The sequence below is a fragment of the Pseudoalteromonas lipolytica genome (assembly GCF_900116435.1).
Classification (GTDB): Bacteria; Pseudomonadota; Gammaproteobacteria; order Enterobacterales; family Alteromonadaceae; genus Pseudoalteromonas; species Pseudoalteromonas lipolytica.
This window is the reverse complement of record NZ_FPAZ01000003.1, coordinates 136428-194098: the sequence shown is the minus strand read 5'-3', so window position 1 is coordinate 194098 and position 57671 is coordinate 136428. Positions and strand designations below refer to the sequence as shown.

50 protein-coding genes, 6 tRNA genes and 1 pseudogene (1 of these 57 only partly in view) are annotated in these 57671 nt (G+C 42.0%); 47 read left to right on the top strand and 10 right to left on the bottom strand.

Going from position 1 to position 57671, the window contains the following annotated elements; all coding sequences use genetic code 11:
- On the bottom strand, window positions 1–409 hold the start of the coding sequence (locus BM378_RS03855) for a LysR family transcriptional regulator (RefSeq protein WP_074988647.1). The gene continues 434 nt to the left of window position 1, outside the view; the window shows 409 of its 843 coding nt (coding positions 1–409); its start codon is at window positions 407–409; its stop codon lies off the left edge, out of view.
- A gap of 101 nt (window positions 410–510) precedes the next feature.
- On the opposite strand from BM378_RS03855, the gene BM378_RS03850 reads away from it, so the two are divergent.
- From BM378_RS03850 to BM378_RS03815, 8 genes and pseudogenes are all read left to right on the top strand, one after another.
- The gene (locus tag BM378_RS03850) at window positions 511–1161 is read left to right on the top strand and encodes a glutathione S-transferase family protein (protein WP_074988646.1); all 651 of its coding nucleotides are present in this window, start codon (window positions 511–513) and stop codon (window positions 1159–1161) included.
- Window positions 1162–1348: 187 nt separating this feature from the next.
- A complete protein-coding gene (locus BM378_RS03845) occupies window positions 1349–2509 on the top strand; it encodes a GGDEF domain-containing protein (protein WP_074988645.1) in 1161 nt (386 codons plus the stop codon).
- A gap of 973 nt (window positions 2510–3482) precedes the next feature.
- Window positions 3483–5072 (top strand): annotated as a pseudogene (locus BM378_RS03840) (HD-GYP domain-containing protein); the annotation flags it as partial.
- Between the two features lie 100 nt (window positions 5073–5172).
- Complete coding sequence (locus tag BM378_RS03835; RefSeq protein ID WP_036969921.1) at window positions 5173–5727, top strand: elongation factor P hydroxylase; 555 nt, start codon at window positions 5173–5175, stop codon at window positions 5725–5727.
- Window positions 5717–6859, top strand: coding sequence for an ATP-NAD kinase family protein (locus tag BM378_RS03830; protein ID WP_074988643.1), 1143 nt, complete (start codon window positions 5717–5719; stop codon window positions 6857–6859). Before BM378_RS03835 ends, BM378_RS03830 begins: the two co-directional genes overlap by 11 nt.
- A 2-nt stretch (window positions 6860–6861) precedes the next feature.
- A complete protein-coding gene (locus BM378_RS03825; RefSeq protein WP_036969913.1) occupies window positions 6862–7137 on the top strand; it encodes a YfcL family protein in 276 nt (91 codons plus the stop codon).
- 148 nt (window positions 7138–7285) lie between these two features.
- Complete coding sequence (locus tag BM378_RS03820; RefSeq protein ID WP_065978787.1) at window positions 7286–8842, top strand: AbgT family transporter; 1557 nt, start codon at window positions 7286–7288, stop codon at window positions 8840–8842.
- Window positions 8843–8988: 146 nt separating this feature from the next.
- Entirely contained in the window at window positions 8989–9318 is a 330-nt protein-coding gene (locus BM378_RS03815; protein ID WP_143104561.1) for a hypothetical protein, read from the top strand.
- 156 nt (window positions 9319–9474) lie between these two features.
- Here BM378_RS03815 and BM378_RS03810 read toward each other — a convergent pair whose 3' ends face one another.
- The 3 genes from BM378_RS03810 to BM378_RS03800 all read right to left on the bottom strand — a co-directional run bounded on the left by BM378_RS03810 (window position 9475) and on the right by BM378_RS03800 (window position 12312).
- Window positions 9475–11304 (bottom strand): DEAD/DEAH box helicase, encoded by a 1830-nt coding sequence (locus BM378_RS03810; RefSeq protein WP_074988641.1) that lies wholly within the window; start codon window positions 11302–11304, stop codon window positions 9475–9477.
- 147 nt (window positions 11305–11451) lie between these two features.
- Entirely contained in the window at window positions 11452–11715 is a 264-nt protein-coding gene (locus tag BM378_RS03805) for a GrxA family glutaredoxin (RefSeq protein WP_036969909.1), read from the bottom strand.
- 117 nt (window positions 11716–11832) lie between these two features.
- Window positions 11833–12312 carry a TlpA family protein disulfide reductase gene (locus BM378_RS03800; RefSeq protein ID WP_244223142.1) on the bottom strand — a complete coding sequence of 160 codons (480 nt, stop codon included), beginning with the start codon at window positions 12310–12312 and terminating at the stop codon, window positions 11833–11835.
- A 307-nt stretch (window positions 12313–12619) separates the two neighbouring features.
- Between BM378_RS03800 and BM378_RS03795 the strand changes: the two genes are divergently transcribed.
- On the top strand, window positions 12620–13066 hold the full coding sequence (locus BM378_RS03795; RefSeq protein ID WP_036971655.1) for an Hsp20 family protein: 447 nt from the start codon (window positions 12620–12622) through the stop codon (window positions 13064–13066).
- A gap of 72 nt (window positions 13067–13138) precedes the next feature.
- Here the strand turns inward: BM378_RS03795 and BM378_RS03790 are convergent, their stop codons facing one another.
- Window positions 13139–14698: a cryptochrome/photolyase family protein gene (locus BM378_RS03790; RefSeq protein WP_074988639.1), complete on the bottom strand. Its 1560-nt coding sequence runs from the start codon at window positions 14696–14698 to the stop codon at window positions 13139–13141.
- Window positions 14699–14808: 110 nt separating this feature from the next.
- On the opposite strand from BM378_RS03790, the gene BM378_RS03785 reads away from it, so the two are divergent.
- From BM378_RS03785 to purF, 23 genes are all read left to right on the top strand, one after another.
- Window positions 14809–15588: a DUF4124 domain-containing protein gene (locus tag BM378_RS03785; protein WP_074988638.1), complete on the top strand. Its 780-nt coding sequence runs from the start codon at window positions 14809–14811 to the stop codon at window positions 15586–15588.
- Between the two features lie 724 nt (window positions 15589–16312).
- Window positions 16313–16389: transfer RNA gene (locus tag BM378_RS03775), tRNA-Met, on the top strand.
- 293 nt (window positions 16390–16682) lie between these two features.
- A complete protein-coding gene (gene rimP, locus BM378_RS03770; RefSeq protein WP_036969905.1) occupies window positions 16683–17138 on the top strand; it encodes a ribosome maturation factor RimP in 456 nt (151 codons plus the stop codon).
- A gap of 38 nt (window positions 17139–17176) precedes the next feature.
- The gene (gene nusA, locus BM378_RS03765) at window positions 17177–18676 is read left to right on the top strand and encodes a transcription termination factor NusA (RefSeq protein WP_065978792.1); all 1500 of its coding nucleotides are present in this window, start codon (window positions 17177–17179) and stop codon (window positions 18674–18676) included.
- A gap of 25 nt (window positions 18677–18701) precedes the next feature.
- Entirely contained in the window at window positions 18702–21359 is a 2658-nt protein-coding gene (gene infB, locus BM378_RS03760) for a translation initiation factor IF-2 (protein ID WP_065978793.1), read from the top strand.
- Between the two features lie 110 nt (window positions 21360–21469).
- Window positions 21470–21874 carry a 30S ribosome-binding factor RbfA gene (gene rbfA, locus BM378_RS03755; RefSeq protein ID WP_036969898.1) on the top strand — a complete coding sequence of 135 codons (405 nt, stop codon included), beginning with the start codon at window positions 21470–21472 and terminating at the stop codon, window positions 21872–21874.
- Entirely contained in the window at window positions 21874–22818 is a 945-nt protein-coding gene (gene truB / locus BM378_RS03750; RefSeq protein ID WP_074988636.1) for a tRNA pseudouridine(55) synthase TruB, read from the top strand. The genes rbfA and truB overlap by 1 nt, the downstream gene beginning before the upstream one ends.
- Window positions 22819–22926: 108 nt before the next feature.
- Window positions 22927–23196, top strand: a complete 270-nt coding sequence (gene rpsO, locus BM378_RS03745) for a 30S ribosomal protein S15 (protein ID WP_036969894.1) — start codon at window positions 22927–22929, stop codon at window positions 23194–23196.
- A 258-nt stretch (window positions 23197–23454) separates the two neighbouring features.
- Window positions 23455–25587: a polyribonucleotide nucleotidyltransferase gene (gene pnp / locus BM378_RS03740; RefSeq protein WP_036969884.1), complete on the top strand. Its 2133-nt coding sequence runs from the start codon at window positions 23455–23457 to the stop codon at window positions 25585–25587.
- 125 nt (window positions 25588–25712) lie between these two features.
- On the top strand, window positions 25713–26591 hold the full coding sequence (gene nlpI / locus BM378_RS03735) for a lipoprotein NlpI (RefSeq protein ID WP_036969883.1): 879 nt from the start codon (window positions 25713–25715) through the stop codon (window positions 26589–26591).
- 31 nt (window positions 26592–26622) lie between these two features.
- Window positions 26623–27777: a hypothetical protein gene (locus BM378_RS03730; RefSeq protein WP_074988635.1), complete on the top strand. Its 1155-nt coding sequence runs from the start codon at window positions 26623–26625 to the stop codon at window positions 27775–27777.
- Between the two features lie 212 nt (window positions 27778–27989).
- Window positions 27990–30782, top strand: a complete 2793-nt coding sequence (locus BM378_RS03725) for a monovalent cation/H+ antiporter subunit A (protein WP_036969881.1) — start codon at window positions 27990–27992, stop codon at window positions 30780–30782.
- Window positions 30782–31126 (top strand): Na+/H+ antiporter subunit C, encoded by a 345-nt coding sequence (locus tag BM378_RS03720; protein ID WP_036969879.1) that lies wholly within the window; start codon window positions 30782–30784, stop codon window positions 31124–31126. The genes BM378_RS03725 and BM378_RS03720 overlap by 1 nt, the downstream gene beginning before the upstream one ends.
- Window positions 31123–32640, top strand: coding sequence for a monovalent cation/H+ antiporter subunit D (locus tag BM378_RS03715; protein WP_074988634.1), 1518 nt, complete (start codon window positions 31123–31125; stop codon window positions 32638–32640). The genes BM378_RS03720 and BM378_RS03715 overlap by 4 nt, the downstream gene beginning before the upstream one ends.
- Window positions 32641–33177, top strand: coding sequence for a Na+/H+ antiporter subunit E (locus BM378_RS03710; RefSeq protein ID WP_036969871.1), 537 nt, complete (start codon window positions 32641–32643; stop codon window positions 33175–33177). It abuts the gene before it with no gap.
- Entirely contained in the window at window positions 33171–33440 is a 270-nt protein-coding gene (locus BM378_RS03705) for a K+/H+ antiporter subunit F (RefSeq protein WP_036969869.1), read from the top strand. The genes BM378_RS03710 and BM378_RS03705 overlap by 7 nt, the downstream gene beginning before the upstream one ends.
- A gap of 8 nt (window positions 33441–33448) precedes the next feature.
- Window positions 33449–33781 (top strand): Na+/H+ antiporter subunit G, encoded by a 333-nt coding sequence (locus BM378_RS03700; protein WP_036969868.1) that lies wholly within the window; start codon window positions 33449–33451, stop codon window positions 33779–33781.
- Window positions 33782–33885: 104 nt separating this feature from the next.
- Window positions 33886–34680: a tRNA pseudouridine(38-40) synthase TruA gene (gene truA / locus BM378_RS03695; RefSeq protein WP_036969860.1), complete on the top strand. Its 795-nt coding sequence runs from the start codon at window positions 33886–33888 to the stop codon at window positions 34678–34680.
- Window positions 34681–34837: 157 nt separating this feature from the next.
- Window positions 34838–35713, top strand: a complete 876-nt coding sequence (gene accD / locus BM378_RS03690) for an acetyl-CoA carboxylase, carboxyltransferase subunit beta (protein WP_036969857.1) — start codon at window positions 34838–34840, stop codon at window positions 35711–35713.
- 25 nt (window positions 35714–35738) lie between these two features.
- A complete protein-coding gene (gene folC, locus BM378_RS03685) occupies window positions 35739–37004 on the top strand; it encodes a bifunctional tetrahydrofolate synthase/dihydrofolate synthase (RefSeq protein ID WP_074988633.1) in 1266 nt (421 codons plus the stop codon).
- An 11-nt stretch (window positions 37005–37015) separates the two neighbouring features.
- Window positions 37016–37684: an SPOR domain-containing protein gene (locus BM378_RS03680; protein WP_036969853.1), complete on the top strand. Its 669-nt coding sequence runs from the start codon at window positions 37016–37018 to the stop codon at window positions 37682–37684.
- Between the two features lie 373 nt (window positions 37685–38057).
- Window positions 38058–38552, top strand: coding sequence for a CvpA family protein (locus BM378_RS03675; RefSeq protein ID WP_036969851.1), 495 nt, complete (start codon window positions 38058–38060; stop codon window positions 38550–38552).
- Window positions 38553–38570: 18 nt separating this feature from the next.
- Window positions 38571–40097 carry an amidophosphoribosyltransferase gene (gene purF / locus BM378_RS03670; RefSeq protein WP_065978800.1) on the top strand — a complete coding sequence of 509 codons (1527 nt, stop codon included), beginning with the start codon at window positions 38571–38573 and terminating at the stop codon, window positions 40095–40097.
- Window positions 40098–40175: 78 nt separating this feature from the next.
- Here purF and BM378_RS03665 read toward each other — a convergent pair whose 3' ends face one another.
- Window positions 40176–40775 carry a Yip1 family protein gene (locus BM378_RS03665; protein WP_036969848.1) on the bottom strand — a complete coding sequence of 200 codons (600 nt, stop codon included), beginning with the start codon at window positions 40773–40775 and terminating at the stop codon, window positions 40176–40178.
- Window positions 40776–41006: 231 nt separating this feature from the next.
- Between BM378_RS03665 and miaE the strand changes: the two genes are divergently transcribed.
- Window positions 41007–41765 (top strand): tRNA isopentenyl-2-thiomethyl-A-37 hydroxylase MiaE, encoded by a 759-nt coding sequence (gene miaE, locus BM378_RS03660; RefSeq protein ID WP_074988700.1) that lies wholly within the window; start codon window positions 41007–41009, stop codon window positions 41763–41765.
- Here miaE and BM378_RS03655 read toward each other — a convergent pair.
- Genes BM378_RS03655 through BM378_RS03645 form a run of 3 tightly spaced genes read right to left on the bottom strand, consistent with a single transcriptional unit; the run spans window position 41762 to window position 43885 of the window.
- Window positions 41762–42553 carry a substrate-binding periplasmic protein gene (locus BM378_RS03655; protein WP_036969846.1) on the bottom strand — a complete coding sequence of 264 codons (792 nt, stop codon included), beginning with the start codon at window positions 42551–42553 and terminating at the stop codon, window positions 41762–41764. The two genes, miaE and BM378_RS03655, sit on opposite strands and share 4 nt — an antisense overlap.
- Before the next feature lie 49 nt (window positions 42554–42602).
- Window positions 42603–43340: a UDP-2,3-diacylglucosamine diphosphatase gene (locus tag BM378_RS03650; protein ID WP_074988632.1), complete on the bottom strand. Its 738-nt coding sequence runs from the start codon at window positions 43338–43340 to the stop codon at window positions 42603–42605.
- A 53-nt stretch (window positions 43341–43393) separates the two neighbouring features.
- Window positions 43394–43885, bottom strand: a complete 492-nt coding sequence (locus BM378_RS03645) for a peptidylprolyl isomerase (RefSeq protein WP_036969841.1) — start codon at window positions 43883–43885, stop codon at window positions 43394–43396.
- Between the two features lie 176 nt (window positions 43886–44061).
- Here BM378_RS03645 and cysS point away from each other — a divergent pair, with 176 nt between their 5' ends.
- Both cysS and BM378_RS03635 read left to right on the top strand, forming a co-directional pair.
- Window positions 44062–45441, top strand: a complete 1380-nt coding sequence (gene cysS, locus BM378_RS03640) for a cysteine--tRNA ligase (protein ID WP_074988631.1) — start codon at window positions 44062–44064, stop codon at window positions 45439–45441.
- A gap of 140 nt (window positions 45442–45581) precedes the next feature.
- A complete protein-coding gene (locus tag BM378_RS03635; RefSeq protein ID WP_036969839.1) occupies window positions 45582–46451 on the top strand; it encodes a DMT family transporter in 870 nt (289 codons plus the stop codon).
- A 63-nt stretch (window positions 46452–46514) separates the two neighbouring features.
- Here the strand turns inward: BM378_RS03635 and folD are convergent, their stop codons facing one another.
- Window positions 46515–47369: a bifunctional methylenetetrahydrofolate dehydrogenase/methenyltetrahydrofolate cyclohydrolase FolD gene (folD, locus tag BM378_RS03630; protein WP_036969836.1), complete on the bottom strand. Its 855-nt coding sequence runs from the start codon at window positions 47367–47369 to the stop codon at window positions 46515–46517.
- Window positions 47370–47709: 340 nt separating this feature from the next.
- Here folD and BM378_RS03625 point away from each other — a divergent pair.
- The 12 genes from BM378_RS03625 to BM378_RS20380 all read left to right on the top strand — a co-directional run bounded on the left by BM378_RS03625 (window position 47710) and on the right by BM378_RS20380 (window position 57465).
- Window positions 47710–47786 (top strand) — tRNA-Pro (locus BM378_RS03625).
- A gap of 51 nt (window positions 47787–47837) precedes the next feature.
- Window positions 47838–47914, top strand: a tRNA-Arg gene (locus BM378_RS03620).
- Window positions 47915–47937: 23 nt separating this feature from the next.
- Window positions 47938–48013 (top strand) — tRNA-His (locus tag BM378_RS03615).
- A gap of 15 nt (window positions 48014–48028) precedes the next feature.
- A tRNA-Pro gene (locus BM378_RS03610) sits at window positions 48029–48105 on the top strand.
- A 39-nt stretch (window positions 48106–48144) separates the two neighbouring features.
- A tRNA-Pro gene (locus tag BM378_RS03605) sits at window positions 48145–48221 on the top strand.
- 391 nt (window positions 48222–48612) lie between these two features.
- Window positions 48613–49917, top strand: a complete 1305-nt coding sequence (gene tig / locus BM378_RS03595) for a trigger factor (RefSeq protein ID WP_074988630.1) — start codon at window positions 48613–48615, stop codon at window positions 49915–49917.
- A 274-nt stretch (window positions 49918–50191) separates the two neighbouring features.
- Window positions 50192–50809, top strand: a complete 618-nt coding sequence (gene clpP / locus BM378_RS03590; protein ID WP_036969828.1) for an ATP-dependent Clp endopeptidase proteolytic subunit ClpP — start codon at window positions 50192–50194, stop codon at window positions 50807–50809.
- Between the two features lie 135 nt (window positions 50810–50944).
- On the top strand, window positions 50945–52228 hold the full coding sequence (gene clpX / locus BM378_RS03585; RefSeq protein WP_036969827.1) for an ATP-dependent protease ATP-binding subunit ClpX: 1284 nt from the start codon (window positions 50945–50947) through the stop codon (window positions 52226–52228).
- Window positions 52229–52371: 143 nt separating this feature from the next.
- The gene (lon, locus tag BM378_RS03580; protein WP_036969826.1) at window positions 52372–54732 is read left to right on the top strand and encodes an endopeptidase La; all 2361 of its coding nucleotides are present in this window, start codon (window positions 52372–52374) and stop codon (window positions 54730–54732) included.
- A 188-nt stretch (window positions 54733–54920) separates the two neighbouring features.
- Complete coding sequence (locus BM378_RS03575; protein ID WP_256213542.1) at window positions 54921–55217, top strand: HU family DNA-binding protein; 297 nt, start codon at window positions 54921–54923, stop codon at window positions 55215–55217.
- A 159-nt stretch (window positions 55218–55376) separates the two neighbouring features.
- Window positions 55377–57278 carry a peptidylprolyl isomerase gene (gene ppiD, locus BM378_RS03570; RefSeq protein WP_074988629.1) on the top strand — a complete coding sequence of 634 codons (1902 nt, stop codon included), beginning with the start codon at window positions 55377–55379 and terminating at the stop codon, window positions 57276–57278.
- Window positions 57279–57309: 31 nt separating this feature from the next.
- Window positions 57310–57465 carry a hypothetical protein gene (locus BM378_RS20380; RefSeq protein WP_177222569.1) on the top strand — a complete coding sequence of 52 codons (156 nt, stop codon included), beginning with the start codon at window positions 57310–57312 and terminating at the stop codon, window positions 57463–57465.
- Window positions 57466–57671: the final 206 nt, after the last annotated feature.

Here is a 57671-nt window from a genome sequence, read left to right as displayed (position 1 = left end):
CTTGGTCAAGCTTAGCCCTTAATTCACTGCTAGGTGCGCAGCTAATTTGTATATCCAGCGCAGTATTTAACATGCGCAGTGAATTCACGAGTCGCGGTAAAATTGAACGGGCGTAATCATCAGGGCAGCCAATACGAATTCGACGGTTTCCAGTGCCTGCTTGAAGTTGCTTAAAGGCCTCATCGTGAAGATTAATTAACTGCTTTGCATAACTTGCTAATTGATGACCTTGTTGGGTAAGCACTAACTGGCGTCCTTGCTTCTCAAATAAAGAACTCCCTATGTCTTGTTCTAGTTTTTTCATCTGCATACTTACCGCAGATTGGGTTCGGCAAATCTGTGCGGCTGCGCGGGTAAAACTGCCCGTGTCTACAAAAGCACAAAAAGTTCGTAAGGCATCAATATCCATGATGTATCAGTTTCTCTTATGGGTTGTATAAGAACAATTGGCGAGTAATTCGCATTTTGCTGCTCTATAGTGGTATTAATTTAATCGTTAAGGGATGAAAAATGCAATTATTTATTGGTAATAAAAATTATTCGAGTTGGTCATTAAGAGCGTGGTATTTATTAAGTAAATTCAATATATCATTTACTGAGCAGCAACTTGTTTTAGATACCCCAGACTTTTATGACAGATTAAAAACGAAATTTCCTGTACAAAAAGTCCCTGCATTAATCGACGGTGATTTAGCTGTGTGGGATTCACTCGCGATTTGTGAATACATCAACGATGCTTATCTAAATGGCAGAGCATGGCCTGAAAACTTAAATAAAAGAGCTCACGCAAGAAGTGTGGCTGCAGAAATGCATAGTGGCTTTCTCGCACTCAGAAATGAAATGCCCATGAATATTCGAGCTAAAAGACATGTTGAGCTGTCAGAACACGCAAAGAAAGACATTGCCCGCATTGATGAGATATTTTCGATGCGACCACAATCGTCGTCCAATACATGGCTGTATGGTGAGTTTTCAATTGTTGATGCGATGTTTGCGCCCGTGGTACTGCGCTTTAAAACTTACCAAGTTACATTATCAAGCCCTGCACAAGCTTATTGTGACCAGGTACTATCGTGTCCTGTTTTGAATAATTGGATTGCACACGCACTGCAAGAAACAGATATTGTTACACGTGATGAGGCAGGAGAGAATATTATTTAATCACCGCGCACAAAGCGATAATTTTATGCTTTGTGCCTTTTTCGCAACTTTGTGTTGGTGCATGTGTGTAATTTATATACAAAAGAACGAGTTTAATTGTAAGCTCTTCACTCTATAATGGAACGGTTGCTCTTTATTTAAACACCTCATTACTCGCCTTTTTCCGTTCCTGCGTAGGTATATAATTATGAGCACATTCGGTGCAAAGTTATTAAATCAAGATATGTCAATTGCACGCTACTTTTGTCGGTTCAACTCTATGCAAGTTGAGCAAGCATTTACTCAAAGTAAGCTTGAGCAAGATAAAAAAACTGCACAGTTTCTTGCCTGTATCACCGCCATTATGATTATGCTGGTGACCTATTCCGATAAAATGATAATTCAACCCAACTTTTGGCCCGGTATTGCATTATTTAGCCGGACTATTTCTGTTGCAGTTTGTGTGATCACTGCTCTTGGGGTGTGCTATATCCGGACACCACAGCAATTATCGCAGGCGGTGGCTGCGTTTATGACATTCTTATTTTTTAGTATGCAATTTATGGTGTTCACCTTTGAGCGCCATTATGTCCTGCATATGTTTTTTGATGTGATTATTTTGATCACTATGTATTTCTCTACTTTATTGTCATTAAAGAATGCCACCTTAATCGGTGTGTCTTACAGTGCATTTGCAATTACCGTTATTTATTTTAATAAAGATGTAAGTAGCCATACTTTTTATATGGTTGGGTTGGCACATGTATCCGCTAATTTTGCAGGGGTCGTTATGTCGGCTCATGAGCATTTAATCCGTCGGCAGCTTTTTGTTCGTAACACTCAGCTAAGTCAACTTGCAGATGAAATGAAAAGACAGGCATTTAAAGATGCACTCACACAGCTGCCTAACCGGCGTGCGTTTGATAACAATTATGAGGGATATCAAAAATTAATTAAGCAGCAAAATAAAACGAAACATGTGTGTGTCGTTTTAGCTGATATTGATTACTTTAAACGCGTAAACGATACCCATGGACATGAAATGGGGGATACCGTGCTTAAGCACTTTTCGACTTTTTTAACGAACTCTCTGCGCAGTGCTGATGATGTCTATCGATTTGGTGGTGAAGAGTTTGTCATTGTACTGCCGCTTTGTTCATTAAAAGATGCCACTGCGCTTATAAACGGCATGATAGCAAGGTTAAATGCCGAGGAGTTTAAATTAGGTAGTTGCTCTTTATCGATACAAGCAAGTTTTGGTCTGACCATCATGCGTGAGGAGCAGCAAAAATCAGTGATATCACGAGCTGATTTGGCTTTGTATCAAGCTAAGGAAGGCGGAAGAAATCAATTGGTTATTAAAATTTAATCGATACCAAGGTGCGTTTAATTTAGTCAATAAATTGTAATTATCCAAAGATACTTGTATATATTATCTGTACTTCTTTTTTCTTATATTCATTCAATAAAGAGAGCATGCAAGGAGATGCAGAATGCTATCACGCCATAAAAAAGGCTATAAAATATCAATTAGAGCGAGTGTTCTCTTAGTCTTTGCGCTTGCCAGTCTTTTAACGGGAATTGTGGCGATTAGCTTGCATTATTACTTCAGCGAAAAGTTAGTATTGCACACCAAAGCTCAGCAATTTAAGCAAACAAGCCAGCAGATTGCGGATCATATCACACGTATAAATCAGCGTGCAGATAACACCCTCAGCGTGATGGTTCATGACACACGCCTATTTTCACAAAGCCAAGGTAACTATGAGATTTTTCGAAATTTACTCATAGAGGTGCTTAGTCGCCACACAGATTTTTATTCACTTATTTTAGGGCGTGCGAATGGTGATTTTCTCCAAGTTATTAATCTAAAAGGGTATGCAAATTTACCCGCCAGCTTGAATATAAAAGATGAGTATAAATGGCTGGTCATTAAAGTATCGGGGGAAGGTGAAGAGCGTCGTAAGTCGATGTTATTTTTAGACTCACAACTGACAGTCCGTAAAGCAGAAGAACAACAAACCGATTTTGATCCACGAACGCGAATATGGTTTCAAGACGCAGAAAGTGGGGTTGTTACCAAATCTGAACCGTACATGTTTAATGTTTACCACGTACCGGGTTATACCTATTCGATTAAGTCAGATGATACCGGCGATGTGCTTGCGGTGGATATAGCAAGTTCGAGTTTAAGTGCGTATTTAACTGAGCAACAGACTAAAATGCAGTTTTTGGTTTCCGCCGAAATGTATGTCTATCAGGGTAGTGGTGACATTATTGCCAGCAGTAGAACGCAAAGCCATCAGCATACCTTTGACGATTTATCAGCGCTTATTAAGCTTGATGACCAAAAAACAGGCCTTGCAAATAAGCGTCATCAGTTTGGCAAAATGCTGGATGTACATGAAAATGGGATAGAAAAATACATGTTTGTCGTGCCCTTACCATTAAGCGGTGACATGCAAGCTGATAATGACGATTTCTTCACTGTATTGGTAGCAAAAGAAGATGTACTTGCGGTCATTCGCGAGAAAATTCGGATTTCTATTTTAATAACGAGTTTATGTTTATTACTGCTACTGCCAATATCGTGGTTTTTTGCATCATCAATTGTGAATCCAATTTTAAAGCTTGTTGGTGAGAACAAAAAAATTCAGCAGCGCGAGTATAAAAATGTGTCGACTCTGTCAAGTAGCATTCTCGAAATTCATTATTTAGCCAATTCAATGGTTGATATGAGCCGCTCTATAGAGAAACACGAAAACTCACAAAAAGCACTCATGGAATCGTTTGTTGAACTTATAGCCCAAGCGATTGATGATAAATCACCTTATACAGCAGGGCATTGTGAGCGTGTTCCTGAGATTGGTATTTGGCTTGCGAATGCTGCATCTGATTCAACAGATCCCGCCTTTGCAGAGTTTGCATTTAAAAACGAAGATGAAAAACGTGAGTTTAGACTGGCAGCGTGGTTACATGACTGTGGTAAAATTACCACGCCAGAACACATTGTAGACAAAGGCACCAAACTAGAAACCATTTATAATCGTATTCATGAAATCCGTACACGTTTTGAAGTGTTACTGCGCGACGCTAAAATAAACTACTACGAAAAGCTGCTTGAAAACCCAACATACAGGGAGACACTGCAACAGCAGTTAGACGCTGAAACAGACAAATTACATGCTGACTTTGCTTTCATTGCTACTTGCAATGTGGGAAGTGAGTTTATGGATGATGAGCAACTTGCACGCTTAAAAGACGTTGCGTGTATTAAGTGGCATCGGCATTTCGATGCAACGCTTGGTTTATCGCCTCTAGAAGAAATGCGCTTTGCAGATTTAAAGGGACAACCTTTACCTGTTGAAGAAACGCTGTTAAGTGATAAACCCAGTGACCTAATTACGCACCACAAGGCTGTGGAATACGATGCTAATTTAGGTATAAAAATGTCGGTTCCTGAATACAAGTATAATTTAGGTGAGTTATATAACTTACAAATTAGAAGTGGAACACTTACCGCAGAAGACCGATTTAAAATTAATGAACACGTTATCAGCACGATTCGTATGCTTAATAATGTGCCATTCCCCGAAGAGCTAGCCCGTGTGCCGCGCTATGCATCGACCCACCACGAAACCTTAAAAGGCACGGGGTATCCGCGTAAATTATCAGCGGATGACTTATCGATACCTGAACGAGTGTTAGTACTTGCTGATATTTTTGAAGCACTCACTGCAGCAGATAGGCCATATAAAAAGGCCAAACCATTGAGTGTTGCTATTGATATTTTAGCTAAAATGGTCGATGACGATCATATTGATCGTGACGTATTTAAACTGTTTTTAAGTTCAGGTATTTACCTTGAATACGCAAAACGCTATTTGAGCCCTGAACAAATAGATAACGTCGATATCGCAAAATACCTCTAACCGAGAGGGGTTGTTTTTACTTTAGGCTGAAAAGTCCGTACAATTCGCCTCGTTTTTGGTGCGTTGTTGTAACGCTTTAACGAGATGAATGTAAGCCAGTATGCATCAGATTGCCGATTTAATTGCTATTTTTGACAGCACTTTTTATCAAAGCCATAACACGCGCTTAATTAAAGGTGCTGACGAGCCTATTTACCTGCCTGCAGATGAGCAAACGACTTATCATCAAATTGTCTTTGCGCATGGTTTTTACGCTAGTGCACTCCACGAAATTGCCCATTGGCTGGTGGCAGGTGAAAAACGCCGCTTACTGGAAGATTATGGCTATTGGTATTGTCCAGATGGTCGTGATAAACATCAGCAAGCTGAGTTTGAAGCGGTAGAAGTTAAACCCCAAGCAATAGAATGGGCGCTTAGCGCTGCGGCAGGCTTTGACTTTAATGTTTCGGTCGATAATTTAAATGGCGAACAAACGTGTCGTTTTGCTTTTCAGCAGCGTGTTCACCAGCACCTATTAAGTTTACTAGCGTCTGGTTTTAATCAACGAACTTACGCACTACTAAAAGCACTCAGTGATTTTTATAAGACCCCGTGGCCACTGACAAGTGCACAATTTGTATGGCAACATCCAGGAGAGTTATCTGATGCAGTTTAAGTTAGGTTTAATTGTAAACCCTGTTGCAGGGCTTGGTGGCAGTGTAGCTCTTAAAGGCAGTGATGGTGCTGATACAGCAGCGAAAGCCATGGCACTCGGCGCAGAACCCAAAGCAAATTTACGCACCCGTGCAGCACTTGAAGTATTACTTGCGTATCAAGACTCGCTCATTATATACACCGTTAATGGTGAAATGGGGGAGCGAACAGCCACCCAACTAGGCTTTAATACCCAGGTTATTTATCACAGTGGCGACGTTACGACGCCGGATGACACCGAGCAAGCTGCAAAGTGTCTCGTAGAACAAGGCGTAGACCTTATTTTATTTGCAGGCGGTGACGGAACAGCCCGAAATATTTGTCATGCTGTTGGCGACACTACACCCGTGTTGGGCATTCCCGCAGGCTGTAAAATTCATTCAGGTGTGTATGCTATTACCCCAAAAGCTGCGGGCCGAGTGGTTGAAATGCTTGTAAAAGGTGAGTTGGTGAGCTTAGGCGATGCAGACGTGATGGATATCGACGAAGCCGCATTTCGCGAAGGCACTGTAAAAGCAAAGCGGTATGGTGAAATGCAAGTGCCGAGCGAAGTACGTTACGTGCAAGCGGTTAAAAATGGTGGTAAAGAAACCGACGAGTTAGTGCTTGCTGATATTGCTGCTTATGTGGTGTCTGACATGGATGAAGAGACTTTATACGTCATGGGCAGTGGCTCAACAGTTGCTGCCATTATGGAAGAAATGGGCCTAGAGAATACCTTACTCGGTGTTGATTTAGTGGCAGACCAAGCGCTGATTGCTCAGGATTTAACTGCACAGCAATTACTGGAGCTAACACACGGTAAACCGACTAAATTAGTGATCACCCTGATCGGTGGTCAGGGCCATATTTTTGGTCGTGGAAATCAACAGCTCAGTCCAGCACTTATTCGTGCTATCGGCCGCGATAATATTATTGTGGTCGCAACCAAAACAAAATTACAGGCCTTGAATGGCCGCCCATTGATTGCCGATACTGGCGACAGTGAGTTAGACGATGAATTAAGTGGTTATATTAGAGTAACCACAGGTTTTAATGACCATATAATGTATGCAGTAGGTCATCAAGATGGGCTGCACCCAGAGGAGAGATAACCATGAGTTTAGTAAATTATATTGATGCAGCGCAGCAATATTTTGATGATTTAGTTGATAAAGCAACCGATGATGAGTTATTTGCTGGTGGCTATTTACGAGGCCATTTTGATTTGGCGGTAGGGTATGCGCAAGTTGAAGAATTAAACTTATCAACCGACGAGCTTAATAACCAAGTCGAGTCGAGCCTGGTTAAAGCATACCGTAATGGGGAGCTTAACGAAGATGATAAAGCATTAGTTGTTCGTTTATGGGATGAAGTAAAAGCATTAGCCTAATCGGTGTTGATGTTATTTAAATAAGCGGCTTTGGCCGCTTTTTTTATATAGTTTAAGTACCCAAATCAGATAGCTTAGTTAACTTAAAATTTACCTCTTAACGCGGATGCGATAAGGTAAGCAAGAAATTTTTCTAGGGAATTCGAAAATGAATAATAACAATGATGTGCAGGCACCAAGCGGAGCAATCGCACGTTTTTTAAATACCATTGAAAGGGTAGGCAATAAGCTTCCTGATCCGGCCATTATCTTTTTAGTGGCCATGTTACTTATTTGGCTGCTGTCGTGGCTTTTTTCGGGCATGACATTTGACGCCATAGACCCACGAACAGGCGAGGCCATTGTTGTCCATAATTTGTTGGCGGGTGATTCCTTAGCCACCTTTTTATCGTCGATGGTAAAAACCTTTACAGGCTTTGCTCCTTTAGGTGTTGTGCTTGTTGCAATGTTAGGTGTTGGGGTTGCTGAGCATTCAGGCTTTATCAATACGGGCTTAAAACTAATGCTAAAAGTCACTCCTAAGCAGCTATTGACCCCGTCTATTATTTTAGTGGCGATTGTTAGCCACACCGCAACTGATGCTGGCTACGTGTTAGTTATCCCGCTTGCTGGGGTTATTTTTTATGCGATGGGTCGTCATCCTCTTGCGGGTATTGCCGCGGCTTTTGCGGGCGTGAGTGGGGGCTTTAGTGCCAATTTCATCCCATCAGGTATCGATCCATTACTGCAAAGCTTTACCCAAAGTGCAGCACAAATTATTAATCCTGATATGGCGATTAACCCATTAAATAACTGGTTTTTCACCTCAGCTTCAAGCTTATTCATTATTCTATTAGGCTGGTACATTACCGATAAAATTATTGAACCACGCTTACAAAATACCCCACTTGATGGTGACACCGAAGACTTACCCGCTTTTGATGAAGCGCGTAGCGATGAAAAGCGTGCGTTTTATATTGCAAGCACAGTGATGGTAGCAGGCCTTGCTTTACTTTGGTTTGTATCCGCTCCCGCAGACTCAGCTATGCGCAGCCCCGATGGCTCGCTGACTAACTTCCGTTCACCTTTGATGCAGTCTATCGTGCCACTAATTTTCCTACTGTTCTGGATACCTGGTGCAGTTTATGGCTTTGTGGTTGGCACGTTCAAAAGCTCTAAAGACATGATTGATGCCATGAGTAAAGCAATGGGCGGCATGGCGTATTACATAGTAATGGCGTTTTTCTGTGCGTTATTTATCGCGGCCTTTAGTAAATCAAACCTAGGGGCATTACTGGCAATTGAAGGTGCACAGCTGTTAAAAGCCATGCAATTACCCAGTTCTGTAACCGTGATTGGTATTATTTTCTTAACTGCGTTCGTAAACTTGTTTGTGGGTTCAAGCTCGGCAAAATGGGCATTACTTGGGCCTATTTTTGTGCCTATGTTAATGCAATTAGGCATATCGCCAGACTTAACCCAAGCAGCGTACCGTGTGGGTGATTCAAGCTCAAACATTATCACCCCGTTAATGCCTTACTTCCCATTGGTTGTCGTGTACTGCCAGAAGTATGTTAAAGGCACAGGTATCGGCACCTTAATTGCCATGATGCTGCCGTACTCTATCGCGTTCCTAATCGGCTGGAGTATCTTCTTACTAGCATATTGGGGCTTAGGCATCCCACTCGGCCTACAGTCAAGCTACGTGTACCCAGCGGGATCATAACCATAAAAATAACAAAGCCTCAGCCATGCTGAGGCTTTTTTGATGTAACCTATTAGTAGAGGAAATCGTGTGAAATTTAATGTTGAGTGGCAATAGCTTTGGAAAAAACTTACTAAGACTTTTTAATTTTAATACCTGTTATTTTTATGTTTATCATCCGCTACTTCCAAAGTGGGATGAGTCTTGAGAGCACATTTGAACACATTACTGCTTATCAATTACCCTTTTTCTTCTTTTGCATTTTTTTAGGTTCGCTTTTCTTGGCATTTTTAGTATCAACCTTAATTAAATATACAGCGGTTGAAATCGGTGATGGTTATCTCAAGGGAAGGAATTATTGGTTTATTAAAAAACGTATTCCAATCAAGTTTATATCGAAGCTTTACTTATTTCGAGACAACGGTATTGAAGCCGTCGTGGCAGATGCAGGGCAGTATGGCAAAGTTTATATTCTACCCATACCGAAAATTAGATGAATTGATTAAATACCTTGAAGATAATAGTGAATTGATGGCAGGTAGTTAAGCCGTGACTTTAAAAACTGAATGGTGATAGCTGACAGCTTTACTTCAGACACAAAAAAACCTTGTCACTCTCATGACAAGGTTTTTTTAGTCGTTAGCTTTAAACGCTTAGTTAGCTGTGAAGCTTACTGGACGACGCTCTTTACGAGGGCCGCTACGTTTTTCACCACGGTCTTTGTCTTTGAAGCTACGCTTTTTATCACTGCGCTCACCTGCTGGGCGTTCGCCGCGCTCTGGGCGCTCAGAAGCGGCTTCAGCTTTGGTGAGTGTCATTCCCATTGGGCGTTTACAAATAAACACTTTTTGGAAGTGATCAAGCACATCTTTAGGCATGTTTTGCGGTAATTGTACCGTACTGTGACTGTCGTGCAGACGAATGTCACCAATAAACTTGCTTGAGATATCTGCTTCGTTAGCAATCGCACCAACGATATTTTTAACTTGTACACCGTGCTCACGACCTACTTCGATACGGTATGTATCCATAGGACCCATGCTGCGGCTGTTACGTTCACGCGGCTCACGCGGTTTACGTTCGCGAGCAGGGCGATCACCACGGTCAGCACGTTCGTTACGACGGCGATCACCACCGCGTTCTGTACGTTCGCCACGCGGTTGAACTTTAACTTCTTCAACCTTGATTGGTGATTGTTGCTGCGCTAAACACAGTAAGGCACCTGCTAAGTCTTCGAAGCTTAGTTCAAGCTTTTCAGCCATGTTGGCCGCTACTTGGTTAAAGAACGTGATGTCTTTATTTTCAAGTGCAATAGTCAACTTGTCTTGCAATGCTTTGATGCGTTTTTCTTCAACAACTTTCGCTGTTGGTAAATCTACTTGTGCAATTTCAGACTTCGTATGACGAATGATATTTTTAAGTAAATAACGCTCGTTGTGTTTTACGAAAAGAATCGCTTTACCTGAACGACCCGCACGACCTGTACGGCCAATACGGTGAACGTAGGCTTCAGAGTCTTGTGGAATATCGTAGTTAATTACCAAGCTTAAACGGTCAACATCTAGACCACGTGCTGCAACGTCGGTTGCAATTACGATATCAAGTAAACCACTTTTCAAACGCTCTACAGTGCGTTCACGTGCTTGTTGGTTCATGTCACCATTAAGTGGTGCGGCAGAGAAACCTTCGCGCTCAAGTAATTCAGCTAATTGTACTGTGTCATTACGTGTACGTACGAAAACAATCGCACCATCGTATTCTTCAGCTTCTAAGAAGCGCACGATCGCTTTGTTTTTGTGTACGTGTGCATTCCAAAATACTTGTTCAACAGTCGATACTGTTGAGTTACGCGCTGAAATATGAACTTGCTCAGGCTCGTTCATGTATTTGCTGCTGATATTTTGGATTTGCTTAGGCATGGTTGCAGAGAAAAGACATGTTTGCTTTTCACGCGGTGTTTTTTCCATGATGCTTTCTACATCATCAATGAAACCCATGCGTAACATTTCGTCCGCTTCATCAAGAACAAGGGCTTGTAAGCTCTCGAATTTGATTGTGCCACGGTTAATGTGGTCGATTAAGCGGCCTGGCGTTGCAACAATGATTTGCGCGCCACGACGAAGTGCACTTAATTGGATGCTGTAGCTTTGGCCACCATAAAGGGCTAAAACTTCTACACCACGAGTATGCTTAGCATATTGTTCGAATGCCTCAGCTACTTGGATCGCAAGTTCACGCGTAGGCGTTAGAACAAGGATCTGTGGCTGTTTCACAGACGGGTCAATATTATTTAGTAATGGCAGTGCAAATGCTGCTGTTTTACCTGTACCCGTTTGCGCTAGTCCCAGTACGTCCTTTCTTTCTAGCAATAACGGTATACATTGAGCTTGGATTTCAGATGGAGTCTTGTAACCTAGCTCTTCAACTGCTTTTAAAATTGCAGGAGAAAGATTTAAAGATTCAAACGTGACTGGTTCTGACATTAATACGCCTCAACGAATTTAAAGAGGCGCGCATTGTATAGGAAATACAATGCAATTGCTTGTATAAATTACAACTAATTTGTATGTGGTTGATGTTGGTCATAATTTAATCAGTTGTAATTTACCAAAATCAACCATGTTTACAATTTATTGATATAACCCTAAATTTTCTTTAGCGTATGCTTCGAATTCTGTGAAGCCACCAATGTGAGTTTGGTCAATAAAAATTTGTGGAACGGTTGGGCAAGGTTTGCCAGCAGACTTTTCTAAATCTGCTTTGCTGATACCTTCTTTAATAATATCGATGTAGCGAAATTTAAAATCCTCACGCTCGTTCGCTAGTTTTTCTGCTACGTCTTTTGCGCGTACACAGTATGGACAGCCCTCACGGCCAAAAATTACAGTCAACATATCGCTCTCCTCGATGTAAGTGTGTTGGTCTAGTTATCATATTAACGAATTAGATTCATAAAAACAGTGCATAAAATCGATTACTCTATTCTGTTTTGTCTCTGAGTGCCTCTTAAGTCACTTTCGTGTTCGTATGCGCAGCCCAAGTTCTGTGGAATACCCCATAGAATGAGCTGTAATCGCGAGTTGCTCATTAATAACATAATACGTTGGGTAGGCACTGACTTTATAATCTTGTCCTGTATACCGTGTCCCTAATAAAACGGGCATCGTTAAGTCTAGTGAATCTGTAAACTGCGTTATCTCGTCAATATTTTCATAATCAAGGGCAATGGCAATCGCATTCAGTTCGCCTTGTTGATAGGCTTTTTCGAGATTAGGCATACTGTAGCGACAAATACTGCACCAAGGGGCAAAAAAATACAGCACTGTGTTTGTGCCTTTTAAATCGGCAATGGTGACGCGTTGCTGTGGATTGTCGAGTGTCGCTAAATTGAAATAGGGGGCGGGAGTGTGGTCTGTTGGTAATAAATTTCGTTGCTGAAATAGCGTAACGGCATACAAGATGATAGCCATCAACAGCAAGTTTTTAGTCAAAGCGACTATTTTTTTTAAAACTGAGGGTATTTTTTTCATTTTTATTTTGTACGTGCTTAGCCCTTTAAAATCAACTTATTCAGACCAGAATAAGCCTCAATAAATTTCAAAAAGAGAAAAAAATTGCAATTTTTTTTGTAAAAAATCTTGAAAAGATTTTGCTTGCCCATAAATCGTTTAGTGAGGACGCCTGATGGGTCCCAAACAAACCAAAGTAATTGAAATTTATATAATTAATTTAACTTTGTTAGCACTTGTTCAAAAGAAGAGTACTAACAAAATATCGCTTAAATATGAGGATATTATTATGCGTACAGTAGACTTATCACCACTTTATCGTTCATTCATTGGCTTCGATCATTTAGCATCATTAATGGATGCGGCAGCACGCACAGACAAGCAGCCAAGTTTTCCTCCATACAACATCGAAGCATTAGATAAAGACAAATACCGTATCACTATGGCCGTTGCCGGTTTTAGTGAAAGTGAACTGACCATTGAGTCAGAAAACAATACATTAAAAGTCAGCGGCACAAAAGCTGACAAAGAAGACAATGCAGAGCGTAAGTTTATCCATCAAGGAATTGCTGAGCGCAACTTTGAACGTAAGTTCCAACTAGGTGACCACGTTAAAGTACTCGGTGCAGACCTTGAAAATGGACTTTTAAGCATTGATTTACAGCGTGAAATTCCTGAAGCACTCAAACCACGTAAAATTGAAATTGGCAGTGGTAAATTGCTTGAGAATAAGTAATTAAGCTGTAATCAGCATTGTTTCCCCTTGTTATTTGTTAGAAGTAGGCCGCCTCATTTGAGGCGGCCTTTTTTATAATTTCTCTAAATTATCGACGCACCACTTTGCGCGTTTGAGAGTGGCTTGTTGCTGCGATTCATCTTGTTTATACCAGGTGTTATAAATCATGCCTATACGCGGATTTTTGCTAAGCAATTGTTCGTGCTCTAGCATGAAGTTCCAATATAAACTATTGAAAGGGCACGCATCATCGGTGGCTTTTTCTTTCACGTTGTAATGGCAATCCTTACAATAGTCACTCATTTTATTAATGTAATTACCGCTTGCGGCATACGGTTTAGTGGCAATTAAGCCGCCGTCTGCAAATTGACTCATGCCGCGAGTGTTGGGCATTTCAACCCATTCGATAGCATCAATATAAATACCTAAATACCAAGCATCGACTTCATTTGGGTTTATGGCTGTAAGCAAACAAAAGTTACCCGTTATCATCAAACGTTGAATATGATGAGCATAGGCGGTGTCTAAACTTTGCTTAATTGCATGGTGCATACATTTCATTTTAGTGTTTGCGTGCCAAAAATAGTCGGGCAGGGCACGCTTTGCGTCAAGGGCATTTTTGTTGGCGTAGTCAGGCATATTTTGCCAGTAAATACCACGCACATATTCGCGCCAGCCCAGAATTTGTCTAATGAACCCTTCAACTTGGGCAATATCAATTTTTTGCTGCTGTTTTTCAAAAGCCTCAATCACGCGCTTAATAACCTGCATTGGGTGCAGCATTTTAGTGTTGAGAGCAAACGACAAGCGGCTGTGATATAACGACCATTGGTGCTCAGATTGACAGGTCATCGCATCTTGAAATTGCCCAAAGTGAACTAACAAATGATCGCAAAAAAAATCAAGAAGCTGCTTTGCTTCATAACGTGTTGTTGGCCAAAGTATCGAATGATTGCACTCTCCAAATGTCGTTATGTTATGTTTTTTTATGCGTGAAAGAATGTCCTTAACATCGTGCCCAAAGCACAGTGGTTCAGGAATTGCGTTGAGATCATGTTGTTTTAACTTGTTTCTATTTTGTTGATCAAAGTTCCACTTGCCTCCGACCGGTTCATTGTTTTCGTCCATTAATATATTGAATCGTTTACGCATTGCGCGATAAAAGAATTCCATTTTTACATGCTTGTCTTTTTTAAAGTGTTGGCATATATCATTAAAGGGAAGTAAAAAATGCTCTGTGTCGTATGCGGTAATCGCACACTCACTGTTTTCTGAGAATGCCTGTAATTGCTGTTTGAGTCGGTATTCATCGGGATACTGGTATTCAATGCGTTTACATTGGTAGTGTTTCGCTAAACGGGTAAGAAGGGCGGGTAATGATTCGTCATCTTCTGTGTCATCTAAGGTAAGATGTAGCACATTAAACCCCGCGCTTTTTAGCGCCTTTGCAAAGTGTTCCATTGCTAAGAAAAAGGCGGCAATTTTTTGTGTATGATGTTTTACGTAATCGGTTTCTTGTTTTAGCTCAGCGATGACATAAAGAGTGGTGTGCTGATCTTCATCTTTATACCAGCTGTGGCTAGCATTGAGTTGATCGCCAAAAATAAATCGCAAAGTAGAGTAATGCACAATAGTAAACCCATGATAATTGATTTAAATTACTACGTAATACCGCTGAATTTAGATCGTGTTGGCCCACAACATGCTTACAGAAACACAGGATAAACAACAGGGACGATATTATGAAACCACGCTTCTTTACTTTATTTACACTGGTTTGTTTAGGGGTCACTTTGAGCAAGGCGGCCAACGCGGCAATTTATCAATGCGAAAAAAATGGCATTGTTGAGTTTAGCCAACAACCTTGCGGCAAAGATGCAAAGTTGATCACCGTTAAAGAGCAAAACCCCACATTATTAGGCTCGCCAAAACCTGTTTCTGAATCAAGCGATGTAACAGCAGAGATTGATAACTATATTCGATTAAAGCAAATAGACGCCAAAATTGCAGAACACAATAATAAAATAGACTCTTACTCAGAACGGATGAACAATGAAATTGCGGCATTAAGCAGTCAAGCCGATGCGCAACTGCACAATTTGGTCGGAGCAAAAAAAGAAGCCGCCATAGCTAAACAGATGTCTGCCGTTTCAGAACGTTATAATTTATTGATCAACAATGAGCAGCGTAATATAGACAGGTTAAGCACAGAAAAAAGCCAGTTAGTTTTGCAAAGTAACGATACAGAACAGAATGAAATTGACCATTTTATTCGTAGTGAACAGATTAAACGTGAAATCGCAGAGCACAAAGACAAAATTGACCGTTATCATGTTGAGCTAAATCAACAAATTAAGCGCCTTGAGCAACAAGCCTCTACCAGACCGACTAATCTAGTCGATGCGAGTAGCGACCAGGCTTTATCAGACAAAATGTCTGCGGTGACCAGTAAATTTAATACACTCATTGCTGTTGAGCAGCGCCAAATCGATAGACTGAATAATGAACTTACTCAATATTAATTAGTGTCAGCCCTCAACTATGAACTAAGCCGATTAGCGCAACGTGTATTGATTGAGATTACATTACTGTAAGCAAACAAATAGCTTTTAACAATGTTGGAAAATATACGAATTGCCTGTGACCACGCTTGTTTTAGGTGGCTGTTTAAGCCTCTTTGCTGGGACTCCAGCGTGTCGAAAAATGCGTCACACAAATGGTCTATATCGTGACTTGATACATTCAAAAAGCTTAGGTTGTTTGCTATATATTGAATGAAAGGCATCACCAAAGGTAAGTCATCAAGGTGTGACACAACCTTATTAAGCGCACAAAATAGTATATAGCTTCGTTTGCTTACACTCTCTTCGCTTGGCATCGTCATTGTTAGATTACGCTGGCTCAAATTGTGGTAAAAGGTGTGCGTAAATTGATGGAAATCAGGTTTTAGCAATTCAACATTCTGTTGTAAAAGCCTTTTTTGAAAAATAGATAGACTCATAGGAAAATCGCTTAATAGCCAACACTATAGTTTGTTCTTCTTATAGTGTTAACTATAGACCTATTTTTTCGGAAATAGGAAATTTTATGACAAGGTTGTCATTATTTTTTTCGTAAAAAATTGTCCAACTAATTCATGCCCGAAGGTTGCTAATTGAGCGCTACATGCTTATAATAGCCGCCATTGACTTGATGTGCTTGCCACTCAAGCAAACGATATTAAGTAATTTACTTGATATCCATTGGCGCGGGATGGAGCAGCCTGGTAGCTCGTCGGGCTCATAACCCGAAGGTCGTCGGTTCAAATCCGGCTCCCGCAACCAAATTCATGTTAAAACATCGTAAGTTGTCTTTAACATGCACAGTAATTTTTTACTGTATGAAGTCGCGCATTCTGGGTAATGCGCGTTTTGCGTTTAGGCTATTTAGTTTAATTTAGTCAGGTAATTGACCGCAACCAAGCTTGGCCCTAGGCCACACAGTTTTATGCTTTAGGTGTGACGCCCCGCTTGGTTCGGGGCGTTGTTGTATCTGATCTAGCATGATTTTATGAATCATTATTAAACTCAGTATTTCAGGGCTATATGCCCTTTTTTTGTTTGTATGGAGGATTTTCGTGACAAAACTTGAGCAAGATTTAGTAGCCATGCTCTCACCAGCCGTTGAAATGTTAGGCTTTGAGTTACATGGTCTTGAGTTTGTGCAAGCTGGTCGCCACTCTACATTACGTGTTTACATCGATCATGATGCAGGGATCACGGTAGACAATTGTGCCGACGTAAGTCGTCAAGTTAGCGCAATCTTAGATGTCGAAGACCCAATTACAAACGAATACGATTTGGAAGTGTCGTCTCCTGGTGTTGATCGTCCATTATTCAAACAAGATCACTACGAGAAGGCACAAGGAGAAGAAGTACGCGTGCGTACTAAGCTTCCACAAGATGGTCGCCGTAATTTTAAAGGCGATTTAGTATCAGTTAGCAGTGATATGATCACACTTTCAGCAGATGGGACTGAGCATATGATTATGCTAAGTAACATTGAACGTGCGAACATCATCGCAAAGTTTTAATTCGAGTGCGAAGGAATAGGGCAAGCGAGGCATAACCCATGGCAAAAGAAATATTATTGGTTGCTGAAGCCGTCTCCAATGAGAAAGCGGTTCCAAAAGAAAAGATTTTTGAAGCGTTAGAGTTCGCATTAGCGACTGCAACAAAGAAAAAACACGATGGTGAAATTGACGTTCGCGTATCAATTGACCGTAAAACAGGTAATTACGATACATTCCGTCGCTGGAAAATCGCTCCTGTGCAAGAAGATGGTTCACTTGAGCACCCGTATAGCGAAATCACGCTTGAAGCGGCACAAGTTGAAGACCCTGAATTGCAAATGGGTGATTACGTAGAAGAACAAATTGAGTCAATTAAGTTTGACCGTATTACAACACAAATGGCTAAGCAAGTTATCGTACAAAAAGTACGTGAAGCTGAGCGTGCACTTGTTGTTGAAGAATACAAAGACCAACAAGGTGAGTTAGTAACGGGTGTTGTTAAAAAAGCAACGCGTGATGCTATCGTACTTGACCTTGGTAACAATGCAGAAGCGGTTATTTACCGTGACGACATGCTACCGCGTGAAAACTTCCGTCCGGGCGACCGTATTCGTGGTCTTCTTTACGAAGTTAAACCTGAAGCGCGTGGCGCACAGTTATTCGTAACGCGTTCTAAGCCTGAAATGCTCATGGAGCTATTCCGCATTGAGGTGCCAGAAATTGGCGAAGAAATGATTGAATTACGTGCAGCAGCGCGTGATCCAGGTTCACGTGCGAAAATCGCTGTTAAGTCAAATGACAAACGTATTGACCCAGTAGGTGCCTGTGTAGGTATGCGTGGTGCGCGTGTTCAAGCGGTGTCTACTGAACTTGGTGGCGAGCGTGTTGATATCGTACTTTACGATGATAACCCAGCGCAATTCGTTATTAACGCGATGGCACCTGCTGAGGTAGCATCTATCGTGATGGACGAAGACACGCACTCAATGGATATCGCTGTTGAAGCTGATAACCTAGCGCAAGCAATTGGTCGAAATGGTCAAAACGTTCGTCTTGCTAGCCAGTTAACTGGCTGGGAATTAAACGTAATGACGGTTGATGAAATGCGTGCGAAAAATGAAGCTGAGTCAGACAAGTTAATCAACTTATTTACTGAGTACCTAGATATCGATGATGAGTTTGCAACATTACTAATCAACGAAGGTTTCTCAACCCTTGAAGAAGTTGCTTACGTACCAGCATCAGAGTTTTTAGAAATTGATGGCTTAGACGAAGAAACAGTTGATGTTTTACGTTCACGTGCGAAAGACGCACTGACAACCAAAGCACTTAAAACTGAAGAAAGCCTAGAAGGTGCAGAACCTGCAGAGGACTTATTAGCCCTTGAAGGTTTAGAGCGTCACCTTGCATTCGTTATGGCAAGTAAAGGTGTTATAACATTAGAAGATTTAGCCGAGCAAGGTATCGACGAGTTAGTTGATATCACTGAGCTTTCAGAAGAAGAAGCTGGCAAACTAATTATGGCTGCGCGTAACATTTGTTGGTTCGCAGACGAGTAATTTATTAACGGAGGTATTACACACTATGGCAGAAGTAAATGTTGAAAAACTAGCCGGAGATATTGGTACAACTGTTGATAAGTTACTACAGCAGCTTGAGCAAGCCGGTATTTCTAAAAAAGCAGGTGATATGGTGAGCGAGGCTGAAAAGTCAACGTTACTTGACCACCTTAGCAAGCAGCATGGCGGCACGGGCTCGGAAGGCCCTGCTCGCATGACTTTGCAACGTAAAAGCAAGAGCACACTGAGTGTGACTGGCTCTACAGGTAAAGCAAAGTCTGTACAAGTAGAAGTACGTAAAACACGTACTTATGTTAAGAAAAGCGCCATTGAGCAACAGCAAGAAGAAGAGCGTTTAGCTGCAGAAGAAGCTGCACGTAAAGCAGCAGAGCTTAAAGCCCAGCAAGAAGCTGAGGAGCTAAAAGCGAAACAAGAGGCAGAACGTAAAGCGAAAGAAGAAGCTGAGCGTAAAGCCAAAGAAGAGGCTAAACGCAAAGCTGAAGCTGAGCGTAAAGCGAAACAGAAGCAGATGACCCCAGAACAAAGTGCTAAGTCTGAAAAAGATCGCGCCGAAGCTGAGCGTCTGCAAAAAGAAGCAGAAGAGGCCGCATTGAGAAAAGCTGAAGAAGAAGCGAAACGTCAAGCAGAAGAGGCAAGAAAGCTAGCTGAAGAAAATGAAGCTCGCTGGAAGAAAGAAGAAGAAGAGCGTAAGCAGCGTGAAGAAAGTGCTGATCACCACCTTACGACTTCAACTTATGCACGTGAAGCAGAAGATGAGTCTGATGCTCGTGAAGAGCAAACTGCTCGCCGTGCTAAGAAAAAGAAAAAAGGTCCAGCAAAAGAAAAATTTGTTGCACCTAAAGGTAAAAAAGGCAAGCTTAAAGCGCCTACATCGTTACAGCATGGTTTCCAAAAACCAACCGCAGACGTTAAAAATGAAGTTCGTATCAGTGAAACTATCACTGTTGCTGAACTTGCATCGCGTATGGCTGTTAAAGGTGCCGAAGTTGTTAAAACAATGATGAAAATGGGTGACATGGTTACCATCAACCAAGTGATCGACCAAGAAACAGCACAGCTTGTTGCTGAAGAAATGGGACATAAGGTTATCATTGTTAAAGAAAATGAATTAGAAGAGAAAGTGCTAAACGACCGTAACGAAGAAGGCAAAGCGCTTCCTCGTGCGCCGGTTGTGACAGTAATGGGTCACGTTGACCATGGTAAAACGTCAACACTTGACTACATTCGTTCAGCGAAAGTAGCATCAGGTGAAGCGGGTGGTATCACTCAGCACATTGGTGCTTATCATGTTGAAACAAATGGCAACATGATCACGTTCTTAGACACACCAGGTCACGCCGCATTTACCTCAATGCGTGCTCGTGGTGCAAAAGCCACTGATATCGTAATCCTTGTTGTTGCAGCAGATGATGGCGTAATGCCACAAACTAAAGAAGCGGTTCAGCATGCGCGTGCAGCTGGCGTGCCTCTAATCATCGCTGTAAACAAAATGGACAAAGAAGGCGCAGATCCAGATCGCGTTAAAAACGAATTAGCACAGCTAGACGTTATTCCTGAAGAGTGGGGTGGTGACACGCAATTCGTCCATATCTCTGCAAAAACAGGTTTAGGCATTGATGACTTACTTGAAGCGGTATTAATGCAAGCTGAGATCTTAGAACTAACTGCACCATCAGAAGGGATGGCTGCGGGTGTTGTAATCGAATCACGCTTAGATAAAGGCCGTGGTCCAGTTGCATCTATCTTAGTTCAGTCTGGTACGCTTAACCAAGGCGATATCGTACTATGTGGCCTTGAATACGGCCGTGTACGTGCAATGAAAGATGAGAACGGTAAAGACATTAAGTCTGCTGGCCCATCTATTCCTGTAGAGATTCTAGGTCTTTCTGGTATCCCTGCTGCAGGTGATGAAGCAACGGTGGTTAAAGACGAGCGTAAAGCCCGTGAAGTTGCTTTATATCGTCAAGGTAAGTTCCGTGAAGTGAAACTAGCGCGTCAACAAAAAGCGAAGCTTGAAAACATGTTTACTAACATGACTGAAGGCGATGTTTCTGAAGTTAACGTGGTACTTAAAGCGGACGTACAAGGTTCAATTGAAGCAATTGCTGATTCATTAACTAAACTATCTACTGATGAAGTTAAAGTGAAGATTGTTGGTTCAGGCGTAGGTGGTATCACCGAAACTGACGCAACACTTGCAGCAGCCTCTAATGCAATCGTTGTAGGCTTTAACGTTCGTGCCGATGCATCAGCACGTAAAGTGATTGAATCAGAAAACCTAGACCTACGTTACTACAGCGTAATCTACAGCCTGATCGAAGAAGTTAAACAAGCCATGTCTGGTATGCTTGCACCAGAATTTAAGCAAGAGATCATTGGTCTTGCTGAAGTTCGTGACGTGTTTAAGTCACCTAAGATTGGTGCTATCGCAGGTTGTATGGTGACCGAAGGTATCGTTAAGCGTAGCGCACCTATCCGTGTACTTCGTGATAACGTGGTTATCTATGAAGGTGAGCTTGAATCATTACGTCGCTTTAAAGATGACGTAGCTGAAGTTCGTAACGGTATGGAATGTGGTATCGGCGTTAAGAACTATAACGATGTTAAAGTTGGCGACCAAATCGAGGTGTTCGAGACGGTTGAAGTACAACGTTCACTTTAATTTCGTCTAAGTCACTATTATAAATGGGGGCTAAGCCCCCATTTGTGTATTCGTAATTAAATTAACTTATTTATATACATCAATAAGTTATAATTTTAGAGTGAAGTATAATGAGAGAATTTTCTCGCACTGATCGTGTTGCACAGCAAATTCAAAAAGAGATTGCTGTTATTCTTCAACGCGAAATTAAAGACCCGCGCTTAGGTATGGTAACGGTGTCTGCAGTTGAGGTATCTCGCGATCTTTCTTACGCAAAAGTATTTATTACAGTATTCAATACTGATGATGAAGATAAAGCCAAGCAGAGCGCTAAAATCCTAAATGAAGCAACGGGTTATATTCGTTCTTTATTAGGTAAACGCATTCGTGCGCGCATTATGCCAGAGTTACGTTTTGTCATTGATAACTCACTGATGGAAGGTATGCGTATTTCAAATTTAGTGGACTCGGTTATTCGTGAAGATAATGCAAAGCATGTCAACGAAGATGATAGCGAAGAAGGCACTAAAGACTAATGGCTAGACGCAGTAAAGGCCGTGCAATTGACGGCATTTTATTACTTAACAAGCCGCAAGGTATCTCGTCTAATAAAGCATTGCAGCAAGCAAAGGGCATTTACTTTGCACAGAAGGCTGGGCACACCGGCGCGCTCGATCCGCTTGCAACAGGCATGCTGCCGATTTGTTTTGGTGAAGCAACTAAGTTTACCCAGTTTTTGTTAGACACGGACAAAACGTATGTCGTACGCGCTAAACTTGGGGAACGTACAACCACCTCAGATTCGGATGGCGAAGTTGTTGAAACGCGTCCAGTAGCGGTAACTCGTGCTCAACTCGAGCAAGAGATCGCAAGTTTTTTAGGTGAGTCGGACCAATACCCATCAATGTACTCAGCATTAAAATATCAAGGCCAGCCTTTATATAAATATGCACGCGAGGGCATTGAGGTACCGCGTAAATGCCGAAAAATTAATGTGTTTAGTTTAACGCTTGATGAGTTTGATGAAGCAAATAACGAAGTGCAAATGACCGCCCATGTATCGAAAGGGACGTATATTCGCACTATTGTGGATGACCTTGGTGAAAAGTTAGGGTGTGGCGCACACGTTATTATGTTGCACCGAAGTGCTGTTGGTCATTATCCGAGTGATAAAATGGTGACGCTTGAGCAACTTGAAGAAAAATTGCAACAAGCTAAAGCCGATGACGTTGCACCGTCTACTTATTTAGATGCGCTTTTGTTACCCATGGATACCGCGTTGGTTGACTTACCTGTGATTGAAATTAGTAAAGAACAAGGTATGGCATTTAGCCATGGTCAAACCGTGGTGATTGGTAAGCCCGTGCCTGATGGTGTGGTGAAAGTTATGGCTGATGGTATATTCATTGGCACAGGCGAGCGTCATAAAGACGGTCAACTAAAATCAAAGCGTGGTTTATCGAATCAACTGCCTGAGTAAAGATTACCTTGTAGTTATTGCTAAAGCTGGTAGAATACGCCCGCTCAATCGTTTTGGCTGAATTAGTGATCGGCTAAGACACAATTTAAATTAATTTTTGGAGTTACTATGTCACTAAGCAATCAAGAAAAAGTTGAAATCATTGCTAAATTTGCACGCGCTGAAGGCGACACTGGTTCACCTGAAGTACAAGTTGCACTTCTAACGTTCGATATCAACAAGCTTCAAGGTCACTTTGCTGATCACAAGCACGATTTCCACTCACGTCGTGGTCTTCTTCGCAAAGTAAGCCAACGCCGTAAACTGCTTGATTACCTTAAAGGTAAAGACATTGCACGTTACACTGCGTTAATCCAAGAGCTTGGCCTACGTCGCTAAGAACTAGATTACGAGAAAAGGGGCTATATAGCCCCTTTTTTTGTGCGCGTATGAAAGGTATACTAGCGCACAACTTAGTAGCACAGGTTGCTAAGTGTTTGAAAAATCATCATTGCCAATTGTAGTACTTAATTGATTTTACTTAAGGTTAATTAAGTACTGTAATTGGTACTTTGATGGACTATTTTTACCAATTCAGAGATGCAGTCTACGGGCTAATTTTTCTGAGTTGCTTCTACATTTAAAGGACATTTTTAAGTGCAAGCAATTATTAAAGAATTTCAACTAGGTCAACACACTGTGACACTAGAAACAGGTGCTATCGCTCGTCAAGCTGACGGCGCTGTACTTGCAAGCATTGGCGACACTTCAGTACTTGTTACTGTTGTTGGTAAGCGTGATGCACAACCAGGTCAAGACTTTTTCCCACTAACAGTTAACTACCAAGAGCGTATGTACGCTGCGGGTCGTATCCCTGGTGGTTTCCTTAAGCGTGAAGGTCGTCCTAACGATGGCGAAACACTTATTGCACGTTTAATTGACCGTCCAATTCGTCCACTTTTCCCGAATGGCTTCGTAAATGAAGTACAAGTTATCGCGACAGTTGTTTCTGTAAACCCTGAAATCCAACCTGATATGGTTGCAATGATTGGTACATCAGCAGCGCTTGCAATTTCTGGTATTCCATTTAATGGTCCTATCGGTGCATCACGTGTTGGTTTCATCAACGGCGAATACGTTCTAAACCCAACGTTAAAAGAGCTTGAAGAAAGCCAACTTGATTTAGTGGTTGCGGGCACAGACAACGCGGTATTAATGGTTGAGTCTGAAGCGAACGTGCTGTCTGAAGATGTTATGTTAGGCGCTGTTGTATATGGTCATGAGCAATCTCAGGCTATCATCAACGCAATCAATGAGTTCAAAGCAGAAGCGGGCAAGCCTACATGGGATTGGACTGCACCAGAAAAGAACGTTGCACTTGAAGAGAAAGTAGCTGAACTTGCTGCTGATAAAGTGGGTGAAGCATACCGCATCACTGACAAAGTAGCGCGTAAAGAAGCGTTAGGCGCAGCTAAAGACGCTGTTATTGAAGCGCTTTCTGCTGAGCTTGCTGAAGACGAAACACTTGATACTCAAGAAGTAAGTAAAGTATTTGGTTCTTTAGAGAAGAAAATTGTTCGTGGCCGTATCACTGCCGGTGAAAAACGTATCGATGGTCGTGAACCAGATATGATCCGTGCACTAGACGTAATGACGGGTGTATTACCGCGTACTCACGGTTCTGCTATCTTCACACGTGGTGAAACACAAGCACTTGTTACTGCAACGCTTGGTACAGAACGTGATTCACAGTTAATTGATGATTTAACGGGCACGCACAAAAACCACTTCATGCTTAACTACAATTTCCCTCCGTTCTGCGTAGGTGAAACAGGTTTTGTTGGTTCACCTAAGCGTCGTGAAATCGGCCACGGTAACCTAGCTAAGCGTGGTATCCAAGCTGTAATGCCAACACTAACTGAGTTCCCTTACTCAATCCGTGTTGTATCTGAAATCACCGAGTCTAACGGTTCATCTTCAATGGCGTCTGTATGTGGTACTTCTCTTGCGTTAATGAACGCGGGTGTGCCTATTAAAGCCTCTGTTGCAGGTATTGCGATGGGTCTTGTTAAAGAAGAAGAAAACTTTGTTGTTCTTTCTGACATCTTAGGTGATGAAGATCACTTAGGTGACATGGACTTTAAAGTTGCGGGTACTTCAGACGGTATCACTGCACTTCAAATGGATATCAAAATCGAAGGTATCACACAAGAAATCATGCAAATCGCGCTTAAACAAGCAAAAGCTGCACGTTTACACATCTTAGGTGTAATGGACGAAGCGATTTCTGCTCCTTCTGAAGAGTTATCTCAGTTCGCTCCACGTATCTACACGATGCAAATTCCGGCGAAGAAAATTGCTGAAGTAATTGGTAAAGGTGGCGCAACGATTCGTCAACTTACTGAAGAAACAGGCACAACGATTGAAATCGAAGACGATGGTACAATCAAAATTGCAGCAACTGACGGCATTAGCGCAAATAATGCAATCAAGCGCATTGAGCAATTAACAGCAGAACTTGAAGTAGGCACAATCTACACAGGTAAAGTTGTTCGTATCGTTGATTTTGGTGCATTTGTTAATATCCTTCCGGGTAAAGATGGCCTAGTGCATATTTCTCAAATCAGCACTGAGCGCGTAAACAACGTTACTGATCACTTAAGCGAAGGCCAAGAAGTACAAGTAAAAGTACTTGAGGTTGACCGCCAAGGTCGCGTACGTTTAAGTATCAAAGAAGCGATGGCACCGGCTGCTGAAGAAACAGCAGAAGCGCCTAAAGACGCTGAATAAGGTTTGATTTTCCAGTAATTTACTGGATACAAGAAAAAGGGGCTGTTTAGCCCCTTTTTTTATGCTTTAATGAAACTCAATCGCTTCAACTTTGTCTACAGAGAATTCAGGTATTAAGGACTTTAATGATTTTTAAACACTTAGCATTGACAGCTGTGGCTATTTTTTCTTTAAGTGCATGTCAAACAACTTCTCAGCCTGAGTCAGTCCCTATTGTTAATGTGCCGTTTACCGCACCATTAGCGTCTGATTTTCGAAATGAAATTACCATAGCCCGTTATTCAGAGCTGCTTAATCGCACCGATTTAAGTGCAGAACAACAAGCAAAACTTTATTATGATCGCGGTGTGTTATTTGACAGTTTGGGCATGTCGACATTAGCGCGTATAGACTTTAATCGGGCCATTAAACTAAAGCCTGATTTAGCAGAAGTGTATAACTTTTTAGGTATTCATCACACGCTTATGCAACAGTATGAGCAGGCGTATGAGCTTTTTGACTCGGCGCTGGAACTCAATGAACAGCATGAATATGCTTATTTAAACCGCGGAATTGCGTTGTATTATGGAAATCGTCCATTATTAGCGCAAGACGACTTACAGCAGTTTTTAGACCGCTCACCCAGTGACCCTTATCGTGTTTTATGGCTTTACCTAGCACAAGCGGACGCTGACAAGCAGCAAGCGCTGATTGATTTAAAAGCCAATTCACAAGGGGTTGACGAATCCCAATGGGGTTATCAATTACTTGCATTGTATTTAGGCGAAATCAGTGAGTTTGAATTCTTATCAGGTATTATTGAAGGGGTTACTTCTGAGCAAGAGTATGCGCATCGTTTATGCGAGGCGTATTTCTATTTAGCTAAATTACATCAAGCAGCAGGTAATGATTACATTGCGGCTGATTATTTTAGGCTTGCCCTTGCAACAAATGTGCATGAGTTTGTTGAATATAAATATGCGCGTCTAGAGCTTGAGTTAATGGCTGGTGAAGACGCGAGCTAATGTTTACCTGATAGGCGGGTTATTACTGAGCTTGAGCACTCTCTCAAGCTCAGTATCTGACTTCACGCCTTCGTATCTTTATTATTTTAATAAAACCCCAACACGTGCTGTGGCCATTTACTATTTGGCTCCCACTGTTGTAAGTTCAAACCTTACCCTTGTTGACAATGTTCAATTACGGCAACTCGCTGAACTAGGTGAGTTAGATGCTCACTACCAACTTGCATTACGCTTTCTACAACAAGGTAACCCTGCGGCAGCTAAGCTGTGGTGGCAATCCGAGTTTGATAATTATGCTGTGAACCAACAACAAGCCTTAGCAGACAACTTGATTGCTCAGCAGCAGTGGCAGTCAATTGAGTGGTTGTGGCAAACGAATCGTTTGCCACAAGGCGATGCGAGGCAAGCTTGGTTGTTACGCCAGCGCTCGGGTGCAGAGTATATACACGCAGATTTTGCAAAACGTCACGATTTTTCATTGTCATTACACACAGTGAGTGTCATGCCACAGTGTAAATTTAATGTGTTGATGTTGACTGATCATCATGCAGGAATTAATGCACTGAAATCATTTAAACGTTTTTACCAAGCTAAACCAGAGCCAGAGAAGAATAGTTTTTGCTTTAGTGAAATTGTCTACGTTGGCGATCAGTTTTCTTGCCGTAATCATGATATGGCACTTCAGTGTAATTGGGAAAACGCTGTTGCATACAATTGGCCTGCAGGCTTTGACTTTATCGTAATGATGTCAGAGTCAGGCGCGGCAAATGTGGTTGGGGGGATTATGCATATTAATTCTCAACAGAGCTATAAAGTGTTTTTGCATGAGCTAATGCACTTTAATGGTTTTGAGGATGAATACCCACTTCCAGAGAAAAAACAGCAGTGGTTGTGTAAACAGCAGGGTCAAGTGGCGCCTAATTTATTCATTGCCAATGATGTATTGCCACCAAGTGGTTGGCAGAAGAGCCGCGCATGCAAGAATTCAATGGCGTATAAACCCAGTCCTAATTGGTCAATTATGCAATACCAAACAATGGCGTTATCACAGCAATACAGACAACTTTGGCAAAAACAAATTAACCAGCCCTTAACAAAGCCGATAAGGTTTATTGATTACTTCACGTTTTTAGGTGTAAAGCCAACGATAACAACAGCTTCAAGCTTGGATAAATTTTCTGACTAATCGTAGAATTATTGCTATTTTAACATACAAAGCGGTTAAAAAGTGTGCGAATAGGCTGCTCTCCTATAGACAAAATAGCACCTAATCAGTATAACTATACGCACTGTAAGCTTTTTTTGAAGCCAACTTTTAACCATCCAAATGAACAGTACGCACCTAACTATAACTAGCAGCGGTATTGATATTCTTATGACACAAAAAGGCTCCTTATTATGACTTTGCTCTGGATACCCCTGTTATCCTTAATCGGCAGTGTTATTTCATCCTGCACTTCAAAACTAACGCGAAATCAAAGTACGGCTTTGACCATGTTAGCGCCTTTGATTGCCCTTGGAATTGTATTCTCGTTTACGCCTGCGGTTTTTTCTGGCGAAATAATCCGTTATAGCGCGGACTGGATCCCGCTACTCAACATGCAAGTTTCATTTAGGCTTGACGGCCTAACCTTGCTGTTTCTGTATATGATATTAGGCATTGGTGTCTTGGTCATATTCTATGCTCGCTATTACCTGAGCAAAGATGACTCTTTACCGAAGTTGTACTGCTATCTAATGCTATTCATGACAGCCATGGTTGGCATTGTCATGTCAAATAACGTGATTCAATTATGGCTATTTTGGGAGCTAACCAGCATTAGCTCGTTTTTACTAATTAGCTATTGGTGGGATAAGTCAGAAGCACGTAAAGGTGCGCGCATGGCATTGGCAATTACTGGTGCAGGTGGTTTAGCGTTATTAGCGGGTTTATTACTCATCGGCGATATTGTTGGTAGTTATAATTTAGATGTTATTTTAGCCAGTAAGACACTGATTCAATCGCATGATTTATATGAAGTGGCATTGGTACTTGTGCTGTTGGGGGCGTTTACTAAATCGGCGCAATTCCCATTCCATTTTTGGTTACCGCATGCCATGGCAGCGCCAACACCTGTGAGTGCGTATTTACACTCGGCAACCATGGTTAAAGCAGGGATCTTTTTACTCGCCCGTTTTTATCCTGCCTTATCAGGAACCGATACGTGGTTTATTTTGGTTGCTATGACAGGGTTATCAACGTTGCTTGTTGGTGCTTACGTTGCGCTCTTTAAGCATGATCTAAAAGGGCTGCTTGCCTACTCAACAATTAGTCATTTGGGCCTTATTACCTTATTGCTTGGTTTAGATACAGAGCTTGCGACTGTGGCCGCTATTTTTCATATTATTAACCATGCGACATTTAAAGCGTCTTTATTTATGGCCACCGGTATTATTGACCATGAAACGGGCACGCGCGATATGCGTAAACTCAATGGTATGTGGCGTTTTATGCCATATACCGCCACATTAGCAATGGTCGCAGCAGCGGCAATGGCGGGTGTGCCACTACTGAACGGCTTTTTATCGAAAGAGATGTTTTTTGCAGAAACACTGCATCAACAAGTGCTTGGTTCAATGTCATGGTTAATCCCTGTTTTAGCGACCGTTGCAGGTGCGCTCTCAGTCGCTTATTCGGCGCGATTTATTCATGATGTCTTTTTTAATGGTGACCCAATTGATTTGCCAAAAACGCCTCATGAACCGCCGCGCTATATGCGAGTACCAATCGAAATATTAGTCGTAGTGTGCATATTAGTCGGTATGTTCCCGCATTTTGCGGTCAGCGATATTTTGGCTTCAGCGTCATTTGCCGTTTTAGGTGATGCGGCGCCAGCCTATAAGTTGTCTGTTTGGCATGGTTTAAACCTTCCGCTGTTAATGAGCTTTATTGCGACCTGTTGCGGTATCATCATTTATGTGCAGCGCAAACACCTGTTCCATTTCCAAGCATCGCTCCCCACGCTGAATGCTAAAAAAGGATTCGACCTTGGCTTGTACAGTGTTATTAAGTGGTCGCAACAGAAAGTTAATCGTATCGAAAATGGCTCGCTGCAACGCTATGCTTTTGTGATGATTGCGGTGGTTCTTTTATGTGCAGGTTGGCCACTGTTTGAAATGCGCCAACTAGCAGGGGCAAGTGAACTAACGCCGATTGATTTTCATAATGCGATAGGGGCCGGCTTATTAATTATTGGTGCGCTGGCAACTGTTATTTGGCATCGCTCTCGTATGATTTCACTGATCATGATTTCAATCGTGGGCTTAATGGTATCGGTCGCATTTACTCGATTCTCGGCACCTGACTTAGCATTAACTCAATTAACGGTTGAAGTAGTGACTGTTATTCTACTGATGCTTGCGCTGTTTTTCTTACCACAGCGCACACCAAAAGAATCAAGCTCATTACGCATGTTACGTGACCTAGGTATATCTTCTGCATTTGGTGTTGTTATAGCGAGTATCTGTTATGCACTCCTAACTAGACCGCTTGAGTCTATTTCAGACTTTTTTGTGGCAAATGCAAAAACAGGCGGTGGGGGAACCAACGTTGTAAATGTGATCCTTGTTGATTTTAGGGGATTCGATACATTAGGTGAAATCACCGTGTTAGGTATCGCTGCACTGGGTATTTATAAACTATTAATTAACTTGCCATTATTTATGCCAGCAAGTGACAGTGAAGGGCGACCTTGGGCACGTGAACGATACCCCATTTTACTTGCCAGTATTTCACAAAGCTTATTACCGCTTGCGTTATTGGTGTCTGCGTACATTTTCTTGCGTGGTCATAACTTACCAGGAGGCGGTTTTATAGCGGGATTAGTGACTGCGATTGCCTTTATTTTGCAATATATGGCTAACGGTTCTAACTGGATTGCGGCACGTTTTGATGTGAATTACCGTAAGATTATCGCTTCCGGTATTGCCATTGCCTTATTCACGGGGTTAGGAAGTTGGGTGTTTGGGCGTCCATTCTTAACAACATGGTTTGATTATTTTGATATACCGCTAGTCGGCAAGACAGAACTTGCCAGTGCTATCATGTTTGATTTAGGTGTGTATTTAACTGTTGTAGGTGCAACGCTGATGATTTTAGCAAGTTTAGGAAAACTCACTGCTGATACACCCAAGCAAGAGGTAAATATTTAATGGAAGTATTGTACGCATCATGCGTGGGCGTGCTTGTCGCGTGTGGAATTTACTTAATTTTAAGAGCACGAACCTTTCCGGTGGTGCTTGGTTTAACCATGTTATCGTACGCGGTAAACCTATTTTTATTCTCATCAGGCCGTTTAACCATCAATAAAGCGGCTGTGCTTGGCAGTGGCAGTGAATATGCCGATCCGTTACCGCAAGCGTTAGTATTAACGGCCATTGTTATTGGCTTTGCAATGACAGCCTTTGTGGTGATTTTATCTATTCGTGGTCGCGCAGATTTAGGTAACGACCATGTAGACGGACACCTGGTTAAATCGTCGAAGGAGCAAAAATGATCCAGCATTTAGCTTCATTGCCTATTTTAATCCCTATGCTAACAGGCGTTATACTTTTAATGCCGCCCTGTGGGAAAAACCTCTATATTCGCCGTGTTATGTCGGTGATTATGGCTGTGATCACCGTGCTCATTAGCGCTGGTTTATTAGTGTATGTGAATGATACTACGCCACTTGTGTATGCTATTGGCGATTGGTCAGCACCATTTGGTATTGTATTAGTGGCCGACAGATTAGCGACATTGTTAGTGCTTTTAACCAGTTTACTGGGGGCTGTTGTTGTACTTTATAGCTGTGCCGGAGATGACAAAAAAGGCAGTTTTTTCCACCCATTAGTGCACTTTTTGATCTTAGGTGTGAATGGCGCGTTCTTAACGGGAGATGTCTTTAACCTGTTCGTCTTTTTTGAAGTATTGCTCATCGCCTCATACTCATTATTAATGCATGCCGGCGACAAACACAACACCCGAGCTGCGTTGCAATATGTGATTTTAAATTTAATTGGTTCAAGCGTGTTCCTGATAGCATTAGGCGTGCTCTACGGTGTACTAGGCACATTGAATATTGCTGATTTAGCCCAAAAAGTGCCTTTGCTTACAGGGGATGATGTTTATTTAGCAAAAATAGGTGGTTTGTTGCTTATTGTCGTGTTTGCGTTAAAAGGTGCGTTATTACCGCTGCACCTATGGCTGCCGAACACCTACGCAAGCGCATTACCGGTTGTGGCTGCACTCTTTGCTATTATGACTAAAGTGGGTGTATACGCCATGCTGCGTGTATACACCGTTATTTTTGGTGATAATGCAGGCGAGCTTGCGCACATGGCTCAACCGTGGTTATGGGGTTTAGCACTTGCTACCATTGTAATGGGGGCCATTGGTGTCCTTGCCAGCCAAGACTTTAGAAAACTGGTGGCTAATTTAGTCATCGTATCAGTCGGTACGTTAGTGGCACTTGTTGCGCTTCAAAATGTAGCGGCAACTGCGGCATTACTGTATTACTTAGTGCATTCGACTATCGTGTGCGCCGCGTTGTTTTTACTTGCTGACTTGGTCGCGCTTCAGCGTGGTAAAGTTGCAGACCGTTTAGTTGCAGGACGCGCTGTCGCTCAACCATTTTTGTTGGGGATTAGTTTTGTGATAGCCGCGCTTACTGTTGTGGGTATGCCACCGCTGTCGGGCTTTGTGGGTAAAATTTGGATTTTAAAGAGTACCCTAGATAGCGAAAAAGCCATGTTATTTTGGCCTATTTACCTTTTAGCGAGTTTGGCTGTTTTGGTGGCTATTTCTCGTGCAGGTACAAGCTTGTTTTGGGATCATAAACACAAAGACAGCGATGCAATAAAAGGCGTCAATGCACACCCACTGAAAGTGATTGCATTAATGACGCTATTAATTTGCTCGCCGTTGATGGTTATTTTTGCTGGGCCAGTGTCTGAATTTATGTTGGCGACCTCAGAGCAACTGTTCGACATAAACAGTGGTATCAATGATGTTTTACATGGAGGCCAGTAAATGCGGTTAGAAGCTCGTTTTCGTTGGCTACCTACGCCATTTCGCAGCGTATTATTATTTATTGTGTGGCTGCTGTTAAATAATAGCGTGTCACCTGGGCACCTATTGTTGGCTGCTTTCTTTGCTATCACGATCCCGTGGATTACTTTTCCATTTCGTGACCCGCAACCGTTAATTGTAAGACCGGGGCTGGCATTTAGACATTTATTGTTAGTTTTATACGATATTGTCACAGCCAATTTGCAAGTTGCACTTTTAATTTTGGGACCAACTAAAAAGTTGCGTCCGGGGTTTGTTAAAGTGCCTCTCGATTTAAGTCATGAAATGCCAATCACAATTTTGGCAAGCACCGTGTCGCTAACCCCAGGTACGGTAAGTGCTGAGGTGTATCCTATTCCTGAATCACTTGCGGAAGGGGAAGAAGTACAGCAACGCTATTTGTTAATTCATGTCTTGGACTTAGCAGATGAACAGGTGTTAATTAATACGATTAAGCAGCGCTACGAAGCACCGCTTAAGGAGATTTTTCGATGCTAGATACGGTTTTTTTAATTGTTTACGCCATGATCGCAATATCGTTATTGCTTAACTTGTGGCGTTTGATTGCGGGGCCATCAGTGCCTGATCGCATTTTGGCTCTTGATACTATGTTTATCAACACCATCGCATTGATCATTCTGTATGGGATGAGCATGGATACAGGGCTTTATTTTGAAGCGGCTTTACTTATCGCCATGTTGGGCTTTGTGAGCACCGTAGCTGTATGTAAGTACCTGCTACGCGGCGATATTATTGAATAAGGTAACAGATGATGAGTGAGTGGATTGTATCAATCTTATTATTAATTGGTGGTTGCTTTATTTTAATAGGCTCAATAGGGTTAGTTAAAATGCCTGATTTCTTCATGCGTTTACATGGGCCAACGAAAGCAACAACATTAGGTATGGCATCGTTACTCATTGCTGCCATGGTTTATTTTACTTACACCCACGATGGCGTGAGCGTAAAAGAAATTTTAATTTCTATCTTTTTATTAATTACTGCACCTATCAGTGGCTACATGCTCATTAAGTCGGCAATACATCACAAGCTACGGGCTAAAGAAGGCACGAAGGGCTTAGATAATATTGAAGACGATTAATATCTGAGCACACAGCATTGTGTGATCTGCGATGGTGGCTTTTATTGCGCTCGTAGATCGCATAAAATGCCCCGTCATTAAGCACACTAGGTAAATATGTCATTATGCGAGTAGCACTTGGAGTAGAGTACAACGGCGCACGTTATAGTGGTTGGCAGCGCCAGTCACATGTTAATAGCGTACAACAAGAAGTAGAAACTGCGTTGTCGCGCATTTGTAATCACCCCGTTGAAATAGTCTGTGCTGGCCGAACTGATGCTGGAGTGCATGGCACTGGGCAAGTCGTGCACTTTGATACACACGCAGAGCGTGAAATGGTCGCGTTTACGATGGGCATGAATACCTTACTGCCTAAAGATATTTCGATACGTTTTGCAAAGCCTGTTGATGAAGATTTTCATGCTCGCTTTAGTGCGACGGCGCGTCGATATCGTTATGTGATTTACAATTACACTTATCGTGGCGCAATTATGAGCGAAGGGGTGACACACTTTCATCACCCATTAGATGAAACTAAAATGCAAGCAGCCTGTCAGTATTTAATAGGTGAGCATGACTTTACTTCGTTTCGCGCATTGCATTGCCAAGCGAATACGGCAAATAGAACGATTCATCACTTGTCTGTAAAACGTCAGGGTGACTATGTCGTTATTGACATTAAAGCCAATGCATTTTTGCACCATATGGTGAGAAATATCACGGGCTGTTTAATGGATATTGGCTTACATAAGCATGAGCCAGTGTGGTTAAAAGAATTACTTGATTTAAAAGAGCGTGCAAAGGCAAGTGCCACTGCAAAAGCGGCGGGACTGTATTTAGTGGACGTGGATTACCCTGAGCATTTTGGTATTCCTAAAACCCCATTAGGACCTTTGTTCTTACCTGATTCAGATAGTTAACTGCGAAAGGCTCACTACTAAGACCAGTTTTTTATATCGTCTGCGGGTAATTCATGTTTTAATTGAAAAAATCTGTCTGCTTATTTCTTGTGTAAATTACTAAGTGGTATTTCACTTTAGCAGACTGCGACACAGAACAGTATTAAGAGAGTTGCAAATGAGTTGGTTAGAAAAAATCTTACCTAAAACGACTAAATCGTCAGGTCGTAAAGAAATCCCTGAAGGGGTTTGGGCTAAGTGTACAGACTGTGATTCAATTTTATATAAAGCAGAATTAGAAAAAGCACTCAATGTATGCCCTAAATGCGATCACCACATGCGTTTAAGTGGTCGTAAGCGTCTTGAAAACTTTTTAGATGACGCTGACCGCCAAGAAATTGGTGCACAGCATGAGCCAAAGGACGTTTTAAAGTTTAAAGACTCTAAAAAGTATTCAGATCGTATCACGCAGGCGCAAAAAGTAAGCGGTGAAAAAGACGCACTTGTTGCAATGAAAGGCCGTTTAAAAGGTATTCCAGTCGCTGCTGTTGCATTTGAGTTCTCATTTATGGGTGGTTCAATGGCGTCGGTTGTAGGTGCACGCTTTGTTGATGCTGTTGACCAATGTTTAGAGCACAACATGCCGCTTATCTGTTTCTCTGCATCGGGCGGTGCGCGTATGCAAGAAGCATTAATGTCATTAATGCAAATGGCTAAAACAAGTGCAGCTTTAGCTAAAATGAGCGAAAAAGGCTTGCCATTTATTTCAGTATTAACAGACCCAACGATGGGCGGTGTATCTGCATCACTTGCCATGTTAGGTGACGTTAATGTCGCTGAGCCAAAAGCATTAATTGGTTTTGCAGGCCCACGCGTTATTGAGCAAACAGTACGTGAAACGCTTCCAGAAGGTTTCCAACGCAGTGAATTCTTGTTAGAGCACGGTGCAATTGACATGATCGTTGACCGTCGTGAAATGCGTGACACCCTTGCTCGCATCCTCGCAAAATTTATGAACTTGCCTTCTACCGAACAAGAGCATAGAGTAGCGTAAATTTCAGCTTAACTGATTACACGCTATGACAGAAATCCTTCCTAGCCAATCATCGAGCCTTGATGATTGGCTTTGTTATTTAGAAAGTATCCACCCTGCAAATATTGAGATGGGCTTAGAGCGCGTTGCACGCGTTGCTAATCAAGTCGATTTACTCAATAGCCCTAGCAAAATTATCCTTATCGCAGGTACGAATGGTAAAGGCACGACTGCGCGTTGTCTTGAAAGCCTTCTTCTGGCGCAAGGCTTTAGTGTTGGTACGTATGCTTCTCCTCATTTAATTCGATATAACGAGCGAGTGCGTATTAACGGACAAGAGCTGGACGATCAATTTCATGTTGATGCGTTTGATATGCTCGAAAAAGGCCGAGGTGACACGTCACTGACTTATTTTGAATATGGCACCTTAGGCGCGTTAGCTATCTTTAAACGCCATGCTGTTGATTACGTGCTGTTAGAAGTCGGGTTAGGTGGACGATACGATGCAACAAATATTGTTACACCGCATGCCTGTGTGATTACTACCATCGACCTTGATCATAAAGAATACCTAGGTGATACACGTGAGCTTGTCGGTTACGATAAAGCCGGTATTTTTCGTAACAATACTCCCGCAGTTGTTGGCGATTTAAATATTCCTCATACGGTTACCGATTACGGTAATGAAATTAACGCGGATATGGTGTTATCTGGCCGTGATTTTACTTTTGCCGAGGACGCTGACGGGTTTAATTGGCAGTATCAGGGAAATAACTGGCGCTTTGCAAAGCCTGCCATCCCTTGTCAAAACGCTGCAACTGCACTGACGTTATTAAGCAAGCTTGCACTTTTACCACGTGAGCAGCAGGTGCGTGAGTGCTTGGCAAATTTAACGGTAGAAGGGCGCTTTCAACAATTAAGCGACACACCACGTGTTTTTACCGATGTTGCACATAATCCTGAGTCAGCACGTTATTTAGCGCGCAAATTAAGCGTGTATAAAGATCAAGGGTTTAAAATTCATGCATTAGTCGCTATGCTTGCAGATAAAGATAAAGTGGCTGCGATGTCGGCCGTGGTAGATGTGGTTGATGAGTGGTCATTAGCGAGCTTAGATTGTTTTCGTGGAGACACAGTTGAAAATCTAGCGAAGGCACTGGCTGAGACACCATCGACAGCACCCAGCACGCATTACCCCAATGTAGAAGCTGCGCTGGATAAAATAGTGCAAACAGTCGATGCGAACACCTTAGTGATTGTGTTTGGTTCGTTTATCACTGTGGCTGCAGCCATTAACTACTTTAAAAAATAGAGAGGAATTCGGTGAACGCAGGGTTTATTAATCGCTTAGTAGGGACCACCATTGTGGTTGTAGCGGCTATTGTCTTTATTCCAAATATTTTGGATGGAGAGAAGGTTCATTACACAGACGGCTTTAAAGCGATCCCTGAACGCCCAGAGTTCACGACGATTGACTTACAAGAGGCGATTGATAATAAGGTCGCCTCAACAGAGCAGCCCTTAGCAGCGCAGGTAGAAGATATTCAGGCTGATGACGCAAAGCTTGCTTCAGACCACGTTAAACAAATCGATGAACCCGCCAAAATGGTCGAAGCATCGACAGACGACACCGTGACTATTGCTAAAATAGAGCCTAAAGCGGAAGTTAAAACGCAAGTTAAAGCGCAGCCTAAGCCTGCTGAAAAAACAGCAGAACCGGCACGCAAAGCCGAAGAAAACTTGACGCAAATGGCTTATGTGATTCAACTCGGTAGCTTTTCGCACGCTCCAAACGTTAAATCACTGCAAGAAAAGCTAAAAGCAAACGGCTTTAAAACCTTCACTCGTCCAATAAAGACCCCTAATGGCACTTTAACAAAAGTCTTTGTGGGTCCGTCACTGAATAAGAAAGAGCTTGAGAGTAAACTGCCCGAGTTAAAACAGCTAACCAAGTTAAATGGCAAAGTTACTCAGTTTGAAGTAACAAAGTGATCTAATCTAAGTTGCACGCTTTCATACCAATGCGCTTATTTAGTCCATTAAAGTGATTTAGTCTAATTGCGGATTGGTATAACCCCTTAACCCCCTAACGAATCCTGTAACAGCGACAAGGGGGCTTTCACCGAACGGGTGGCGATACAGCTCAAGTATCATTTAAGTTGCCACAACACCGTACAGCCCCCCTTGTAACGTGCCAAAGGGCATGGCTAAAACATGTTTTTACTGCCTTGTTGATTTAGCCAAGATATCACTATTGTCTGCAATCAATGCCTTGTCTAAATACGTTTTATATCATGCTGAAATCTTGCATCTACAGGTGGTTTGGGTATAGAATGCGCCCCAAATTAACGACTAGTTGGTTATTATGATCTGGGTTGATTACGCCATACTTGGCATCATTGCACTGTCTACCATCATTGGCTTAATACGTGGCTTTGTAAAAGAAGCAATGTCATTAGCTGTATGGGCTGGCGCATTTATCATCTCTAGCTTGTTTTACCAATATTTAGCATCCTTCCTAACAAGTATTTCAGAACCCCTTTTAAGAAATGCTGCCGCAATAGCCATATTATTTTTTGCGACACTCCTGTTAGGTGGATTACTAAACTATATTTTAGGTGAGCTTGTACAACGTACTGGTTTATCTGGCACCGACCGTGTTTTTGGCATAGTGTTTGGTGCGCTTCGAGGCGTGTTGGTCGTGAGCGCGTTACTCTTCTTTCTTGATGCTTTTACCGGTGCACCTAATACGCATTGGTGGGGCAACTCTATTTTGATTCCAGAATTTGGCTTTGTTGTTGAGTGGTTCTTTTCGTACCTCGAAAACAACTCAAGTTTTTTAAATTCTGTAAACCGTTAATCGGCGAGGATAAATTTAATGTGTGGTATCGTTGGCATAGTCGGAACTTCTCCTGTTAATCAGGCGATATATGATGGCTTAACTGTTTTGCAACACCGCGGTCAAGATGCAGCTGGCATCATTACCATTGAAAACAACACGTTTAGCTTACGTAAAGCCAATGGCCTAGTTAAAGATGTATTTCATACCCGTCATATGAAGCGTCTACAAGGAACGATTGGTATTGGCCATGTTCGCTACCCGACAGCTGGTTCATCTAGCTCGTCTGAAGCGCAACCTTTCTATGTTAACTCGCCATTTGGTATTGCACTTGCGCACAATGGTAACTTAACAAATGCAGAAGCATTAAAGCAGCAATTATTTTCAGAAGCTCGCCGTCATGTTAATACAACATCAGACTCTGAAATCTTACTTAATATCATGGCGCATGAGTTAAGTAAGCCAAATAAATTAAAGCTTGAAGCACAAGACATTTTTGATGCTGTCACTGAAGTAATCAATAAAGTAAATGGTGGCTATGCAACAATAGCAATGATCATCGGCCACGGTATTGTTGCTTTTCGTGACCCGAATGGTATTCGTCCGTTAGTATTTGGTAAGCGTGAAACGGCAAACGGCACAGAATATATGTTTGCATCAGAAAGCGTTGCATTAAAAACAGACGGTTTTGAGTTTGTACGTGATGTTGCGCCAGGCGAAGCGATTTATGTGACTGAAGACGGTCAGCTTTTCTCTCAACCTTGTGCTGAAAAAACGAGTTACTCGCCTTGTATTTTTGAGTTTGTTTACTTTGCACGCCCAGATTCAAACATTGACCGTATGTCAGTGTATGCAACGCGTGTCAACATGGGTACCAAACTCGGTGAAAAAATTGCACGTGAATGGGCCGATAAAGACATTGACGTTGTGATCCCTATTCCTGAAACATCATGTGATGTCGCACTGGAAATTGCTTCTGTACTTAACTTGCCATACCGTCAAGGTTTCGTTAAAAACCGTTATATTGGTCGTACATTTATCATGCCTGGCCAAGAAATGCGTAAAAAGTCAGTTCGCCAGAAATTAAATGCGATTGACCGTGAGTTCAAAGGTAAGAATGTACTGCTTGTAGATGACTCAATTGTACGTGGCACTACCTCAGCGCAAATCGTTGAGATGGCACGTGAGTCAGGTGCTAAAAATGTATACTTTGCTTCAGCAGCGCCTGAAATACGCTTCCCGAACGTGTACGGTATTGACATGCCTTCGGCTGCTGAGCTGATTGCGCATGGCCGTGAAGTAGAAGACATTAATGCAAGTATTGGTGCAGATGGCCTAATCTATCAGTCACTTGATGACTTAATCTCGGCAGTAAGCCAAGAGAACCCTGAAATCACACGTTTTGAAACATCGGTATTTGATGGTCAGTATATTACGGGTGATATTGATCAGGATTATTTAAACCGCATTGACCGCTTACGTAATGATTCAGCGAAATCAACGCGTGAAAATGCAATGTCGTCAGGTTTAGAGTTACACAATCAAGAAGAGAATGGTGCTGATTAATTAGCAACTCGCTTGAATAATAAAAAAGGAGCTTGCGAGCTCCTTTTTTGTTTGTGGAAAGAAAGGATTTAATTCTCGTTAGGTAAACATAGGATGGACAATGCCGTTAGTCCACAAAATAGCAGTTGCAGCTAAAATAATAACCAATAAAATCAGTCCGCATGTGACCACTGAACTGGCATAAATAAAACCTCGCTCCTCAGGGATATGCATTAAAATGGGCACCCCTGTGTAGAGTAAATATACCGAGTAAGCAAGCGCGACCAAGCCTACACACACGACAAACCACAGCTCGGGTAGAAATGCAGCAAGCGATGACATAAACACCGGTGTTGCCGTATACGCAGCAAGTTCCAAAGTTTGTGTAAAGGTCGGTTTTGCACCAAACGTAACGGCCATCCAATGCGCAAGGTAGGCCAGCGCAAATACGCCTACTATTAGTGCAAAATACATCGCAACAGCGATAAGCAATGCACTATCATGGGTCAAAAAGACTGCCTCACCTGAGCCAATGCTCCAACCCAAATGAACTGAAGAGTAATACCCCATAATAGAGGGGATACACGCGATAAGTAAGATATGTGATAAGCTGTAACGCAAGCTTTCATGCCGGTTATCAATGGTTTGCCACTCTTCGAGTGGATGAGCATATAAGCCCCATAGATGGTTTAGAATCATAATTGTTGCCCCTGTAAAAAAGGAATATGAGCTGTTTTATTTTTGTACAGCTTTGATTAAGTTATGGTTCACTTATTAAATCTTGTCAAGAAGCTGAAATAATCGAATACTCAGTTAAGATGTAACTCTTTAGTGCATATAAGAAATTACTTTTGCCCTGATTTGGGTCATGGAGTGAAATGATATTTATGTGGTAAAATGCACGCTTGTTTGACGATGAGAATAGAATCAGTGCCTTACTCTGCATTATTAGCCCCGATACAGTCATTTTTGCAATGCGAAACACCCGATGAGTGGATTGTTGCGGCAACCAAAAAAGAAAATTTAGATATCGTATTAATCGATCACTTAATTTGTGAATTAAAAGCGGCACAGAGTGCGATGTTTTTAATTCGTAAGTATGCGGTTGATAAAGAAAGTGCGGATGCGTTACTTGAGTGGTTAAAGCCCTTTGAAACACTTATTTATAAGCGCGACGGCGATTGGCGTGAGCTTGCAGATAAAAACAAGCTGACTAAGTCGATGATCCCAAAGTCGGATTCACCTTATGGGCAAGATCTCATTGATAAAATGGTCATGCTTATTAAAGAAGAGCTGCATCATTTTTATCAAGTGCTTGAGATTATGGATGAATATGGCATTGAGTATAAAAGTATTACCCCATGTCGTTATGCCAAAGGGATGCTGCGCCACGTAAAAACTTACGAGCCAGATGCCTTAGTTGATAAGTTAATTATTGGTGCCTACATTGAAGCACGCTCGTGTGAACGTTTTGCCAAATTAGCGCCGCATGTTGATAAACGCTTAGGTGATTTTTATATTTCATTGCTGCGCTCAGAAGCGCGTCATTACCAAGACTATTTAACACTTGCGCAAGAGATCTGTGAGTTCGATATCAGCGAGCGTGTCGAATTTTTTGCGCACATTGAAGCTGAGTTAATTTCAACGCCTGATGACGATTTTAAATTTCACAGTGGGGTGCCTGCTTAAGGCATCTCAGTGCGAATAAATGGTGAGTAGAAGGCTTGTTTTTCTTTGTCACTTAGATGATAACGATTAAGGATTATTTCTGCTTGGCCATTGTTAATTATTTCGACCAAGCCTTTTTCTAATTCGTTTTGAAATTCAATTGATTGAGGATGGCTTTTAGCTGAAATGATATAAAGTTGATGAGTCGCAATATTGGGTTTTAACGCGGTAATAACCACATCGCTGTTTTGTAATTTACTATTATGTGCGAGCCAGTATTCAGCCACTTCTTGCGTACCTGCTACGAGGTCAACCCGTTCTTGCTGAAGCAAGTAAAGGCTTTCAACTAAATCACGTGTGGTTGTAATACCTAATGTTGTGTTGTTCGTAAATTCTTCACTACTTACATAATCTTCTCCTTTACTTATCGTGTAAGGCAGGAGAGATTCGAGAGAGCCATCGTATCGAATTACGGCATCTTGGCGCTTAAACAAAACAACATTGGCAAAGCCAAGAGGTTTTGAATAATAAAATACTTTGGCTCGCTCTTCTGAGTAAAAAGCACCTAGAACAGCAATGTGCTTATGTCGTTTGGCTAATTTAAGTGCCCGAGCCCACTGTGTATATTCAATGACGGCTTTTTTATTTTGACTTTTTAAAGCGGCAATAACCACCTCATGAACCCAACCCGGTTTTTCACTATTATCGATTAGAAAAGGTGGGAAAGGCTCTGTGACTAACCGCCAAGTTTGGCTATTGAGTGTAAAGCAAACTAGTAAGCAGCACAGGCATGTTAATCGTGTAATCATAAAACGGCACGCTTTAAACGGAGACTCTGTTCAAGCATAGCTAAAATTCTTACGATTTAAAGGGGGTGTGGACGAGTTCTTGATTGTTGGGGGTTACTCTTAAATATGAGCCTTGTTCATACCAGTCACCTAACACAGTACGAATTAACGTTTTACCATTAACAGTGTAATGATGAACATTTGGGCGGTGTGTATGACCGTGGATCATATTGGCAACGTGGTGCTTTTTGAACATGGCAAGAACAGCTTCTTCGGTTACATCAAGAATTTCGAGTGCTTTACCTGCTTGGCTTTGTTTTGACTTTTCGCGGGCGTTACGGGCAATTTTCTTTCTGTACCATAGTGGCATCGCTAACATGAGCTTAGGCCACCACCAACCACGACTTTTTTTACGAAACTTTTGATATTCAATATCTTGAGTACACATTTCATCGCCATGCAGTAGCACCGTCGGCGTGCCATATAAATCAATAACAACCTGTTCAGGCAGCAACGTCATATTGGCGCTGTTGGCATAGCCGTCACGCATAATAAAGTCTCGATTGCCGTGTATGAAAAAAAGCTCAGTACCACTTTCAGCTGCTTGTCTTAAGTGTGCAGCAACACGTTCTGAAAGTGTCGTTTGATAGTCATCACCAACCCAAACTTCAAAAAAATCACCCAGAATATATAGCGCATCTACGTCATCATTAATAATCTTCTCATCAAGAAAATCAAAGAATGCCGCAGTGATATCAGGGCGGTTTTCTGTTAAATGGAGGTCGGCAATAAAATAGCTCTGTTTCATAGTCACTCGCAAAAAAGCGGGCTTAAGCCCGCTTATAAAGACTCACCGCTAGCTTAGCTAACAGTTACTTTTTCGATAATTACATCTTCAAGTGGTACGTCTTGGTGGAAGCCTGCGCTGCCAGTCGCAACACCTTTGATTTTGTTTACGATGTCCATACCTTCAACTACTTCTGCAAACACACAATAACCCCAACCTTGTGAGGTTTCGCTGCTGAAGTTTAAGAAATCATTGTCGTTCACGTTAATAAAGAACTGTGCAGTCGCTGAGTGTGGATCAGGCGTACGTGCCATGGCTAATGTACCAACTTTGTTTGCTAGGCCATTGTTTGCTTCATTTTGAATAGGGTTATTAACTTCTTTTTGAACCATACCTGGCTCAAAACCACCGCCTTGAACCATGAAACCATCAATTACACGGTGGAAAATAGTGCCGTTGTAAAAGCCTGCGTTTGCATACTCTAAAAAGTTTTTAACAGTGTTTGGTGCATCGCTTTCGTGCATTTTGATGGTGATATCACCAAAGTTTGTGTGTAGAACAACCATGAGGTTTCCTATATCTGGTTTAATAATGCCGTTATTTTATAGCACTTAGCTAAGATTAACAAAGTGCTTGTTGAGAAGATTAACAAAGTGCTTGTTCAATTGATAAAGCGCTAGAGCAGTGGCTTTGCAAGTGTTACCATAGAGAATCTCGAAACACCGTTAAGGACATTTTATAAATGGTACAAATTTACAACACACTTACACGACAAAAAGAACAGTTTAAACCCCTTGTTGATGGCAAAATCGACATGTATGTGTGTGGTATCACTATTTATGATTACTGTCACATTGGACATGCGCGTACTTTTGTTGGCTTCGACGTTATTGTCCGTTACCTGCGCCACATTGGTTACGACTTAAAATATGTCCGCAATATTACGGACGTTGATGACAAAATAATCAAGCGTGCTCATGAAAACGGTGAGTCTATAAATGACTTAACAGTCCGTATGACTAAAGCGATGCACGAAGACTTTGATAGTTTAAACATGCTTCGTCCTGATGTTGAGCCAACGGTAACCAACCACATGGATGAAATCATCGCCATGGTTGAGCGTTTAATAGCGAAAGGTCATGCTTACGTAGCAGCTGACGGCGATGTATTGTTTGATGTATCAACATTTGAGCAATACGGCGCACTTTCACAGCAAGACTTAACTATGTTGCAAGCGGGTTCGCGTGTTGAAGTTGCGCAAGATAAGCAAGATCCGCTTGATTTCGTACTTTGGAAAAGAGCCAAGCCAGGTGAGCCTTCGTGGTCATCGCCATGGGGTGAGGGTCGTCCTGGTTGGCATATTGAGTGTTCGGCAATGAGCTCTAAACATTTAGGTGAGCATTTTGATATTCATGGGGGAGGATCAGATTTACAGTTCCCTCACCACGAAAACGAAATTGCTCAATCATGCTGTGCAAACAACGGTAAGTACGTAAATACCTGGATCCATACAGGCATGGTGCAGGTAAATAAAGAGAAGATGTCTAAGTCATTGAACAACTTCTTTACCGTACGTGACGTACTAACAGAGTACGATGCTGAGTCGGTTCGTTATTTCTTAATTTCGGGTCATTACCGCAGCCAACTTAATTACTCGCAAGAGAACCTTGAGCAAGCACGTTCTTCATTAGAGCGCATTTACACGGCATTACGCGGTGTAACACCTGTTGAGTGTGAATTAGCCGACAATGAATACGTTACAAAATTCAGAAAAGCAATGGACGATGACTTCAATACACCTGAAGCTTTACCTGTGTTATTTGAATTAGCAAAAGAGCTTAACCGTGTGAAAGACAGCGATGCAGAGCAAGCTGGAAAATTAGCTTTTGTGCTTCGTAGTATTGCCGAAGTATTAGGTGTTGCGCAGCAAGACCCAGAAGCCTTCCTACAAGGCGGTCAAGACGATGACGAAGTAGCACAGATTGAGGCCTTAATCATACAACGTAATGAAGCCCGCGCTAACAAAGATTGGGCCGCTGCTGATGAAGCACGTGATGCGCTAAATGCGTTAGGTGTGGTGCTTGAAGACTCTGCTGGAAAAACAACGTGGCGTAAAGCGTAAACACTAAGCTAAAATTGAAACCGACAAAAGGTTGCCATATTGGCAGCCTTTTTTGTTTTTAGTTTTTTATTTTTAAGTATTGACCTCAATAAAGGTTGAGGTTTTATTTTATCGCTATTGTGCATTTACAAGGACTTACATTGAATATTTTTCTTGCCATGATCCCCGCTTTTTTATGGGGTACAACTTATGCGGTGACAAAATATGCGACCCCTGATTGGCCGCCGTTATTATTAGGTGCGTTACGCGCATTACCCGCAGGGTTACTTTTATTATTAATAAAACCAAGCTTTCCTCGCGCGCGTCAATGGCCCAGCTTACTCGTTTTAGGCGCTATAAACATCGCCCTGTTTTTTGCGTTTATCTTTATTATGGCGATTAATCTTCCTGCAGCAATTGCAGGTGTTGGCATGGTGTCGGTCCCCGTGGTCGCACTTTTATATGCATGGATAGCAAAAGGACAGCGACCTGCAAAGCCTCAAGCTATTAGTGCAGCCGTATTAGTCGTGCTTGCATGGTTATTGTTCGACCCCGCTTATGTCGCTTTAAATGCACTGGGTGTCGGTGCTTTATTGGGGGCATTACTGACGATTGTGATTGGCAGTACCCTTGTACAAACCTTATCAGTCAGTATTCATTGGTGGGTGGTGCTTACATGGCAGTTAATTATTGGCGGTACTATTTTATTACTCGCTGCGGTCATAGACGGCAGCTTCATTAATCCAACAAATTACCACAGCGTTTTTGAGCCTATTTCAACGCTACAATACAGTGCATTATTTTGGCTTATTGTGCCCAATACAGCGATTGCCTATATTTTATATGTATGGTTACTTGGGCGTATGAGTGTGGCTGAATTTTCGTTTGGCACGATTGCGAATCCAATTGCAGGGATCATCTGTGCAATTATTTTATTAAATGAGCAATACCAACCATGGCAGTATCTGATTATGTTTACGATGATTATTTTTTCGGTGTTGCCGCAAATGCTAAAACTTAAACGCGTGTAAACGTATTCGTTTCACAATAAAAAAGGGTTGCCATGTGGCAACCCTTTTTACAATCAATCATTATTAGCTGTGATATTTTTCACATGCTTCAAGGGTGTTCTCAATGAGGCTTGCAACAGTCATCGGGCCGACACCACCTGGCACAGGCGTGATGAAGTGCGCTTTTTGTTCGGCAATATCATATTGAACATCACCCACAAGTTTGCCAGATTCAAGGCGGTTAATACCTACATCAATGACGATAGCGCCTTCTTTAACCCAGTCACCAGGAATAAATTCTGGTTTACCTACAGCCACCACCAATAAGTCTGCACGACGCACATGAGTTTCTAAATCTTGCGTGAATTTATGACACACCGTTGTTGTACAACCGGCAAGCAGTAACTCAAGTGACATAGGACGACCAACAATGTTCGATGCACCAACCACAACCGCATGCATGCCTTTATAACGCACACCCGTAGAGTCGAGTAGGGTAATAATCCCTTTAGGTGTACAGGGGCGAAGTGCTGGCATACGCTGTGCTAAACGGCCAATGTTATAAGGATGGAAACCATCAACATCTTTATGAGGGGTAATACGTTCAAGAATCTTCTCTGCATCAAGACCTTGCGGCAAAGGAAGTTGAACTAAAATGCCGTCTACTTCTTTGTCTTCATTAAGTTGATCAATTAATGCGAGTAAGTCTTGCTCTGTCGTGTCGCCAGGTAAATCGTAAGATTTAGAAACAAAGCCGACTTCTTCACAGGCTTTGCGTTTTGAACCTACATATACTTGGCTTGCTGGATCTTGACCAACTAACACGACTGCGAGTCCTGGAGCACGTAAACCGTTTGCAACACGCGCTGCAACTCGTTCTGCCACATTACTGCGTACTTGTTTAGCTATTGCCTTACCATCGATGATGTTTGCCGTCATGGGTGACCTTTCATTGGGGTTAGTTAACTTGATACTGATACATCAAAATATGATCATCCGAATAAGGGGCATGGATATAACAAACACGTTTGTTTGATCATATTTTATTATGCTGCGTATTTTCGCAGAAAAGCTGCATAGCGCCAAGATGCAATATGATATAAAGCGTCTATTTATAAAAAAGAGTTCAAATTTTAGCTTATATTTGCAATATTTAACCATTATGAACTAAAAGTGACCGATTGAATTATTTTCTTAAAAAAATGTTTGACCTGACTCGGCCAAATCACTATTATGCACCCCGTTGTTAACGAGGTCACTCGCAAACAATAGTAAGCATCGGCGATTAGCGCAGTTTGGTAGCGCACTTGGTTTGGGTCCAAGGGGTCGCAGGTTCAAATCCTGCATCGCCGACCACTTCTTCTTCAAGAAGCGGTTGCTTACAGGCAAACTTTTGAAGTTTTCGATGCGCCCGTAGCTCAGCTGGATAGAGCAACGCCCTTCTAAGGCGTTGGTCGAAGGTTCGAATCCTTCCGGGTGCGCCATTTGAAAATATGTAAATGCCGTGGTGATTGTAGCTCAGTTGGTAGAGCCCCGGATTGTGATTCCGGTTGTCGTGGGTTCGAGCCCCATCAGTCACCCCAATTTACACACAGTATCGGCGATTAGCGCAGTTTGGTAGCGCACTTGGTTTGGGTCCAAGGGGTCGCAGGTTCAAATCCTGCATCGCCGACCACTTTCACTGTGGTTGTATTTTTAAAACTTCTCTTTATATCGGCGATTAGCGCAGTTTGGTAGCGCACTTGGTTTGGGTCCAAGGGGTCGCAGGTTCAAATCCTGCATCGCCGACCACTTTCTACTAGTATATTCATCTTGGTAATCTGAGCGTTTCATGCGCTAAATTAATACCGTTTAGTCATTCCCTTTTTAAACATTCTGATTTAATTAATCACCTTACTTTGCTGATAATTTTACGTTCGTTTTTTGTTCGTTTAAACGCTGATTGCCGCTATATAGACCAAATAATTGCCCCCTAGACTCGACTATCAAAAATATTAGGTTATAATGCCGCGTCTATTGTTTAACATAGTGCCCATAGGGGCAGAGCAGCAATGGTATCTCATGGTTACAATGCGTCGTTTTAAGTTGAATTTTTCAGCGTTAAAACTTGCTATCACTCATGGAGATCACCTTGTTTGTAAGGAAGGCGAACAGTCGCCAAAATTGAAGATTGAGGTAAATCATGCAAGTTTCTGTTGAGACGACTCAAGGCCTTGAGCGCCGTCTGACCATCACCGTTCCTGCAGAGAACGTTGAGACTGAAGTAAAAAAACGCTTACAACAACTGTCTAAAACCCAGCGTATCGATGGTTTCCGTCCTGGTAAAGTTCCAGCGTCTATCATCAACAAACGTTACGGTGCTGCAGTACGTCAAGAAGTTGCGGGCGAATTAATGCAACGCAACTACATCGAAGCAATCGTTTCTGAAAAAATCAACCCAGCGGGTGCACCAACTTTCGCACCAAAAGCGTTAGAAGCAGGTAAAGATTTAGAATTCGATGCAACGTTTGAAGTGTACCCTGAAGTTGAAATTCAAGGTCTAGATAAAATTAACGTTGAAAAACCAGCTGTTTCTGTTACTGACGAAGACCTAGCTAACATGCTAGAAACGTTACGTAAGCAACACGCATCGTGGACTGAAGTTGACGCTGCTGCAGGTGAAAAAGATCGTGTAACTATCGACTTCGTTGGTTCTATCGATGGTGAAGAGTTTGAAGGCGGTAAAGCTGAAGACTTCCCTCTAGAACTTGGTCAAGGTCGTATGATCCCAGGTTTCGAAGACAACATCGTTGGCAAAAAAGCGGGCGAAGAAGTTGTTGCTGAAGTAACATTCCCTGAAGAATATCACGCTGAAAACCTAAAAGGTAAAGCGGCTTCTTTCACTATTACTGTGAAGAAAGTTGAAACTCAAGAGCTTCCTGAGCTTAACGAAGAGTTCGCAACTAAATTCGGTGTTGCTGAAGGCGGCGTTGATGCACTGAAAGAAGAAGTTAAGAAAAACATGTCACGTGAGCTTGACCAAGCGGTTAAAGCTAACGTGAAAGACCAAGCTATCAAAGGTCTTTTAGCGAACAACGAAATCGACGTGCCAAAAGCACTAGTAGATCAAGAAATTGATGCTCTACGTCAACAAGCGGCACAACGTTTTGGCGGCAACGCTCAAAACATGCCTGAGCTTCCAGCTGAGTTATTCCATGAGCAAGCTGTAACTCGCGTTAAAACTGGCCTATTACTAGGTGAAGTGATTAAAGCGAACGAGCTTAAAGTTGATGACGCAAAAGTTGAAGAGTTAATTGCAACAGTAGCTTCTGCATACGAAGATCCAACTGAAGTAGTAGAATACTACAAAGCAAATGATCAACTAATGCAGCAAATGCGCAACGTAGCGATGGAAGAGCAAGCAGTTGAAGCTATCCTAGCTAAAGCAAACGTGACTGACGTTGAAAAAGCATTCGACGACATCATGAATCCACAGCAAGGTGCTTAATAAGTCATTGACTTAAGCTCTCGCTAGCGATTAAATGGCTCGTGTTACACTGTATTTATACAGCGTACTCGGGCCATTTTAGTTTGTGGTGGCCAGTTTCACCAAAACCAACAATACTTATGTTAATGCGCAACATTAAACATAAAGGATTGAAAATACATCTTTGTGTTCGCATATACTTAAATAGATTGAAAATACGCGTAAATTAACATTAGTATAAATGTGCTTTCCTTATAGTAAGGATGAGTCGCAGCGGATAAGGAATTAAATAAGAATGAACAGCGGTATGATAGACCCTCTAAACGCATTAGTCCCTATGGTTGTTGAGCAAACAGCAAAGGGTGAGCGCTCATATGATATTTACTCACGTCTTTTAAAAGAGCGCATTATTTTCTTAACAGGCCAAGTTGAAGATAACATGGCAAACTTGATTCTTGCGCAAATGCTGTTTTTAGAGTCAGAAAATCCAGAAAAAGATATTTATCTTTATATCAACTCGCCAGGTGGCTCGGTCACTGCAGGCATGGCGATTTACGATACAATGAATTTCATTAAGCCAGATGTCAGTACTATTTGTGTTGGTCAAGCGGCGAGCATGGGAGCCTTCTTGCTATCAGGTGGCGCTAAAGGCAAACGTTTTTGTTTACCTAACTCGCGTGTGATGATTCACCAACCACTTGGTGGTTTCCAAGGTCAGGCGTCTGATTTCGAAATTCATGCTCGTGAAATTTTATCAATTAAAGATAAGCTAAATCGCTTGATGGCTGAGCATACGGGTCAGCCGTTAGACGTGGTATCACGCGATACCGACCGTGACAACTTTATGAGTGCAAGCGAAGCGGTTGAATACGGTCTCGTTGATTCAGTATTTTCTAGTCGCGAAACAAAGTAATCTGAATAGCTAATGATATCGTATTATTAGCTATCACCCTTTACTATGCGAAAACTTATATTCTTTGATATAGTTAACCATAGTGAATTAGCAGCAGTTGCGTGCTGCTGCCAACGTAAAAAATGAGGTAGCTGAATGTCTGACACTCCTACAGACGGCGACAAAAGTAATAAATTGTTATACTGCTCTTTTTGTGGCAAAAGCCAGCATGAAGTTCGCAAATTAATTGCAGGCCCTTCAGTATACATTTGTGATGAATGTGTTGAGCTGTGTAACGATATAATCAGGGAAGAGATCAAAGACATTGCGCCGAAACATAGCGCGTCTGATAAACTGCCTGTGCCGAAAGAAATTCGTAATCACTTAGATGATTATGTGATTGGCCAAGACCACGCGAAAAAAGTACTGTCGGTTGCGGTATACAATCACTATAAACGTCTTCGTAATCAAACCATCAACGCTGATATTGAACTTGGTAAAAGTAATATCTTGTTAATTGGTCCAACAGGTAGTGGTAAAACATTACTTGCAGAAACGATGGCTCGTTTACTTGATGTGCCATTCACTATGGCTGATGCCACAACACTAACCGAAGCCGGTTATGTGGGTGAAGACGTCGAAAATATTATTCAAAAATTACTGCAAAAATGTGATTACGACGTCGAAAAAGCGCAACGTGGTATTGTTTATATTGATGAAATTGACAAGATTTCTCGTAAATCAGACAACCCATCAATCACCCGCGATGTATCAGGCGAAGGTGTGCAACAAGCACTTTTAAAACTGATTGAAGGCACGGTTGCCTCTGTACCACCGCAAGGCGGTCGTAAGCATCCGCAGCAAGAGTTTTTACAAGTTGATACGTCGAAAATCTTATTTATCTGTGGGGGTGCATTCGCAGGCCTAGATAAAGTGATTGAGCAGCGTAGTCACAAAAATACGGGTATTGGCTTTGGTGCTGAAGTTAAACAATCATCTGGCAGCCGCAGCTTAAGTGAGACATTTAAAGATGTTGAGCCTGAAGATCTGGTGAAGTACGGTTTAATTCCTGAGTTCATTGGTCGTCTACCGGTTGTTGCAACGTTAACAGAGCTGGATGAAGCCGCACTGATTCAAATTCTAAGCGAACCTAAAAATGCTTTAACTAAACAGTTCTCTGCATTGTTCGCAATGGAAGATGTTGAGCTTGAGTTCCGTGAAGATGCTTTATCAGCGATTGCGCACAAAGCAATGGAGCGTAAAACAGGTGCACGTGGCTTACGTTCAATCGTAGAAGGTGTATTACTTGATACCATGTATGAACTTCCTTCGATGGATGATGTAAGCAAAGTGGTAATTGACGAAACGGTTATTAAAGGTGAGTCAGACCCAATTTTGATTTACCAAAGTGGTAATCAAGACAAAGCGGCATCTGAATAAATTTGAAATAGTTCAAAATTTAAGCAGTTAAACATAAAAAAGGAGCCAATGGCTCCTTTTTTTATAAATATGTTGAACTTTCCCTTACATATCCCCATATACTTGAGTAATCTTTAAAATAAATGAAGTGCGAAGAGAATATAATGACGCTTGAGAGAACAGATCGAGTTGAAATCCCCGTGTTGGCACTGCGCGATGTAGTGGTATACCCGCACATGGTGATCCCGCTATTTGTTGGTCGTGAAAAATCAATAAAATGCTTAGAAGCGGCGATGGACAAAGACAAACAAATTTTCCTAGTGGCGCAAAAAGACGCCTCTGTTGATGATCCGCAACAAGATGATATCTACCGTGTTGGTACCATAGCCACAGTACTTCAGTTATTAAAGCTACCTGATGGCACCGTTAAAGTGCTTGTAGAAGGCACGCAGCGTGCGAGCGTCGAAACGTTTTTAGATAACGATGATTTCTTCGTTGCTGAGGCGCAGTTCATTGAATCAAGCCACATTGATGAGCAAGAGCAAGATATCTTTATTCGTAGCGCTATTAGCCAATTTGAAGGCTATGTGAAACTCAATAAGAAAATCCCACCTGAAGTACTAACTTCTGTGTCGGGAATCGATGAGGCTGCACGTTTAGCAGATACGATGGCAGCGCATATGCCACTTAAAGTGCCAGAAAAACAAAAAGTACTTGAGATTTCTAATGTAACAGAACGTCTTGAGTACTTAATGGCCTTGATGGAAGGTGAGATAGACTTACTGCAAGTTGAGAAGAAAATTCGTACTCGCGTTAAAAAGCAGATGGAAAAATCGCAGCGTGAGTACTACCTCAACGAGCAAATGAAAGCGATTCAAAAAGAGCTTGGCGAGCTGGATGATGTACCAGATGAATTCGAAGCAATTAAAAAGCGTATCGAAGAATCGGGCATGCCAAAAGAAGCGCAAGAGAAAGCAAGTGCTGAACTTGCGAAGCTGAAAATGATGTCGCCTATGTCGGCAGAAGCCACCGTGGTTCGTTCATATATTGATACGCTTATCAATGTGCCATGGAAAAAACGCTCTAAAGTGAAAAAAGACTTAGCGGGTGCGCAAAAAATTCTTGATACCGACCATTACGGTTTAGACAAAGTCAAAGAACGTATTATTGAGTATCTTGCAGTACAACAGCGTACTAATAAATTAAAAGGCCCAATTTTGTGCCTCGTCGGTCCACCGGGTGTGGGTAAAACATCACTAGGACAGTCTATTGCGCGCTCTACGGGTCGTAAATATGTTCGTATGGCTTTAGGTGGCGTACGCGATGAAGCTGAAATACGTGGTCATCGTCGTACTTACATTGGTTCAATGCCAGGTAAGTTGATTCAGAACATGACCAAAGTTGGGGTTAAAAACCCACTGTTCTTATTAGACGAAATCGACAAGATGTCTTCTGATATGCGTGGTGACCCAGCTTCAGCATTGCTTGAGGTATTAGACCCAGAACAAAACAGCCATTTTGCTGATCACTATTTAGAAGTCGATTACGATTTATCTGATGTAATGTTTGTTGCTACATCAAATAGCTTTAATATTCCGGGTCCATTATTAGACCGTATGGAAGTAATTCGTTTATCGGGCTACACCGAAGATGAGAAGCTAAATATTGCCAAGCAGCATTTAATTCCAAAGCAAGTTAAGCGTAATGGTCTTAAAGATAGCGAAGTTGAGATTGAAGATAGCGCCATCATTGGCATTATTCGCTACTACACCCGCGAAGCTGGTGTGCGTAATCTTGAACGTGAAGTGTCTAAGCTGTGTCGTAAAGCAGTGAAAAATATTTTGCTTAATAAAGACATTAAGAAAGTCACCATTGACGAAGACAACCTAGAAGAATTCTTAGGTGTGCAGCGCTTTGATTACGGTAAAGCAGAAGATGGCGATCGTATAGGCCAAGTAACGGGTTTAGCGTGGACTGAAGTAGGCGGAGACTTATTAACGATTGAGTCAGCCGCAGTGCCTGGTAAAGGCAAACTAACGTACACGGGATCGCTGGGCGATGTGATGCAAGAGTCAATTCAAGCAGCAATGACTGTGGTGCGTAATCGCGCGGATAAATTGCGTATCAATAGTGACTTTTACGAAAAACGTGACATACATGTCCACGTGCCTGAAGGTGCAACACCCAAAGATGGCCCAAGTGCGGGTATTGCCATGGTGACAGGTTTAGTATCGAGCTTAACGGGTAACCCGGTACGTTCTGATGTTGCCATGACGGGTGAAATCACTTTACGTGGTGAAGTACTTCCAATAGGTGGCTTAAAAGAGAAACTTTTAGCAGCCCACCGTGGCGGTATTAAAACCGTTATTATTCCAAAAATTAACGAACGTGACTTAAAAGAGATCCCTGATAACGTTTTAGAGGGTCTTGAAATTCACCCAGTTACATGGATTGATGACGTTTTAAAGATAGCTTTGAAGCACCCAGTAGAGAGTTTTTCAGTCGAAACTGAAAAAAACCAGTAAAAAACAGCAAAAAAGTGCTTTTAGGGGCTTTTCAAATACAAAGGGTATGATAAGTTAAGCACTAGTTTTCAAGCCTAGGCCTTATGTGGCCTAGGGTTGAGAAAAATATAATAACCTGAGCATAAACTTAACTTGCTCATAAATTTTCAAAACAGTGATGTTAATTAAAAAAACAATCGCTCTTGATAATAACAATGAAAGAGGATGATATTGTGAATAAATCTCAATTAATCGATCAAATCGCAGCTGATGCTGACATTTCTAAAGCGGCTGCTGGTCGTGCACTAGATTCATTCATCGAGGCTGTTTCAGGCGCTCTTAAAGATGGCGATTCAGTGGCGCTAGTTGGCTTTGGTACTTTCTCAGTACGTGAGCGTGCAGCGCGTTCAGGTCGTAACCCACAAACTGGTGAAGCTATCCAGATTGCAGCAGCAAACATTCCTTCTTTCAAAGCAGGTAAAGCGCTGAAAGACGCAGTAAACTAATCAGCAAAAGATTAGTAAGGTGAGAGATACCTAATCACACTTAAATTGAATTAGGTAACTTAGCACCAGTTACTTCAAGTGAAAAAGCGTATCTGGTAAGATACGCTTTTTTTACATGAGCAGGGTTAATTTGTACCTGATCAGAATAGAGATAGATAAATGCTTGAGAAAATCAGAGAAGGTTCGCAGGGACCTGCAGCCAAAATTATTTTAGGCGCGGTGATTTTATCTTTTGCTTTAGCTGGGATCGGTGGTTATTTAGGACAAACCACAGAGCAACCCGTTGCAGAAGTAAATGGAGTTAAAATTAGCCAAACCGAATTCAGCCGTGCTTATCAAAATGAGCGTAATCGTTTAGAGCAACAATTTGGTGAATATTTTGCGCAAATCGCAGCCGATCCAAATTACATGGCACAAATCCGCCAAGGCGTAATTGACCGTTTAGTACAACAAGAATTGCAAACTCAACTAGCGGCAGAATTAGGTCTTCGTGTTAGTGACGAAAGTGTTCGTAAAGCTATTTTAGAAATGCCTTACTTTCAAGTGGGTGGCCAGTTTAATAACGACCGCTATCTACAAGTACTTCGTCAAATGAACTTTCAACCAGATACTTTTAGAGAGTATCTACGTGAAGATATGACGCGTAGCCAACTTGTGGGTGCTGTTGCAGGAACTGATTTCGTATTAGAAAACGAATTAAACAATAGTGTTGCACTTCAACAACAAACGCGTAGTATCGATTACCTTGTTGTTACTAAAGAGTCGTTACAAGAAGGCGTTGAAGTAAGTGAACAAGAAATTGCTGATTACTATGACCTAAATCAACCGCAGTTTTTAGCACCTGAGCAAGTATCAGTGAGCTACATTGATTTAAATGCGGCGAATCTGAGCCTAGATTCAAGCGTGTCAGAAGAAGATGTAAAAGCGTATTACGATCAAAATAGCGCGCAATATATTGAGCCAGAAAAACGCCGTGTTTCACATATCTTAATTGATAATAGTGAAGACGATGATGCTGCAAAAGCGAAAGCAGAAGAGTTACTTGCACAACTTAAAAATGGTGCAGACTTTGCGCAGCTTGCTGAGTCGTCATCAGACGATGTCGTGAGTGCTGAGATGGGCGGTGATCTTGATTGGATAGAACGCGACATGATGGACCCTGCGTTTGAAGAGGCAACATATGCACTTGCAAACAAAGGTGACATTTCTGATGTTGTAGAATCTGAGTTTGGTTATCACATCATCAAACTGACAGATATTCAAACACAGCAAGTAAAACCTTATGCTGACGTAAAAGGCGAGTTACGTGCTGAGCTGGAGCGTTCTAAGAAAGTGAATGCTTTCTATGAGAAGCAAACAGAAATGGGTGAATTAGCGTTTGAAATCTCTGACACATTAAACGATGCAGCAGAAGCGGCAGGTGTTGAAGTTCAAAAAACAGAGCTAGTAACGCGTAACGCATTACCAGAGCCACTTAATAACCCACAAGTTATTGCGGCAATTTTCTCTCCAGAAGTGTTAGAAGATCGCATGAACTCAGAAGTGATTGAAGTGGGTGATGAGCATGCTGTTGTTGTTCGAGTGAATGATCACAAACCAGCAACGACGAAGCCACTTGCAGATGTTTCAGAGCAAATCAAAGCGACGTTAGTTGCGCAGAAAGCATCTGAACTTGCTAAAGATAAAGCACGCACTCTGTATGCAGATATTGAAGCAGGTAAAAGCTTAAACGATATTGCGGCAGCTGAAGGCTTAGAAGTTCGCCAAGAAGCGGCGTTAGCACGTCAAGCGTACACCGTTTCACCCGCTATTGTTCAACAGGCATTTAGAATGGCACACCCACAAGGTGCACCCGTGACAGATGTTGTTGATTTAAATAATGGTGACTCTGCGATTGTTGCGCTTAAAGCGGTGAATGAAGCTCAAAGCAGTGATATTAATGAGCAACAAAAACAAAACATCACAATGGCGCAAGTAAATAAAAACTATATGGTATTTATTGCTGCACTCAAAGCGCAAGCTGATGTAAAAGTACCTAAAGCTGCTCAACCTTCAGAGTAAGCTATTAGTTAGCTAAATGAAGAGGCGCCTTATGGCGCCTTTTTTGTCGTTTAAAAATACCAATGGTTTACATCTCAGCGCAGGCAAAGTTCATCAATTAAGTAATCAAGGCTCTGAAGCGCTTCATTTTATTGTCACTTCAACATCCCCCAGTCACGGTGATAGAGTCGAAGTGTCGCTCAGATGAGGCTTGTGCTGTTACTTAGCCTTGATGGGCCAAGATTGCGCGCTTTCTTAATACCAAAGTGCATTAGCGAATGCTGCATTCATGGCTCACGCCATTCCTACCTCGATTTGGAATCGTGCCGAGTGTAGGAGGCGTTTTAACGCTGAATAGCAACTTCTACGTGGCTCACGCCATTCCTACCTCGATTTGAAATCGTGCCAAGTGTA

What these genes read in the sequence shown, in the direction of transcription:
- BM378_RS03850 (WP_074988646.1), top strand. Translation starts at nt 511, where the DNA reads ATGCAATTATTTATTGGTAATAAAAATTATTCGAGTTGGTCATTAAGA.
- BM378_RS03845 (WP_074988645.1), top strand. Translation starts at nt 1,349, where the DNA reads ATGAGCACATTCGGTGCAAAGTTATTAAATCAAGATATGTCAATTGCA.
- BM378_RS03835 (WP_036969921.1), top strand. Translation starts at nt 5,173, where the DNA reads ATGCATCAGATTGCCGATTTAATTGCTATTTTTGACAGCACTTTTTAT.
- BM378_RS03830 (WP_074988643.1), top strand. Translation starts at nt 5,717, where the DNA reads ATGCAGTTTAAGTTAGGTTTAATTGTAAACCCTGTTGCAGGGCTTGGT.
- BM378_RS03825 (WP_036969913.1), top strand. Translation starts at nt 6,862, where the DNA reads ATGAGTTTAGTAAATTATATTGATGCAGCGCAGCAATATTTTGATGAT.
- BM378_RS03820 (WP_065978787.1), top strand. Translation starts at nt 7,286, where the DNA reads ATGAATAATAACAATGATGTGCAGGCACCAAGCGGAGCAATCGCACGT.
- BM378_RS03815 (WP_143104561.1), top strand. Translation starts at nt 8,989, where the DNA reads ATGTTTATCATCCGCTACTTCCAAAGTGGGATGAGTCTTGAGAGCACA.
- BM378_RS03810 (WP_074988641.1), bottom strand. Translation starts at nt 11,304, where the DNA reads ATGTCAGAACCAGTCACGTTTGAATCTTTAAATCTTTCTCCTGCAATT.
- BM378_RS03805 (WP_036969909.1), bottom strand. Translation starts at nt 11,715, where the DNA reads ATGTTGACTGTAATTTTTGGCCGTGAGGGCTGTCCATACTGTGTACGC.
- BM378_RS03795 (WP_036971655.1), top strand. Translation starts at nt 12,620, where the DNA reads ATGCGTACAGTAGACTTATCACCACTTTATCGTTCATTCATTGGCTTC.
- BM378_RS03785 (WP_074988638.1), top strand. Translation starts at nt 14,809, where the DNA reads ATGAAACCACGCTTCTTTACTTTATTTACACTGGTTTGTTTAGGGGTC.
- nusA (WP_065978792.1), top strand. Translation starts at nt 17,177, where the DNA reads ATGGCAAAAGAAATATTATTGGTTGCTGAAGCCGTCTCCAATGAGAAA.
- infB (WP_065978793.1), top strand. Translation starts at nt 18,702, where the DNA reads ATGGCAGAAGTAAATGTTGAAAAACTAGCCGGAGATATTGGTACAACT.
- rbfA (WP_036969898.1), top strand. Translation starts at nt 21,470, where the DNA reads ATGAGAGAATTTTCTCGCACTGATCGTGTTGCACAGCAAATTCAAAAA.
- truB (WP_074988636.1), top strand. Translation starts at nt 21,874, where the DNA reads ATGGCTAGACGCAGTAAAGGCCGTGCAATTGACGGCATTTTATTACTT.
- rpsO (WP_036969894.1), top strand. Translation starts at nt 22,927, where the DNA reads ATGTCACTAAGCAATCAAGAAAAAGTTGAAATCATTGCTAAATTTGCA.
- nlpI (WP_036969883.1), top strand. Translation starts at nt 25,713, where the DNA reads ATGATTTTTAAACACTTAGCATTGACAGCTGTGGCTATTTTTTCTTTA.
- BM378_RS03725 (WP_036969881.1), top strand. Translation starts at nt 27,990, where the DNA reads ATGACTTTGCTCTGGATACCCCTGTTATCCTTAATCGGCAGTGTTATT.
- BM378_RS03720 (WP_036969879.1), top strand. Translation starts at nt 30,782, where the DNA reads ATGGAAGTATTGTACGCATCATGCGTGGGCGTGCTTGTCGCGTGTGGA.
- BM378_RS03715 (WP_074988634.1), top strand. Translation starts at nt 31,123, where the DNA reads ATGATCCAGCATTTAGCTTCATTGCCTATTTTAATCCCTATGCTAACA.
- BM378_RS03710 (WP_036969871.1), top strand. Translation starts at nt 32,641, where the DNA reads ATGCGGTTAGAAGCTCGTTTTCGTTGGCTACCTACGCCATTTCGCAGC.
- BM378_RS03705 (WP_036969869.1), top strand. Translation starts at nt 33,171, where the DNA reads ATGCTAGATACGGTTTTTTTAATTGTTTACGCCATGATCGCAATATCG.
- BM378_RS03700 (WP_036969868.1), top strand. Translation starts at nt 33,449, where the DNA reads ATGATGAGTGAGTGGATTGTATCAATCTTATTATTAATTGGTGGTTGC.
- truA (WP_036969860.1), top strand. Translation starts at nt 33,886, where the DNA reads ATGCGAGTAGCACTTGGAGTAGAGTACAACGGCGCACGTTATAGTGGT.
- accD (WP_036969857.1), top strand. Translation starts at nt 34,838, where the DNA reads ATGAGTTGGTTAGAAAAAATCTTACCTAAAACGACTAAATCGTCAGGT.
- folC (WP_074988633.1), top strand. Translation starts at nt 35,739, where the DNA reads ATGACAGAAATCCTTCCTAGCCAATCATCGAGCCTTGATGATTGGCTT.
- BM378_RS03675 (WP_036969851.1), top strand. Translation starts at nt 38,058, where the DNA reads ATGATCTGGGTTGATTACGCCATACTTGGCATCATTGCACTGTCTACC.
- purF (WP_065978800.1), top strand. Translation starts at nt 38,571, where the DNA reads ATGTGTGGTATCGTTGGCATAGTCGGAACTTCTCCTGTTAATCAGGCG.
- BM378_RS03665 (WP_036969848.1), bottom strand. Translation starts at nt 40,775, where the DNA reads ATGATTCTAAACCATCTATGGGGCTTATATGCTCATCCACTCGAAGAG.
- BM378_RS03655 (WP_036969846.1), bottom strand. Translation starts at nt 42,553, where the DNA reads ATGATTACACGATTAACATGCCTGTGCTGCTTACTAGTTTGCTTTACA.
- BM378_RS03650 (WP_074988632.1), bottom strand. Translation starts at nt 43,340, where the DNA reads ATGAAACAGAGCTATTTTATTGCCGACCTCCATTTAACAGAAAACCGC.
- BM378_RS03645 (WP_036969841.1), bottom strand. Translation starts at nt 43,885, where the DNA reads ATGGTTGTTCTACACACAAACTTTGGTGATATCACCATCAAAATGCAC.
- cysS (WP_074988631.1), top strand. Translation starts at nt 44,062, where the DNA reads ATGGTACAAATTTACAACACACTTACACGACAAAAAGAACAGTTTAAA.
- folD (WP_036969836.1), bottom strand. Translation starts at nt 47,369, where the DNA reads ATGACGGCAAACATCATCGATGGTAAGGCAATAGCTAAACAAGTACGC.
- tig (WP_074988630.1), top strand. Translation starts at nt 48,613, where the DNA reads ATGCAAGTTTCTGTTGAGACGACTCAAGGCCTTGAGCGCCGTCTGACC.
- clpP (WP_036969828.1), top strand. Translation starts at nt 50,192, where the DNA reads ATGAACAGCGGTATGATAGACCCTCTAAACGCATTAGTCCCTATGGTT.
- clpX (WP_036969827.1), top strand. Translation starts at nt 50,945, where the DNA reads ATGTCTGACACTCCTACAGACGGCGACAAAAGTAATAAATTGTTATAC.
- lon (WP_036969826.1), top strand. Translation starts at nt 52,372, where the DNA reads ATGACGCTTGAGAGAACAGATCGAGTTGAAATCCCCGTGTTGGCACTG.
- ppiD (WP_074988629.1), top strand. Translation starts at nt 55,377, where the DNA reads ATGCTTGAGAAAATCAGAGAAGGTTCGCAGGGACCTGCAGCCAAAATT.
- BM378_RS20380 (WP_177222569.1), top strand. Translation starts at nt 57,310, where the DNA reads ATGGCGCCTTTTTTGTCGTTTAAAAATACCAATGGTTTACATCTCAGC.